Raw genomic sequence first — 57671 nt, forward strand, 5'->3', positions numbered from 1 at the left:
TTCTCTTTGTTGTGGTAAACAAGAGTGTAAGGCGTTGCTTATTTTTTTCAACTATTTCCCAATTCTATACAGCCCCTAATGTTTCTTTAGACATAATAACTGTCCTCAATTTATAGTTGAATGTGCTTTAGATAAGTAATGTTTGGCATAAATATCTTTAGTAATCATTACACAGAAACCACATCATAAAATTTAAAAATCAACAGGAGTTTTTAAGATAACAATCCCTAATTCATTAAAGGTTTGCTGTCGATTTATGAGCGTTTGGATATTTGCATATAAAGAGCCAGCCTTATGCTATCTGACTTCCTATTATTTCAAGGTGCCATTTTATTTTAAAGTACCATTTTATTTTAAAGTGTCATTTAAGCTGTCTACAATATTCACTGACGTCTCTTCTTCGACTTGTTCGAACAGCTTTACGATGTCTTCATTGCGCATACGTATACAGCCATGAGAGAGAGGCGTACCCATCGGTTCAGTATCTGGTGTACCGTGAATATAAATATAACGCTGGTAAGTATCACAACCACCGTTACTATTACTACCCTTATTAACACCTGCTTCCAAACCGCTCAACCATAAAATACGGCTTAATATCCAGTCTCGCTCAGGGTGTAACTTACCAAGATCAGCACTATATATCTCGCCCGTCGGTACTCTCCCGACAAACACAGCCTTAATAGGTTCACTGCCACCTATTTTTTCTGCAATGACATGCTGTCCAAGTGGTGTACAACCGCTATCTTGTTGAGCACCAATACCGTTTTTTGCAGTAGATATCTGATATTGAGCGAGTTCTTTATTTTGTTGATAGACGGTGAGGGTTTGCTGGGCAATGCTAATGATTAACCGCGTGGCAATATTTCTGTTATTTGTCATGGGGTATTCCTGAGGCCATTTATATATTTATCATACTCTTTGGCATGTCATGCTTTAGATTGTGAAATTTACCATTTGTACATAGATCATAAGATGATACACCTCAAACAAAATGATTGAAAATTTCTAGTATTAAGGGATTGTATCAAGGCTTTTGGCACCGTAATATAGAGGCACACTTTTTGATGCTAGCAGATTATGACGACTATTTCACCGACACGTGTGTCGATGTATGATTTTCTATATCAAGATACCATACCTATGGTGTCATTATTGGCAGATACCGCAAAGCTTTCTTTACCACAAGCGCGTTTAGCCATGGATGCCAGTTTACAGGCAATTATTAGCGCGCTACTTGCGTATCAGCAACACCAAGATGGTCAAACAGTAAGCAAAAAGCTGTTTGGACGTGGTGCTGTCAAAGAACTGCGACAGTATAATTCTATGAATTTTGCAACCATTAGTGCGGCGCTATATCATCGCCACGATGCTGCAGATGCCATATTTTATGATAATGCTCGAGTCATTAAAGCGAGCGATTATATCGCCAAACAAGTGGGTACAACGACACAACAAATCCAAATTTTACTGACATCTTTATGCGTGATTGTACTCCGTGAGTTGGCTATTTTGGCAGAATATAGTCAACTTGATAATGATGAAATCAACAAGTGGTTTGCATTACAGCCACAGTTTTTATCATCAGCTCGGTTTACCGTCAGTAAACCCGAAAATTTGTCAACCGAACTGGCAAATAATGAAAGCCAAGAGGCTATAGCAACTGCTGAAAACTCTATAAAAACAAAAGACTCTGCAGATACTGACCTTTCAAGTATAGAGCAGCTATCAAGCACTCCCCCGCCTTTCGACCATTACTGGTACGAGCTAACAGCTTTCAAACCTGAAAATCATGAACCCGTACAAGACATGCAGCTGGCAACAGGTAACTATTTAAAAGCCATTGGTCGCTCACCAGACAACCTGCAGCAAGGGCGCCATAATGACATGCTGGTATTTGCAGACATGCACGATATTGCCTTGCCACATCAACGTTGGTTATTACAACTCGCAAAAATCTCTGACATCTATCTTAGTCGAAACCGGTTACGGATTACATCCGAACCTATCAATCCGCCAAAACCACCTTTGGTTAGCCTCGGACTAATCGGCGGTAATAGCGACAACACTCCAACCACGATTAGTGAAAAACCGATTGAGTATGAGCCAACAACGCCACTTTGGAAAAACCCTGTTATTATCATTATCATTCTAGTTATCAGTGTATTGGGGGCACTTGCAACCTTTAAATACCAGATAAAAAAAGCTGATGGTACTAAGCTTGCAGTAGAAGAAGTATTAGAGCAAGAAGCTATTGAAGAACGCCAATCACAAGATGTAGCCATCGTAAGAGTAGACGATGATGATACTGATAGTGCAGAGGTAGAAAAAACCGAGTAGCTAAGACCAAATAGTCGCTATCTAGTAATGGCTATCTATAAGACGTTAATGAAAGATAAAATGGTTACTAGAAACTTCGTTAAGGCATCATTTTATGCCTTGTCTGAAGCCGTTTTACTAATCATTAAGAATCAGCAGTGCCTATTTGTGAATATCAAATTGTGCATATCAAACACACCTTAATAAGCTCTCATCAACAATAAAAAACAGAGGCACTATACATATAGGCCTCTGCTTTTTTGTTTACGATTTAATTTCTTATTTAACTACAAACAATCAAATAAGATTACACTATCCCATCTTTCAGGTTTGGTGTTATTTTGATAAATCGCGACCACGGCTGGCTTCGATAGCTAGACGTAGGCCATTTAGACGGATAAATCCTTCCGCATCTTTTTGATCATAAGCACCAGCATCATCCTCGAACGTTGCGATTTTTTCATCAAACAATGAGTCTGCAGACTTACGACCTACAACACTAACACTACCTTTATATAACTTCACACGCACGGTGCCGTTGACGTACTCTTGAGACTTGTCGATTAGCTCTTGCAACATGACACGTTCAGGACTGAACCAATAGCCATTGTAGATAGTTTTAGCGTAGCGTGGCATCAACTCGTCTTTTAGATGCGCCGCTTCACGATCAAGAGTCAACGACTCAATACCGCGGTGCGCTTTTAGCATAATCGTACCAGCTGGTGTCTCATAGCAACCGCGTGACTTCATACCAACGTAACGGTTTTCTACGATATCCAAACGACCAATACCGTGCTTACCACCAAGCTCATTTAGCTTAATCATCACTTCAAAAGGCTTGAGCGCTTCACCATCGATAGCAACGATATCACCTTTTTTGTATTCCAACTCTAAATACTGTGCTTCGTCAGGTGCTTGTTCTGGACTGACTGACCAACGCCACATATCTTCTTCTGCTTCAGCATACGGATCTTCTAAAATGCCGCCTTCATAAGAGATATGCAAAAGATTGGCATCCATTGAGTACGGAGATTTTTTCTTATTGCCCGCATAATCAATTGCAATGTCATGCTCTTCGGCATAATTCATCAAGCTTTCGCGGCTAGACAAGTCCCATTCGCGCCAAGGAGCAATGGTAACCACATCTGGTGATAAGGCAACAGCACCAAGCTCAAAACGCACTTGATCGTTTCCTTTACCAGTTGCGCCATGACTAATAGCATCAGCGTTGTGTTCTTTGGCGATTTCTACCAAACGCTTGGCAATCAACGGACGTGCGATAGACGTGCCAAGCAAGTACTCACCTTCGTAGATAGCATTGGCACGGAACATTGGAAACACATAATCACGGGCAAACTCTTCACGCAAATCTTCGATGTGAATATGCTTTATACCCATGGCTTTCGCTTTAGCACGTGCCGGCTCAACTTCTTCACCTTGACCGATATCAGCGGTAAAAGTAATGACTTCTGCATCATAGGTTTCTTGTAGCCATTTAGCGATGATAGAGGTATCAAGGCCTCCAGAATAGGCCAAAACGATTTTATTAATATTTTTTGGATCAAGTTGAGCCATGAATAACTCCTATTATGAGCATTTAGTTTTAGTAGCAACGTTAAGATAAAATCAAAAGATAAATTACCTGCTCAGTGTACATCATATTTGCTATGGGCAAAAGTACAACTGCCCTAAGGCGGCAAGGTTTCGACTTAAATATTGGATATATAAGGTTTTCCTTATTCTTACCAAAGAACCTCGTGATGACGATATGGTCACACTCTAATAGTATATAAGCAAATATTCTAATCATCTCACAGAGCGAATAATAAATTATGCATAGATAGATAGTTAGCCACATATTTAGTCAAGTGGGCAAATCTGTTATGATAGCAACATAGTACTACTCCCTTTTACTTCCTGTATATGACGACATAGAGCGCTATAACATTATGACTGATTCAATTAGAGAGTTGACCATCCTTCAACCAGATGACTGGCATATTCACTTACGCGACGGTAATGCCCTAAGTACAACAGTACCGCATGCAGCAAATAGCTTTAATCGCGTCATTTGCATGCCAAACCTAGTACCGCCCGTCAAGAATATCGATGACGCCTTAGCCTACCGCGCACGTATCATGGCTCATCTTGAAGCTAGCGATTTGAGCACTGAGCGCAAAACGGCGTTTGATCCACGTATGACTTTATACCTAACAGATAAAACTACCGCACACGATATCGAGATGGCAGCCAAATCGGGTATCGTACAAGCCGTTAAACTTTATCCTGCGGGTGCCACTACCAACTCTACTGATGGCGTGACAGATATAAATGCCTGCGTCGATGTGTTTGATGCGCTAGAAAAATACAACATGCCCTTACTCATACATGGTGAAGTCACTCAAAACCATGTGGATATTTTTGACCGTGAAAAACGGTTTTTAGACGAAGTACTTGCTCAAATAATCGCCAAATTTCCTGCATTAAAAATTGTCGTCGAACACATTACCACCAGTGATGCAGCCGACTTTGTATTGGCTCAAGGTAATAACATTGCTGCTACTATCACCCCGCAGCATTTGATGTTTAACCGTAATCACTTATTGGTTGGTGGTATCAAACCACATTTTTATTGCTTGCCTATCTTAAAGCGTGAAAGTCACCAAAAAGTACTATTAGATGTTGCAACCAGTGGTAGTCCAAAATTCTTTTTAGGCACTGACTCTGCGCCACATGCGACAGATAAGAAAGAAGCTGCTTGTGGTTGTGCTGGCTGCTATAGCGCTGCTCACGCTTTGTCACTGTATGCCACTGCTTTTGATAGTGTTGGTAAAATAGATAAGCTAGAGGGTTTTGCCAGTCGCTTTGGCGCCCAATTTTACGGTATGCCATTAAATGAGAGCACTATCACCCTTGTTAATACGCCTATGCAAGTCCCAACCGCTTATCCCTACTTTGACGGTGGCACTGTGACCCCACTCATGGCAGGTGAGATGCTGCCTTGGTCTATTAAAGCATAAAGAAAATACCGCAGAACTCTCTATTTTTAACTCTATGATGGACACCCTGTCTTTGTAATAGGCAGTGTGACATCCATCATCAGATGCTTGTTGTTTAACTAAATATAACCGTATTGTTGATTCAATTTAAAATAAGATCAAAGCGACTAACCTCAGTAGGTAGATATGACACCTCAAGCGAGGTTAGCGCTGTCATTCTTTTATATTAAATTGACTTTATGACTGATAAAAGTGATTTAACTTTATATGACCACTCAAAATGATGCTGCAACAGACGAACAAACCCCAATGCGTTTAAAAGAACGTTTTCGTAAATTTTTGCCTGTCGTCGTCGATGTTGAAACAGCAGGTTTTAATGCACAAACAGATGCTTTATTAGAAATTGCCTGTATTCCAGTGCTACTGAATGAGCAAGGTGTGTTTTATCCAGGCGAAGCATTCAATGCCCATGTTGAACCTTTTGAAGGCGCAAATTTAGAGCCAAGTGCTCTCTCTTTTACAGGTATCGATCCAAACAACCCACTGCGTAAAGCCATTGCTGAAGATGAAAAAACTGCGTTACGCCGTATTTTTAAGGGTTTAAAGGAAGTGCGTCGTAGCGAAGAATGCCGTCAGTGCGTACTGATCGGACACAATGCCCATTTTGACCTAGCCTTTTTAAATGCTGCCGTGCTACGTACCAATAGCAAAAACCACAATCCATTCCATAATTTCTCAGTATTTGACACCGTGACATTATCTGCACTGGCATTTGGTCAAACCGTATTAGCACGTGCTTGTAAAGCAGCAGGACTAGATTTTGATGGTAAAGACGCTCACTCTGCACTATATGATACGCAAAAGACTGCTGAGCTGTTTTGTCATATTCTGAACCACTATCCAATGCTAGCGAATGCGATGCATAACGAAGACAGTACGGATGAATTATCCGACAGTGACAGTCAGTAAGTCACATATCCTATATTGCCAACCGCTCATAATAGTGCTATTTGTAATACTTGATGACTTTAACATCTTGATTTTACAATCAATAGGGATATGATTGGTATCATGACTGAAAAGCCCCCTCGTTTAACGATTGAATATGACTTAAAACTATTCACAACCCATAAACGAGCCGTCAACCTATAAAAGCACTCTAAGATGGTGTCGTTGTATCCTATAGATGGTTTAAGTTGCCCACGCTACCTTGATAGCAAATGTTGTAAATGCTACAAGGCTCAATAGAAGGGACTTTATCATGGATCCACAATTAAAATTATGGGGAACTATCATCGGTTATATGCTACTCGCGTTGACCATTAGCGCTTGTACTTCTTTATGGATTCGCTACCATTTAAAGCGTAAAGACCTACATCCTCGCCGCGCAATCAAAAAAAGATATTTAATTTTAAAAAGACGAAAAAAAAGGCTTGACAGAAAACGCAGACGCCATTAGAATACGCACCACTTCGGCATAAATGGTGAAAGCAGCTGAGGTGTTGTACTAGTCCCCATCGTCTAGAGGCCTAGGACACCGCCCTTTCACGGCGGTAACGGGGGTTCGAATCCCCCTGGGGACGCCACTATTTGGCGTCACTTGTTAGCAAAGATATATTAAAGTATTTGATAAGACTAATAAGTAAACCACCAAAAACCCCACTCATAAAATATTATGAGTGGGGTTTTTTTATGCTTAAATTTTAACAACGCTATCCTTTTTAAGGTCAGAATGATTAATAACTAACCTTGTAGTGTCTATCATAACAATATCTATCAAACTTTATCTGATAATACCAACCATAACACTGTTAGAATGATCATTAACCCAAGTACAGTTTGAATCAAAAAGAACGCTTGATGTTGACCAATCACCTTGCTCAATGTCACACCTAGTGTGCTGTACTTGATAGGCGGTGTATCAGTATTGCCAATTTTCACTTGTTCTTCATAATACCCTTGTAGGATATCTAAAAACGCTGGCCATTCATTTGGGGCCCATTCATACGGCTGAAATGGCATAAACTTTTTCAGTTCTGGCTCTTTTATCATCCAACGCTCAAGCGTGATTGAACGTAGCGACCAATCTGTAAAACGGCGCTGGCTAATTTTTGAAAAGTCTAAAATCTGCAGCTCTTTATGTCTACCGTCTACTAATAGACGATTTTTTAGGTTGGTTAGATCCTGCTCTGAGCCTTCTATATACTGCAAGAAGTAGCCATTACCATAACAGAGAATGCCCGTGATGTTGTCAGCCCTATTACGTGCAATAGAACCCTCCGAGATGTCATTAAGCGTACTAGGGCTTGAAAGGCCAGTCGATGTAATTTTACTTATGTATACAAACTGGCAAAGACCTGTCGTTACTGGATTTGTCGAATCATTGATTGTTGACAACTCCCTTCTCCCTATTTTTAGATAAATGCAGCTAAGACAACCATACTAACTTTAGAAAAAAACATAGAGACAAGACTTTAAGAAGCATCAAACCAGTCTGGTATATTATTGATTTTATAAATGTTTATATTAATTGTATTAAGTTGGTTACATCATAGGCTAGTTTCGTCATCAAAGCAATATCTGTTTACATTACACCAATAACAAACATTAATCTATAAAAAATATCTATTCTAAAGGGGGGTTGAGCAACCACAAACGTATTTTTAGAGAAGACTTTTTGGATTTAATAATAGAAAAGTACTGTGAAAGAGTAAGTGATTTCTCATTTATATTAGGGGATGTCCTCAACTCAAGCGATAGTCATATAACTTGGCCAAAAGCATGATTCAGTTAGATCCTATTAGCAATACGTCAAGATGACTGTGTTTGAGTAGCCAGAATAGCAGCCAACAATGTGGCATCATCAGGATAAGTGAGTTTGATGTTTTGACGACTGCCTGTCACTAGTCGAATAGGTAGCGCTAAGTGCTCAAAAGCACTGGCTTCATCGGTAATATCTAGTTGATACTCAGCGACATGTGCAAGGACTTGCTGTAATTGACCTAAGCGAAATACTTGCGGCGTTTGTGCTTGCCACATATGACGACGATCTATCGTGCATTTAGCATAAGAGTGAGTGCTATTTATAAGCTTATTTTGAGCGTTAGACTGAAGATAAGCCTCTTTTAGGGTATCTGCTACAGGAGTCGCTAAGATAGCACCATAAGGCTCTATCATCGCCGCTTCAATAACGTTATCAATATCATGAATGGGTACAGCAGGACGTGCCGCATCATGAATCAGCACCAAGTCTGAATCAGCAGCACCTGCTTTACTAATTGCCTCTACGCCTGCCTGTACTGACTGCCAACGCTCAGCTCCACCAATAGCATAATGTATTGGTAGCCCAAAATCGAGTGTGCCAGCTGTAGTGTCATCTGCTGCTATTACCAATAAACACTTATCAATATAAATACTACAAGCAAGCCTTGCCACACTATGCTGTAACAATGTTTGCTCTTGCAACATAGTATATTGTTTGGCTATAGACGATCCAAAACGATTACCGCGACCAGCTGCAACGATCATGGCATGTACATGAGGTGTGGTGTTCATAAGATGATACTCAAAAAACAGCCATCATGGCTGAAACCCATGACAGAATGACTAAGGAGAAATAAGGTAAGTAAAGACTTTTAGATGAATAGTGACTTTATTATAGATAACGAGAGATAAAATCTTTTAGAAAAGTAAGAGTGCTCAGTAACGGCTATGAGTCGTTGGTGCGGTTGATACTTGTACAAACGTCTCATTTGGTTTAATCAAGCCTAAGTCTAAGCGAGCGTGTTCTTCTACTGCCTCAAGACCAGTTTTTAGATCATATACGTCAGTACGTAGTAAATTATTTGCAGCCACTTGATTGTCATTTAAATTTTGCTGCTCTTCGATTTGCGCCGTTAGTTTATTATGCTCGAAACGACCGTTTTCACCCAGCCAATACTGATATTGCAATCCTAAAAGTACGGCAACGGCTAAAGCAAGTAGGATAAATTGGCTAAAGTATTTCATAAATTGGTAACGCCAAACGATAGAGAGACAGTAAATTAAAGTTAAGGTATGCTGGTTGAGCGATATATCCTCATAGCAGTGATGATATATCGCTCATTTTCCCACCCAACTTATTAACCACGTAGGCCGATAAACTCTTCACGGCCACGATAGCTTGCACGCACTTGCTGCTCGATACGTAGCAGCTGATTGTATTTTGCAACGCGATCTGAACGGCATAGTGATCCCGTTTTGATCTGACCTGCTGCTGTACCAACGGCTAGGTCTGCAATGGTGCTGTCTTCAGTCTCACCTGATCGGTGTGAGATAATCGTTGCATAGCCGTTGTTCTTCGCAAGATAAATCGCATCTAGTGTTTCTGACAAAGTGCCAATTTGGTTAAACTTAATCAAAATTGCGTTAGCGATTTTCTTATCAATACCTTCTTGCAAAATAGCAGGGTTGGTCACAAACAAATCATCACCAACCAGTTGGACTTTATCACCAATCTGCTCAGTCAAATACTTCCAACCATCCCAGTCAGACTCATCAAGACCATCTTCGATAGAGATAATAGGGTATTGACGCGCTAGCCCAACCAGGTAGTCTGAAAAACCTTGGCTATCAAAGGCTTTATTGCCTTCACCTGCCAAAACATACTGACCGTTTTTATAAAATTCGCTGGCCGCACAATCTAACGCTAGATGAATATCTTCACCTGCTTTATAGCCAACTTGCTCAATCGCTTGCATGATGACGGTGATGGCTTCTTCATTGCTACGCAAGTTTGGTGCAAAGCCGCCTTCATCACCAACAGCGGTATTCAAGCCTTGTGACTTTAACACTGATTTTAAACTGTGAAAAATCTCTGTACCCGCACGTAGCGCTTCTGAGAAGCTCGTAAACCCAACTGGCTCAATCATAAACTCTTGGATATCGACGGTATTGTCCGCATGCTCGCCACCGTTTAAGATATTCATCATCGGTACAGGCATCGTCAGTGATGTCTGATTGCGCATATTGGCAATGTACTGATGTAATGGCAAATTTTGTGATTTAGCAGCAGCTTTAGCAGTAGCCAGCGATACAGCTAGCATCGCATTGGCACCAAGATTGTCTTTGTTCTCTGTGCCATCTAGCGCGATCATTGCATCGTCAATGCTTTGCTGTTCTGTCACGTCTTTGTCCAGTAGAGCGCTACGAATTTGGCTATTGACGTTGGCAACAGCTTTTTTGACGCCTTTACCCATGTAGCGATCTTTGTCGCCATCACGCAGTTCAAGCGCTTCACGTGAGCCAGTAGAAGCACCACTTGGTGCAGCAGCACGGCCAATAGTGCCATCAGCCAAAATAACATCGGCTTCAATCGTCGGGTTACCGCGCGAGTCTAAAATCTCACGTGCACGAATGTCTTTAATTGCAGTAACGTTGGTGGTTTCTTCAGCGTACATAATGTCTGTTAATTCCTTTGGTCATGCCAAGTTTATGGGATAAATAACGGCAACTAGAATACAAAAAAGATAAAGCAAAATATCATATAGCACATGTACTTAAAACAGCTTTACATATTTGTAAAATCGGCCAAGTCTGAGTACGATTAAAGGTTTGTTTAGCATATCAAAAGCTGGCTATAGTGCGTGGCATCATAGCATAAATTTTACTAAACTTCCTTTACCTTACACCAACTTACGCCCATAAAATTACAGATGAGTAACGATAGTAGACGTAAATGGACTGGTCAATTGGCAATGATATTAATAATGAGATATTACTTATGTTTTCGTCGAAGCCGCGATATCAGTGTGAGCGTTAGAGACGGTATTCTCCAGCTCCACCTCTGTCTTAAATTTTGTCAATCGCAGTGCATTTATCAATACTGAGATAGAACTGAGCGCCATAGCAGCAGCGGCAATCATAGGATTTAAAAAACCAAAAGCGGCAAGCGGGATACCAATACAATTATAAATAAAGGCAAAAAATAAATTTTGTTTAATATTGTGCAATGTCGCTTGAGCAATTTTTTGAGCAGCATCAATATGCATGAGCGACTCGCCCATCAATCGTGCAGAGGCACTGTGCTGCGCCACATCAGTACCCTCAAACATTGCAAAGCTGGCATCGGCTGTTGCCATTGCTGGCGCATCGTTAACACCATCTCCTGCCATCGCCACTTTATGACCAGCAGTTTGTAACAAGGCAATTTGACTCGCTTTATCACGTGGACTCATCTTACCGTACGCTTGCTTGATACCCAGCTGCCCTGCCACATGATCGACGACGGACTGCTTATCACCACTCATCAAAATCACGTTGATACCAGCAGACTGTAATGCTGCGACTGCTTGTGGCGTATCAACTTTTAGATCATCCGCCAAAGCAAAAGCACCTAGTGCTTCATCGTTGATGCTAACTGCAACGGTGCTGGCAACTTGCCATGCTTTGGGCATCAGCTTGGGCAGCGTCAAATTAGCAAACGCTGCCGTACCAACCTTGATAAGTCCAAGTCCATCAATATGCGCTTGTATACCAGCACCTTTGATAACACTAATATCGGTCACACTCATCAATGGCAAATGACGATTATTTGCCGTATCAACTAACGCTGTCGCTAGCGGGTGACTGGCATGCGCTTCCACACTAGCTGCAAGTTGCAAAACATCATCAACAACAAGCGATTTATCTACCATCACATGATCAACGATAGTCGGCTTACCAATAGTTAGCGTACCTGTTTTATCCATAACAACAGTATCAATGTTACCGGCGGCTTCTAGGCTTTGGGCATCTTTGAACCACACACCATGACGGGCGGCGACACCCATACCAGCCATGATAGCGGCTGGCGTGGCCAAACCAAGCGCACAGGGACAAGCAATAACTAATACTGACACCGCATGCATCAATGCCGTATCCACCATACCTGTCAGCCACCATGTGACACCAAAGGTAACTAAGGCAATCGTTACGACAACAGGGACAAAAATCGCAGTGACTCTATCGGCAAGACGCGCTAAATCAGCTTTTGATCCTTGTGCATCGCTGAGCGCTTGTACCATATCGCCTAACTTGGTATCACTGCCTCTAGCACTGACGCGATATAGTAAGCTACCGTTTTCGACCAAGGCCCCTGCTAATAGTTTACTGCCCTCTTGTTTTTTAAGTGGGACTGACTCACCTGTTAAATGGCTTTCCACACACCAGCCACTACCATCAATAACAATACCATCTGTCGCTACTCGGCTACCTTGCTTTGCACGCAAAATATCACCAACTTGAACGTCTCTTAATGCGACGTTATGAAAATCACCATTTGGCTGCTGCTGCTCGACTTCGTCAGGGGTCAATGACAATAGTAAATCAATACTGTTTAGGCTCTGCTTTTTGGTACGCTCTTCCAGATACTTACCTGTCCGTACAAACGCAATGACCATTACCCCAGCTTCAAAATATACCGCAGGTGCATCCACATGACCACTTTGCAATAGACTGTTCAAACTGCCATCACCATGTGTCAGCCATAAATACGTTGAATAAGCCCAGATTGTTACTGTACCGATGACTACCAGTACGTCCATATTGGCAAGACCGCCTTTAATTGAGGCCCACGCACTCTTATAAAATGGCAATGCCAATCCAAACTGTACAATCGTCGCAATGATAAACTGCAACCAAATTGGTGGCATCCACGCCATACCAGAACCTGTCAGCATGCCTACCATACCGACCAAAAACGGCACCAAGCAAATCCATAACCCAATCAATCGCCAAGGATACTCTGTGGCCGTATCTTTAGTAGTTTGCTCAAACAAGCTATCACCTGCCTGAATATTGGCCACAAAACCTGTCTTGTTTACCCATTCCATGACTTGCTCAGGTGTGGCTTGTGTAGAGTCAAAATCGACATTGGCAGTCTCACCTGCAAAATTCACACTTACCTCGTAAACTGCAGGTTTTTTGTTCAAAACTTTTTCGATACGTGAAGCGCAGGCCTGACATGTCATACCATCAATCGCTAGTTGTAGATGTGATCGATTTGGTGTGAGTGGTGTACTGGAATGACTGTCAGCTTTAGTATCATAGACAGCACCATTGTCAGGCGAGGTAAAATTATTCATAAATAAAACTCGGTATGGCATTTATTCGTTATAGCATTTATAAAATCTTATGAGCCATAAAAATATCAGTGGGTGGAAAAATAAAATCTAAATACGCAATACTCAGGTTTTCTGTCGTTGAATTCAAACGGTTTTGATACCAGGCAACCTAGTGCAATCTATATAAACCTAAGAGACAAGCCAATAGCAGCAACCTTTGAGCATTAAAAAACCAGCCATGATAGCTGGTTTTTTCAAAGAAAAAACCATACTTATGAGCGAACGACAGTCGCGTCAAAACCAGCATCGTCGATAGCTGACACAATGGCTTCGGCGTCGGTTTTGCTATCATCAAAAGTAACGGTTGCTTGATTGTCTATGAGCTCAATACTAATGTCATTTAGGCCATCGATATCAGCAGTTGCATTGTAGACACTGGCTACGCAACCACCGCAAGTCATGCCATCAATTTTAATAATATGGGTTTGGTCTGCCATGTTAGGCTCCTTATTTTTATGTATGAATAGATAAGTGTATTAATAAATAAGTTTTTACGACTCATCATCGTAATGTGGATTTTGTGGTGCATCAATAGGAAATGGTTGGGTCACATAATCGACCATACTAATTGCTGCTGTTAGCGCATGAATACTCGTCTGAGTATCATCATAACGTACCATAGCGATATGATGAGCGGTATCCAAATCGATAGCGGTGACACCTGTGATATTTTTTAGCGCAGTCATCACGCTATCTAATCCTTCAGCGTCATCGATGTTTGCAATACTGACTTGTGCTGTTTGCATGGACATTATAGTACCCTCCTGTTCTGATGCTATTAGCAAGTACTGCTAATGAGTGTCTAGGGTTTCAAAACCTTTGACCAAGTCATCAATCTGCTTAAGCTGACGCAAAAATGGCTCCAGCTGACTCATACGCAATGCACAAGGGCCATCACATTTTGCCGTTTCAGGACTTGGGTGCGCTTCTAAAAACAACCCTGCCAACCCTGTTGCCATACCTGCACGTGCAAGTGTGGTGATTTGCTCTCGACGACCACCAGCACTATCACTACGCGCACCAGGCTGTTGTAAACTGTGCGTTACATCAAAAAATACAGGGATATCCATCTGCTTCATGGTGTCAAAACCAAGCATATCGACAACTAGATTGTTATAACCAAAAGCACTGCCACGCTCGCACAGTATCAATTGGTCATTACCACCTTCGAGACATTTGTTGACGATATGGCGCATCTCATGTGGTGCTAAAAACTGGGCTTTTTTGATATTGATAATGGCGTCTGTCTTTGCCATTGCATGAACCAAATCCGTCTGACGTGATAAAAAAGCAGGTAGTTGAATAATATCTGCCACTTCAGCGACAGGTGCTGCTTGATGTGGCTCATGAACGTCAGTAATAATAGGTACTTGATACTTTTCTTTTATTTGACCTAGCCAGTCAATGCCTTTCGCCAATCCTGGGCCTCTATACGAGTGTAGACTTGAACGATTGGCCTTATCGAAGCTGGCCTTAAAGACATAATCAATCCCCAAACGTTGACATATCTCAATATACTGCTCTGCAATCTCAAACGCCAATTCTCTAGACTCTAAAACGTTCATACCACCGAACAACACAAATGGTTGATCATTACCAATATTAATGGTGTTATTACTGGGTGTCGTAAGCTGAATATGTGATTGTGCTGCTGATAAATTATCCATTAAGCAATCTTCCTATTTATTGTTATCTGAATTTCTATCGCCTATTGTAACCGATAGCCCAATTAATAAAAGTATTCAAGCGTAATCACCTGCAATCAAGCAAGATATCAGAAATATAAGTCATACTTCTGCCTCTAAAAATGCAGATTAAAAAAAGACCGATTCGAAAATCAGTCTTTTTTTAGGCAAATATAAAAGCGTTGAGTGCTACTTGATTTGAGCTATTTCGCTTCGCTATAGTTCTTCGCTGCTTTTACAAAGCTATTAAACAGTGGATGACCACCGCGTGGCGAGCTGGTGAACTCAGGATGAAATTGTACAGCCACAAACCATGGATGGTCAGCAAGCTCAACTGATTCAACCAAATGCTGCTTGGCAGAATAGCCCGATATGCTCATACCTGCTTGTTCTAGTGGCTCGATATAGCGATTGTTCATCTCATAACGGTGGCGATGACGCTCAGTGATGTTTTTAGTACCATAAATTTGGCTCAACTTGCTACCAGCGACCAATTCGGCTTGCTGTGCGCCTAAACGCATGGTACCACCAAGATCTGAGTCATCATTACGAATCTGTAGCTCACCGCGCTCATCTAACCACTCGGTGATAAGACCGATGATTGGCTCTGCTGTCTTACGATCAAACTCAGAGGAATTAGCATTAATGTTGAGCACATTGCGCGCATACTCAATCACTGCCAACTGCATACCCAGACAGATACCCAAATAAGGAACGTTGTTTTCGCGTGCATAAGTGATGGCTTTCATTTTACCAATGGTACCGCGCTCACCAAAACCACCTGGCACTAGGATAGCATCAGCATCATTGAGCTGCGCCAATAAGCTGTCATCATCTTCTAAACGTTCAGCATCGACATAATCAATCTTGACGTCTGCTTTGTGCATGATACCAGCATGGAGCAATGCTTCGTTAATAGACTTATAAGCATCAGGTAGCTCGACATATTTACCGACCATCGCGACAGTAACCGTCGTCTCAGGATTCAACTGCGCTTCAACCACTTTATCCCAATCGCTCAAATCTGCTTCTGGTACGTCAAGACCAAAACGCTCACAAATCAAATCATCAAGATCTTGCTCATGCAACGTACGCGGTATTTGATAGATGCTTTGAGCATCTTCACACATAATAACCGCACGCTCTTCTACATTGGTAAATAGTGCAATCTTATGGCGATTGTCTTGTGAAATGTGATGTTCAGAACGGCAAATCAGTACATCAGGCTGTAGACCGATAGAGCGCAACTCTTTCACTGAATGCTGAGTTGGCTTGGTTTTGGTTTCACCGGCACTTGCGATATAAGGCACTAATGTCAAATGCATCAGCATGGCTCTATTACGGCCAAGCTCTACTTGCATTTGGCGTACCGCTTCCATGAATGGCAGTGATTCGATGTCACCAACGGTACCACCAATCTCGATGATAGCGATGTCATAACCTTCACCACTGGCCAAGATTTTACTCTTGATTTCGTCAGTGATATGCGGGATAACCTGTACCGTACCGCCGAGATACTCACCGCGGCGCTCTTTATTCAAGACGTTTTGATAGATACGACCACTGGTGAAGTTATTGCTCTTACTCATCTTTGAATGACGTAAAAAGCGCTCATAATAGCCCAAATCTAAATCTGTCTCGGCACCATCTTCGGTAACGAACACTTCACCATGCTGGAATGGGCTCATCGTACCTGGATCGACATTGATGTACGGATCCATTTTGGTCATCGTGACAGTCACGCCACGTGCTTCGAGTATCGCGGCAAGAGAGGCTGCGGTGATACCTTTTCCTAGTGAGGACACTACCCCACCGGTCACAAATATAAACTTGGTCATAGTACTCTTTCGGTAATTGGTAAAGAAGGATTTTACTAAAAATACGCCATAAAATATAGGGCAAAAATGCAAACTGTCTGAAACTCTTATTTTTTTGTATGGGCAATCAACATTGTTCTGTCATTAAAACACCACACAACAAAAAAACTCACCCCGAAGGATGAGTTTTTTTAATCAGATTCTAATGGTTAGATTAGAATTTGTATTCGATACCAGCACCGATACCAAAGCCATCAAAGTCTACTTCTTCACGATCAGAGGTACCATCTACATAAGTTGTAAGAGTTTCATCTTCAGCGCCAGCATAAGCACCGTAGATATGACCAGTTGTTGCTGCGTTGAATGCATACTTGCCACCTACAACTGCACGGTAAGCTTCAGAATCCTCAAAACCAGCGTAGTTGTTTACAAAGTCACCTTGCGCATAGGCAGTCCAAGGAGTCGCAGTAGCCATCTCACCACTGATAGTGATTGCATTTTCGTTGTCATCAGTATCATAGTCAGTGTTTTGATATAGAGCACCTAGCGTCACAGCTGGGCTGATTGCATAGTTACCACTAACACGTGCTGCTTTAACATCACGTGCTGCTTTAACATCACGTGCTTGGATGTAAGAAGCACCAACGTTCATTGGACCTGTTTCATACTTAGCACCAAGACCGAAACCATCACGATCTAATGTATCAGTGCTGTTGTTTTCGTCCATTGCATACATTGCCATGAACTGTAAACCGTTGTTTTCAGGCGTGAAGTAAGCAAAAGAGTTGTTGATACGTGGCGCATCAAAGCTCGCTAGTACGTTATCACCACCTAATACACCACCTTGAGTGACGTTGGCATAGTTCACATAGTCATCAATAGCAGTCAAACGACCAGCTACTACTGTACCGTATTCTGCATTTTCTAAACCAAGATAGGTATCACGTGAATAAAACTGATCACCATCAGCATCAACATCAATACCATACTCTAATTGATAAAGGATGTCTGTGTTTGCAGTTAAAGCTTCAGAACCTTTAAGACCAATACGTGAAGAGTTAGAGTTTAGTTGGCTACGATCATCTGCATCTACTGAACTGTTTGATGTGCCAGTAACACTTCCATCAGCAGCATAATTTGTAATTTTAGTATCAGTGTCGCCAGTATTAAGATCTAAAGTTAAAAAGGCTTTACCATATACGGTAGGAGCGGCGTTGGCTGCAGAAACAGATAGGGCAGCAACTGCTGTAGCTAAAAGTAGTTTTTTCATGGGTATCTCCACTTTACAATTTTAGTAATAAGCTAGCTATTATTAGCTGGTGCTCATAATGGTATCGTCACAAATCCTCAAAGATATAATGTGTAACTGGCTACCGAGATTAGTCAGGAACAAGTGTGGCGAATTTCTATTACAGTAAGATGAAAAAAACCATGGCTTACACGATTGGGATTAAAAAAGTAACATTCATGTAAATATTGGTCTTTATCACTCCATTGCGTAACATCCGTTACCAAACTCATACTTCGAGTACAAGCATATCAACTTTGACATAATTTGCAACACATTTTTTTGGTTTTTGAATATAGAAATCCGCAAACACTATATTCCTTATAGAATGTAAGCCTTTACAAAAATTCCTCTGTTTTCTCAAAGAGATAAAGGCAAGATTGATTAGCATAAATACTAAAAACATAACATCGTGGTCATAAATATCATATAAAAGACAAAAATAAAGCGATACCTGTCGAAACAAGTATCGCTCATAATATGTTTGTAGTCCTGTAACAAAACCCTGTTACAGATCTCAGCTACATGAGCTTATTACCAGACCAAGCGCCATGATTCAACTATCGAGCCACATTATTATCAACACCGATATCAACACCGATAAAATAAACTAATGTTATCAAAGCATGTCATCACTTTAAACACAGTGACCAAAACGACAGCCAAACTCAAAAAATAGTCAGGATAATATCAAGCGATTTAATGCAGTTTAGCCAGAATTTGGGCCGCTTCAAGCCATTTACGGCTTAAATGAGCTCAGTGCTAGGTCACAGCCTAGCATCAGTGTATATCTAACTCTAAGTATTCGCTTTTAAGTCAAGGCGTGCTTGATGCAGTAATGGCTCAGTATAGCCACTAGGCTGCTCACGACCTTTAAACACCAAGTCACAAGCCGCTTTGAATGCATAAGAGTTTTCAAAATCACTGGCCATCGCTTGATAACTGCTGTCACCGGCATTCTGCTCATCAACAACTTTTGCCATGCGTTTCATGGTCTCTAACACTTGCTCTTCACTGACGACATTATGATGCAACCAGTTGGCTATATGCTGGCTTGAGATACGCAATGTGGCCCTATCCTCCATGAGACCGACATCATTGATATCAGGTACTTTAGAGCAACCTACACCTTGATTGACCCAACGTACAACATAACCTAAGATGCCTTGAGCGTTATTGTCTAGCTCTTGCTGCTTTTCTTCTTTTGTCCAGCTGGTATCTTTCGCCAATGGAATGGTCAAAATATCATCTAAGCTAGCACGCTCACGTGATTTCAGGCCATCTTGGACATCAGCGACATTTACTTGATGATAGTGCATACTGTGTAAGGTTGCGCCTGTTGGTGATGGCACCCATGCGGTACTGGCACCAGACTGAGGATGTGCCGCTTTAGTATCCATCATTTCCTTCATCTCATCAGGCTTCGCCCACATGCCTTTACCAATCTGAGCAACACCCTGTAAACCTGTCTCTAGACCGATATCTACATTCCACTGCTCATAAGCTGGTTGCCATGTTTGTGACTTCATCTCGCCTTTTGGTACAAATGCTCCAGCATTCATACTGGTGTGCATCTCGTCACCCGTACGGTCTAAGAAGCCTGTGTTAATAAAGATGACACGTTCTTTTGCTTGACGAATGGCTTCTTTTAAGTTGACCGTCATACGACGCTCTTCGTCCATGATACCGATTTTAATAGTATTGCGCTCTAGGCCTAATAGATCTTCTGTCGCGTTAAACAAGTCATTGGCCATTTTCACTTCTTCAGGGCCATGCATTTTTGGCTTAACAATATACATAGAGCCTTTACGTGAATTCGATAGCGCGTTTGTACCTTTGAGATCATTTAAAGATAATAGCGGTGTAATCAGACCATCCATCAGGCCTTCAAATATTTGCTCTTGACCATTCCCTAAATCCACTAGGATTGCTGGATTTTGCATCAAGTGACCGACATTACGGATAAGCAATAATGAACGACCCGGTAGGATAAGCTTGCCACCGTCTGGCGTGGTGTATTCACGGTCTGGATTTTGCTTACGAGTGCGTGTCTTGCCACCTTTTTCAAAAGTTTCTTGTAGGTCCGCATTCATCAAGCCAAGCCAGTTGCGATAGACTTCAACTTTTTCTTCGGCATCAACGGCAGCGATTGAATCTTCACAATCTTGAATCGCAGTAATCGCGGACTCAAGCAATACGTCTTTGATGTTTGCTGGATCATCTTTGCCTACTGGATTATTGGCGTCGATTTGAATTTCGGCATGCAAATTATTATTTTTTAATAAAATACCTGTAGGCGCTGCTGCATCACCCACAAAACCTGCAAATTTTTCAGCGGATTTTAACGAAGTACTACTATCACCCTGAACAATCTCAAGCTGACCATCAACGACTTTAAAGCCTGTAGCATCATTGTATGAACCTGATGCTAGCGCAAAATGCTCATCTAAGAATGCTTTAGCGTAAGCAACAACAGCAGCACCGCGAGTCGGATTATAGCCGCCTGTCGCTTCTTGACCATTTTCATCACTAATAACATCGGTACCATATAACGCATCATATAAACTACCCCAACGTGCGTTGGTCGCGTTCAGTGCATAACGAGCATTGCGTACGGGTACCACCAGCTGTGGCCCTGCAATATGCGCAATCTCGTCATCGACATTTTGGGTACTGACTTTGAAATCATCACCCTCTGGTAATAAATAGCCAATCTCTTGTAGGAAAGCCTTATATGTTGGGTAATCTATCTCGCCATCTTTGGCAGGGTGTTGTAGATGCCACTCATCAATCTGTGCTTGAATCTTGTCACGAGTTTCTAGTAGCGCCTTATTACGCGGGGTGAACTCTTTAATGACTTTTTCAAAACCTAACCAATAACTGTCTGAATCAACACCGACTTTCGGCAGCACTTCGTTTTCAATAAAATCATACAATTGCTGATCGATGGCAAGAATACCTTTTTGAATACGATTGGCGTTAGAAGATTGGCTCATGTTGTTATCCTTATCTGTTCGTGAGGGTGTAAAAACGAAGTTACTACCGCAATGGTTGGACATTGTCGGTCTTAGACATCTATTCCAAGTTTAGATGAAGTACGAAGCAAACTTATTTTTCTATCTTATAAGTTTGTCATGAATAGCGACTCAAGCATTTATGCTATGCTACTGAAGTGAATTTTCAATCTGAATAATTACAACTAAATGGGCTAAAAATAGCTAAACCTTTACCAAGCCACTTTCCTTGTTTGGCTGCCATTTGTCTTATTTTTATATCCATTTTAAAAATGAGAACACGCTTTGGCATGATATTTCAGCCATAGCATCAAAAGATGCTTACTAATAATATGCCAAAAACCGGTAACAGGCGCAAATGTATTTGTTTATTCTACAATGACTGCAACTGGGTAACTGCTACTTTATACCGTACTGCCAGTTGCTATAATACTCACCACCCATGACTAAGCGATGACGCATATATCAATATGCAAGATAAAAAATATGCTTCAATGAAATCTCATCGTACTATCAAATAAAGAAATAAACAAGAGAATAGCATTCACCAAGTAAATACTGGGGTTGTCTAATAATGATAACCTATACACCATCAGTGCTAAGGTGGCTCATGAATCATTTTTAATGATGAAGAGATGCTTTAGTTATGAAACATAAGCAATGAGACATAAGTAATAGAACATATATAAACAATGAGTAATCATTACTTGAGCAATTTTTACTTATTGGTGATCTATCTTATTTGTATATTCACTCAACACGTATAAAACACTTGACCATGACAGAGACTATGAACCAAGAAAATATGACACCCCATCACATCAACGACAATCTCATTACTGAAAACGCTACAGAACAAGACAGCGTCGATGTCACACAACTACGCACGCCTATAAAGGTAGACCTGTCCCCTATATATAGCTTTTTGGGTGCTCGAACGACTCAGGATTGGGTGGATGCTGCCATTGAAAACTTGCCATTAATCATTCAAGATCATGCCAACTGCGAAAAAAAAGCCGCTGGAACTGCCATGAATCTCATATTTCGCTATGAGTTCTCTTATGACTTACAGCGGAAGCTCGCACAGTTGATACGTGAAGAAATGCTGCATTATGAGCAGGTATTAGGCATCATGAACGATCGTGGTCAGGAGTGGGAGTATTTGAGTGCTGGGCGCTACGCTAAAGGTATGTTGAAGCACAAACGTACTTACGAGCCAGCAGCAATGGTTGATGTGCTTATTATCGGAGCGTTTATCGAGGCACGCTCTTGCGAACGTTTTGCAGCATTGGCTGAAGTTATTAACGATGAGCGCTTGGCAAAGTATTACCGCTATTTATTGAAGTCTGAAAGTCGGCATTTTGAAGACTATCTAGCACTAGCACAGTCATTGGCTGAAGAGAATATTGATGACAGAGTCGCATTCTTTAAAGAAGTAGAATCAGAATTGATATCTAGCCCTGATACTGACTTACGCTTTCACAGCGGCACACCTGCTTAGGTATTGATAGCTATATTTTGGATCAAGAAATTTAGACCAAGAAAAAAGATGCCGTTACCGCTCAAACCAACTTGAGCATTAATGGCACCTTTTCTGATTGAATCTAGCTGTTGGTACCTCTTATTATAATATTTTCGGTGAAAACCACAGCTAGCATGGCAGGTTATTATTCATCATCTATCATTAACGGGCTGTCATATTGTTTATTGTTTTTGGCAATTTGATGTGGGTCATGTTCGTCCGTTGCTCTTTCTGCAGCAGCAGGATTCGCTCTCTGTAAAGCATCATCAGCGACAATGCCATGGCTGTCATCTGCATCTTTCAATTCATGACTCTGATTAACTGCTTTATCATTTGATATGCTCATAACGGCTCCTCACTATCGTCACTATTATAATCGTCTTATCTAAATATAAGTTACTAGGGCGTGCTCCCAATTCGAACAACAACTTTATATCAGCTAAGCACTAGCTGTCTTTTTCATCAGACTTTAATACCCGTGATTGCGCATTGTCAGCGTTTGCATAACGGTTCAGATTGTTTATCTCTTCACTCTTACAGTGTTCTCCTGCAACCGTATACTCATTAATCCCATCATCAAACGCATTACCTTCTTGATCACGACGATCAGGCTGGCGTGCAGGGTTGTCATTATCGTTGACGTGTTTTGAGTGAACCACACCTTCTTTGAATGTATCCGTCCCTTTGTTTTCGGTAATCTTTTTGTCTATCTGATTGTCGGATAATGATGATTTTTTGTTTTCCATGATCATGTCCTTGTTGTTTTTATTCGCCTGTTTTATTAGCAACTGTTAATAGAGGTTTATATTGACTCATTACCCTGTTGACTCAAATCATTAGCATTTAACTCTGCCATATTTTTGCCACCCGCTGGTAAGTCTTCTTCTTTTCGAGGATCAGCATATATTTCATCCGTCTCTTGTGAGTCTTGTTGTGGACCATCAATATCTGTCTCATGCTTGCGCCCTTCGTAACTGTCTTGCTCATGTTTGGCCTGTGATGCGACCTGATGGTCGATTGTTACCTCTTCTGCGTTATTTGATGTTTTATCGGTTGTCATAGCGTATCCCTCAAGTTGGTATGTTAACAAGTTGATATATTAAACAGTCAATCAAAACCCTTTTGACACTGACTATTTATCAGTGCGCAGTTCCTCTTTAATAAAAGAAGTCTGCTCATCTTCGCTCAATGTTTTAGGCGTGGCGCTCTTTTGCTCATCTTCAAGGTTTTTTGCAATTTTTTGGCTATCTGCTTGCTCTGCGGCCTGCTTAATATCTGAGCGATCGTTATCAATATGACTCATGGTGATTTCCTTTTCTTATAATTAAATATCAGTTAGTGAAACATCAGTTTTCTGTCAGTTAGCTGACTGATAATATTATGACTGACCTTAAGTATAAAGAGGACATTACGTACCTAACCAGTGTGCTGCCGTATCAATATGTATATAAATGTGAGGTTACAAGACAGTTTGTAACTTATATAGTCAGTGAACGACTAAAACCACTACGGTATTACCTTCATTAGCCGTGCTGAATGTACAATCTGCAGTGGTCTACCTGTTACCTATTCTAGAATTTTTTTATAAATACCAATCTCAAACAGTATGAGTGACGATGTCTGTGTCTATGTGTGTCTCTGACTATACAAATAATTTGCCAAAAAAAACCAAGCGCTAGTATTTACTGGCGCTTGGCTTTTTCAATTCATTCACAACATTCAATAATGTTTAAACAGTCATTCAGAGAGTAGCTACACTGAATCTCCTACACCATTGATGTTTTTTAACAAGTACTCTTGGGCGATATGTGGTGTTTCACCAGTTGCCGGCTGCAGGTGTGTCCAAACACCATTGCCATCAAGCGTCCAAGCTTGCGTATTGTCTTTAAGATAATTCAGTAAGCCATCTTGGTAGACTTGCTTGAACAATTTTTTGTCTTCAATTGGAAATGCCACTTCTACGCGGTGAAATAAATTACGATCCATCCAATCAGCACTACCGCAATATAAACGCTCATCACCATTATTATAAAAATAATAGATGCGCGTATGTTCTAAAAACCGACCTATTACTGAACGCACCGTAATATTCTCAGATAAATCTTTTACCTGTGGACGTAGACAACAAATAGAACGTAAAATCAGCTCAATTTTGACCCCTGCTTGCGAGGCATCATATAGCTTGGCAATCAGTTTTCGTTCCGTCAAAGCATTGACCTTTACGATAATATGGGCACGCTTACCTTTTTTTGCATGAGCAATTTCATCGTCGATAAAGCTCATCAATTTATCATGTAAGGTGAATGGTGCATGCAATAGTTTTTTTAGATTGGCCGGTTTACCCATTCCTGTCAGCTCTTGGAATATTTTGTGCACGTCTTCTGAGATATCAGGATCGGCGGTGAATAAACCATAATCAGTATAGACTTTCGCGTTGGCTGCGTGATAGTTGCCCGTACCTAAGTGCACATAGCGACGGATGCGGTTTTCTTCACGACGGATAATCAACATGAGCTTGGCATGGGTTTTATAACCAACGATACCATACACTACAACCGCGCCCGCTTCTTGTAAGTAGTTAGCGACAGCAATATTAGAGGCTTCATCGAAACGTGCCCTCAGCTCGATAACTGCGGTTACTTCTTTACCATTACGGGCGGCCGCTGCGAGTGCTTTGACTATTTCTGAATTGGTGCCTGAGCGATATAGGGTTTGCTTAATCGCTAGCACTTTTGGATCACTAGCCGCTTGCCACAATAAGTTAATAATTGGCGAAAAAGCGTGAAAAGGATGATGCACGAGCACATCTTTTTTTCGTATCGCAGCAAACATACTGGTCGCTTTGTCTAGCTTATCCATCTCACGGCGAAACTCTTTGGGAATTACATGGTTAAACGGCTGATAACGCAGCGCTGGAATATTGAAATCAAATAACAACCTTGTAAGGTTGACAGGACCATTAACGCGATACAACTGATTGTCATGTAGCTCAAACTCATTGAGCAAATAGTCACTGATGTCTGTTGGACAGTTGGTAGTGACTTCTAGACGAACTTTATCACCAAAGCGGCGGTTTTCGAGCTCACCTTCTAACGCTTTGGCAATATCTTCGACATCATCAGCCACATCTAGATCAGCATTACGGGTCAATCTGAACTGATGACAGCCCGTCACATTCATACCAGGGAACAGCTCACCGATATGCTCATGAATAATAGCAGATAACATGACGTGATGCTCTTTGCCGCCAGTCAACTCATCTGGCAAACGAATCACACGTGGCAGACTGCGCGGTGCTGGCACAATCGCAAGGTTGATATCACGGCCGAAAGCATCTTTACCTTCTAAGCTGGCAATGAAGTTTAAGCTCTTATTGACCAAACGCGGAAACGGATGTGCTGGGTCAATACTAATCGGTGTGAGTACTGGTGATACTTGCTCGGTGAAATAACGCTTCATCCATGCTGATTGCTCAGCATTGAGCTCATCGCGTTTGAGATAACGGATGTCTTCCTTAGCAAGTGCTGGCAAGATATCTTCGTTAAGAATACGATATTGCTCATCGATTGCATCGTGCATGACCATGGCTATTTCATTCAGCACTTCACTAGGACGCATACCTTGCACACTGGTCGAAACATCACCGATGTTGAGCTTTTGCATCAAGCCTGCGACACGAATTTCAAAAAACTCATCGATATTGGATGAGAAGATAATCAAGAAAAACAAACGTTCTAGTAGCGGATGACGAGTACTGGCTGCCTGTGCTAAAACACGCAGATGAAACTGTAATAAAGATAAGTCACGGTTGATATAGCTACTGGGTGAATAGCTGCCATCCTCTGAACGCTGCCATGCTACTTGGGTTAAATGTTTATTATCAGCAGTTTGAGCTTTATCGTTCACACCAGCATTGTTTACAGCAACATTGTTCACAGTAACATTGTCTTTCGCGTCACTGCTTTTTTTATCGTTTACATCTACCACGTCATTACTCCTGTTGCGTTATCGATACACCATCATTTTTTTTATACTTCTATTAGGGCATTGTCCTCAATCTGAACATTGCACTTTAAATGGGCTAAAAATGAGGACACGCCCTAGGACAAAGCAGCGAATTACTCTGCTTGCGGTAAGACGGCATTGTTCATACGTTTTTTGATAATACTTTGTTTGTTGCGCAATCGCCTATCACCTTGGTTGTCTTGGTAATACTTTGGATTGGTCAACATAGAAATAAGCAAAGATGATTCATCACGATTGAGGTTAGCAGCAGGTTTATTAAAATAATGCTGCGCAGCCGCTTCGACACCATAAATACCATTACCAAACTCTGCCACATTGAGATAAGCAGTCAAAATACGCTGTTTATCCCATAGGGCTTCAATCATCACGGTAATAACCGCTTCTTCTCCCTTGCGAGCATACGAGCGATGCGAAGTCAAAAACAAGTTTTTTGCCAATTGCTGAGTAATCGTTGAACCACCCGCAGACGTTTTACCTGTTTCTTCATTTCTTTTCATTGCTGCTTCAATGCCTTTCATATCAAAACCATTATGCTGGCTAAATGTCGAGTCCTCGCTTACTATCGCTGCTTGTTTGGCAGATTTTGCAATGTCATCATACTCTACCCAAGTCTGAGTGACTGAACCCTCGGTTATGCGATGCGTCAGCATAAACATGCTGTTATTAATCGGCTGCGTTTTCCAGATCAATAGTAGTCCAGCGACCAACACATGGAACACCACGACTATGAGCATTAATGCCAATAATAGTCGTTTGATAAATTTGCCAAAACTTGCCATGCGCGATATCCAAGTGATTAAAAAGCTAATAAGATGAAATGATAAATCAATAACGAGAAGCAGCAGGTCATCTTACCTAATCTCACAATCGCTGTCATTATTTACCCTACTTCTTTATCATGTCATAATGGTTAAACCGTCTGTATGCTTTGGAATAAAATTATAAAATCAGGACTTTTTTGATAATTATTAAGACAAGAGAACAAATATGTACGATGATAGTCATATAAAAAATTTACGAGCACGTATCATAGGCACCAATCCAAACCTTGATACAGTTGAAAATAGAGATAAATGGTGGTTGCTTGGCACCGCTGGCTGTCATTTATGTGACATCGCAGAGCAGCAGCTAATTCAATTTCAAGCGGTACAGCCCATCGATTATCACTATATCGATATCGCTGATTTTGATGAAACATTAATGTTAGAGTTTGCCACCACCATTCCTATTATTTTGACACCCTCAAAACAACTAAACTACCCATTTTCAGTACTGGACTTACAGCAACTCATCGTTTGATAATATTTAAATGGTCATAAAACCCTATAGTGAGAAAACTATGAAAGATTTAAAAAAAATAACAGAAATTGAAGACCTGCGCCGCATCGCTGAGCGCAAAGTACCACGTATGTTTTACGATTACGTCGATTCAGGCTCATGGACGGAGACCACGTATCGCAATAACGAAACGGATTTTGATCGTATCAAACTGCGTCAGCGAGTGCTGGTAGATATGGACAACCGCAGTCTAGCAACACAGATGCTCGGTGAATCTGTCAAAATGCCAGTGGCGATTGCACCAACTGGTTTTACAGGAATGATGTGGGCGGATGGAGAAATCAAAGCCGCACAGGCCGCTGAAAAGTTCGGTGTGCCCTTCTCACTCTCAACCATGAGCATCTGCTCAATCGAGGACGTCGCTGAAAACACCAATGCGCCATTTTGGTTTCAACTATACGTCATGCGTGATAAAGATTTTATGACCAATCTGATTCGCCGTGCGAAAGCAGCAAACTGTTCTGCGCTTATTCTCACCGCTGATTTGCAAGTACTAGGTCAACGCCATAAAGACATCAAAAACGGTTTGTCTGCGCCGCCGAAACCCACACTCGCTAATATGCTGAATCTAGTGACCAAGCCAGAATGGTGCATGAATATGCTCGGCACCAAACGTCATACGTTTGGCAACATCGTTGGACATGCCAAAAACGTCGAGGATCTCTCATCATTGTCAGCATGGACTGCCGAACAGTTCGATCCGCGCTTGAGCTGGGATGATGTCGCCCGTATCAAGGACGAATGGGGCGGAAAACTCATCATAAAAGGCATTATGGAACCAGAAGATGCCATACTAGCCGCCCGTAGCGGTGCCGATGCGCTGGTTGTCTCAAACCATGGTGGTCGCCAATTAGATGGTGCACTGTCCTCTATCTCTGCGCTTTCTGATATTGTGCAAGCGGTCCATGCTGAAAACAGCGATATCGAGGTCTGGCTAGATAGCGGTATTCGCTCTGGTCAAGATGTATTAAAGGCTATCTCGCTGGGTGCAAAAGGCACCATGATCGGCCGAGCGTTTTTGTATGGTCTAGGCGCTTATGGCGAAGACGGTGTCCGCCGTGCGCTTGAGCTAATCTATAAAGAGTGTGATATTAGCATGGCGTTCTGTGGTCATACCGATATCAATACCGTCACTGACAATATCTTGGTAAAAGGTACCTATGAAAACCTCAAAACTACCTATCTTTAAAGCTAGCTATTTATGACCATTCAACAATTATTTAAAACGGCACCTGTCACTACTTTGTTATTGGTCAGCTTTATTGGCCTATTTGTTATACAAGTGCTGACGGGCGTCGATGCCAATAATCCATCGACAGAAAACCTATTAAACTGGGGCGCCAATGCCTTACCCTACACCATGAATGAAGACCCATGGCGGCTGGTAAGCAGTGCATTTTTGCACATTGGCCTAATGCATTTATTGTTTAATGCCTTTGCGATGTACTTCTTCGGTCAAGTTGCCGAGCCGATATTTGGCTCAGCTAAGTTTTTGGTATTGTTTTTACTGGCAGCCGTCGGTGGCGGCTTACTCAATAACTATATAACATGGCAGGCGTTATTAGAGGGAACGGGGCAGCCTGGACTATCGGCGGGCGCATCTGGTGGCATCATGGGCATCGGTGCAGCATTATTAATAGTGGCGCTGTTTAAGATATCGGTCAATGGCATGGTACTCAATCTAAAAAGCTTGATAATGATTATGGGCATCAACCTTGTGTATGGTTTTGCGGTGCCGGGGATTGATAATGCAGGACATATCGGCGGTGCTATTACCGGACTCGTCATTGCATTACCTTTTGCGATTGCCTACCGTCAACGTATGACAGTCACTCTACAAAATGCCGCTATTTATCAGAACCAAAACCTACACCGTCATCAAACGACCTATATCAATCAACCACCTAGCGTCGATAGTTACTCAGCTCCTCACGCTACTGATTTAGATAATAGTGACTTAAATAGCTCTGACTTAAATAGCTCTAACTTTAATAGCAATGACCTTGCTCGTTATCGTTCAGATATGACCGACTCCTATAACGATGATACTTATGCGCAACGTAGCGCTGGTATGGATTCAAGGTCAAATATCGACACGGCTCATGCCAACAGCACCACACCAAAAACACCTATTAAACCCTCGTTTATCTGGCAGTTATTGCCATGGCTAGCGATGTTATTGATCAGTATTGGCTTTGTCTGGTGGTGGCAAGATATTCATGCTCAGATCATACAGATATTAAAAACCATTGAGTAAATGCGCATAGTTATTTATCATGACTAAACAGCCGATGAGTTTTACCCACTTATTGCTACACAGTTGCTTTACCTTATTATTCCTAATTTACGAGATTCGATTATGTTTAGACTTGCAGCGCTACCTAGTATCTCTACGCGTACCATGCTTATCACGTCCACAGCTACCGCATTATTCAGTGTGACCAGCATGTCTAACGCTGCACTGTTTGAGGACAACTTACCCACTGACCCAGATGCAGTATTAAGCGTCGGCGTCAACGCCATGTCTGTTAAGTCAGCTTATGACCTGGAAGACGATACCGAGATAAATGTGTTACCAGGCGTATTTTATGACAATAATCTGTTTTATATACGCGGCGCACAAGCAGGTGCTTACGTCATTAACAATAGAGCTAACCAGCTGTCTGCTTATGTCAAGCTTGCGGGTACTGAGTTTGACCCTGACGATGCTACTGATGATTTGGCTGGGCTAGATGAACGCAAATTGTCAGCAGAAGCTGGTTTGAGCTATCAGCGTAATACCTCACTGGGTGCCATCCGTGCTCAGATAGGCGCCGATGTGCTAGATCGCAGCGGTGGTAATACAGCTCGCTTGACCTATCTTGCCAGAGTTACTAAGGGCAATTTAACCGTCTATCCTAGCATTGGTTTTGAATACCATGATGATGATTATAACGAATACTATTATGGTGTCAGTGATAAAGAGTCAGCTGAAACTGGTGTTGACGCTTATCAAGCTGATGCAAGCTTGAACCCTTACGTAAGCGTCAGTGCCAACTATGACTTCAATGAAAAATGGGCAGGGTTTTTTAATCAAAGCGTGAGCTATCTACCGACTGAGCAGTACGATAGTCCAATGGTAGACTCGCGTGTTGAAGCAGCGACGACGCTTGGTTTGCTTTATAAGTTCTAGCTAAAATTGAATGTTTGGTAGAAAAAGCCGAGCATTTTGCTTGGCTTTTTTTGGTTTAAGTCGAGCTGTTATAAATTCAAACGCTCTGCTGGCTTTTTTATCATACTTTATTTAAGTTTCGCTCTAAATAGAAACGCCAAACCGTACTTATGAATAATAATACGTATGAGCCAATCCAACACCCAACTCCCCAAATTTTCAGTTCGATTTCTGAATCATGAACGCCTTTATCGCCTGTTGCTATTATAGTTGTGAGAAAAAAAGTAGATAACCCAAGCATTAAAGTAAAAGCGGCAAGGTTAATCGGGTTTTTATGGCGTAACGTCAGGTATATAGCTAGCAAAAAAGTGAGATTACTATAAGCTTGGAATACTAAACCAATCCAACCCAATAGAATACCCATTACTAAAGTCTCATAGCCAAAATAAGTTTCACCATCGTAATGTAGCGCAGGTAAACATAGAGATAATAGCCACACGTACAGAGCTATTTTAGACAGTGTTGGCGGGTTGGAACAAGTATGATCAAGGCTCATGAGTTATCCTTACTTATTCTACTGGAGCAATGGTTGTTTGATCTAATAGCTCCTAATATACCTATCCAATACTCCTCACTTTGCGTAAAAGCTGTGTATTTAGCATCACTGCTTCATATAAATTCCATAAAATATAAACAAAAAAAAGACCTTGCCACATTCTCTTATAAGAAGTGACAAGGTCTTTTTTATTTCTAAATCCTCAATAGAATCTAAGCATTACTTTTCAAATACGCTAACATAGTGTCCGCATCCGATACTTCAAATGGGTCTATTGGACAGTTGTCGCCAAAGTCAGCTTCCTTAAACACTTTTTTAACTTCTTTATTGTCGACTACCATCGAATAACGCCATGAGCGCATACCAAAGCCAACATTACTCTTATCAACCAGCATGCCCATTTTACGAGTGAACTCACCATTACCATCAGGAAGTAAGAAAACGTTTTCACGGTTTTGCTTTAGACCCCATTGGTACATGACGAACGCATCATTGACAGAAATACAAACTATTTCATCTACGCCTAATGCCTTAAACTCATTATAAAGCTCTTCATAACGAGGGAGATGGCTGGTTGAACAAGTTGGCGTAAAGGCGCCTGGTAGAGAAAACACAACCACTTTTTTATTGGCAAATAACTCATCTGTGGTTAGATCATACCATGTGAATGGGTTGTCTCCGCCAATAGAGTCATCACGAACACGAGTTTTAAAGGTCATATCAGGAACATGGGTAATCATTATTTACTCCGATTTAGGTTATTGTCTTTTTTTCTAAAATTCTGCAGGTATATGATAATAGTTATACTGGTCCATAAGCAATCTTTGAGATTACATCCCCTGGATAAAATATAGCAATAGCTTGAAAAGTATAGACCAAAAAAAGACCTTGCCACATTCTCTTATAACTCATATAAGAAGTGACAAGGTCTTTTTATTTCTAAACTCTCAGTGAGACAAATATGACACTACCAGAAAGACGCATGCAAATGGTACTTATCGTACATTAAGCAAGTCTAACGCTGTAGCAGGTCACTACTTGATCTACTGCTTGGTCTACTGCTTATTTAGGGTTCACCATATCAGCAGGAATAACCCACTCATCAAACTGCGCTTCCGTTAATAGCTCTAGCTCAACCGCCACTTGCTTCAAGGTTTTGTTTTCTTTATAAGCCGTCTTAGCGATTTTCGCTGCATTTTCATAACCAACATGACGGTTCAATGAGGTCACTAGCATCAACGAGTTATGCAAGAAATCATCAATTTTGTCTTTTACTGGCTCGATACCAACGGCACAGTTATCGTTAAAGCTGTTGCAAGCATCGCCAAGTAATTTAATAGACTGCAATAAGTTAAATGCGATCACTGGCTTATACACGTTTAGCTCAAAGTTGCCTGATGCGCCAGCCATGCTGATAGTCGTGTCGTTACCCATGACCTGAGCGACAACCATGGTCATTGCTTCTGACTGAGTTGGGTTCACTTTGCCTGGCATGATAGAAGAGCCTGGCTCATTTTCAGGAATCGTCAATTCGCCCAGACCACAACGAGGGCCAGATGCCAACCAACGTACGTCATTAGCGATTTTATTTAAGCTCGCTGCTAGCGTTTTTAGGGCGCCTGACGCAAATACTTCGGCATCACGAGCGGCTAGTGCTTCAAACTTATTCGGTGAGGTGACAAATGGCAAATCAGTTAGGGTTGATAGTTGCTCAGCCGCTTTTACTGCATAATCAGGATGAGCGTTTAGACCAGTACCGACCGCAGTACCACCTAATGGCAATTCATACAGGCCTTGTAGCGCGTTATCGATACGAGTCAATGCATGGTCAAGTTGGCTCACATAGCCGCTGAACTCTTGGCCTAACGTTAATGGAGTAGCATCTTGTAAATGCGTACGACCGATTTTTACGATGCTATCGAACTCTTTTGCTTTAGCAGCGAGCGTATCACGTAGTGCTGTTACCGCTGGAATCAGCAAGCTATTGATCTGACGAGCAGCCGCCACACGAATCGCCGTTGGGAAGCTGTCGTTGGTAGACTGTGCATGGTTTACATGGTCATTTGGGTGAATTGGCGTGTAGCTGCCACGCTCAGAACCAGCGATTTCGTTGGCACGGTTGGCAAGCACTTCATTCATGTTCATGTTTGACTGTGTGCCAGAACCTGTCTGCCATACGACCAATGGGAATTGATCAGTTAGACCACCATTGATGATTTCGTCAGCGGCTTGTACGATTAGATCACGCTTGTCGCCTTCGATACGCTCTAGGCTTGCATTGGTAATGGCAGCGGCTTTTTTGACCAATGCCATCGCTTCGATCATTGGACGTGGTAATGTTTCACCACCGATTTTGAAGTTTTGACGGCTACGCTGTGTTTGCGCACCCCAATATGCATCAGCTGGGACTTCCACATTTCCCATAGTATCTTTTTCGGTACGAGTTGCCTGATTCTGTGTCGACATAACTACCCTCTTTTCTGGTTTGTTGTTGTATGGCTGAGCCGTAAAAAGTGTAACACCTGCTACACTTAAAAGAATATACGATATAAAGTGGCATTATAATAGCATGACTAAGACCAGTTGAATATTCACAAATAATCATTGCCAATATCTAACATCAGCAGTCAGCATCAATATCTCATTGGATAATATAACTATGCATCCTGAACCAAAAAGCTCAATGTCAGAGGAATCAGAAATTAGCAACCCACCCAGACGATACTTTACTCGCCAGCGTCGGCAGTTAACTGACAGTACACGCAGGAATATGGGACAAGCGGCAAGCCTGTATCTAACTAAGTTACAACAGCGATTGCCAAAAAACGCACGTATTGGCCTATATTATGATGGGTTTGGCGAATTACCCACTCAGCCAATTTTAGAGTGGTGTCAACGCTTAGGCTATTTTTCTTATCTACCCGTGGTCGGTTCACTTGGTCATGCTAACAATGGCTTTGAGGATAAACGGCTGCGTTTTGTCCCTATCTATCATTCAAAGCTACTTAACGTACCAACACGTATCCATCGGTTAGGTATGAAGCAAAACCATCATCGCCGGCTACTTTGGGCGCGAGAATTGGATGTCATTATCTGTCCGCTGGTGGCAGTCGATACACACGGCAACCGTATGGGTATGGGTGGCGGCTTTTATGATACGACATTAAGTAAAGTCTATCGGTCAGGGGCGAAAAAACCATTAAAAATAGGCTGGTGTTATGATTTTCAAGTGGTTGAGCAGTTAGCGCGTCAACCGTGGGATGTGCCATTAGATGGCTTAATCACGCCAAGCGGCATAAGGTGGTTTTAATGAAAGATGATAAACAATTTAAAAAAGAAGACTCTAGCGCTGCTGATTCCAGTGCAGATAGTGTGGATGAGTATCTGCAAACGTTAGGCAACGAGGACGCTAGAGAGCGACGTTACTACAGTCAAGAGCAGCCGTTTAGCTCTGAGGAGATGACACGGCTAATCAATGAAGAACGTCTAAATAAACTGCTGGCGCAAAGTGATGAGTTTTTGAGTAGTTTGAATAGTGAGTTGAGAGATTTTGATGAGTAGCATTTATAATAAAATAACAAGAGTATAATTATCAGGTATGACACATGAGCGCAAAAAACACACCTATAAAGACAGTCGTTAGCTACTTTCGCTCAAAACCGCTACGAATAGTTTTCGCTAGTGTATGGGCTTTTTTTGTCGGTCTTATTATTACTTCAGGTTTTGGGCCACACCCTTATGCGCTAGAGATGCTTGATGCGCCTGAGCCGCATGCATATGCTATGGGGCTCGTTGTCACATTGGTGGTTGCAATGCTTTTTCATTTAAGCTTTCTAGTGACTATCGATGTATATATGCGTAGCCAGTGGAAGTTTTTTACCATGCTGATTGTTACTACGTTCTTTTTACTTTTCTTCGGTATGATGGTTATACATGCACCAGCGCCACTTGGCTGGATGATTGCGTGGAGCTTTTTATCATTTCTACTGTTTTTGGTTATTTGCTTTTGCCAGGCTTGCTTATTTTTTTTACGTTGTGTATTCCGTCAACCATAGTTATGAGGATAAAAAGTTTTATACTAATTAAAAACACCATTCACCCTAAAATATCATCACAATCCAACCAAATATCAATAACAGAATGCTTTAACGGATAAATACTTATTTTTTATCAAACTATTGTTTATAAATGACCTATGAACTATAATTATTGAAAATAGTTATCATTACCGAATAGGTATCGTCCGTCATGAAGAGCAAAACGAAAAAAGGATTTATATCACCAGCTTCACTCAAGGTTATTTTTTACCTTTGGGCAATACTATTTCTGCTAACGCTTGCTGATTATGTCTATGACTATAATGGTTTTGAGCTTGCCGAACTTAGGAGCTTTGGCTTCACTCTAGCGGGATTCTATACTTTCGCACTCATGAGCTATATAGAAACCCAACGGACAAAACAGCGCAACGACAGACCATTCTCACGTATCCTTATCCTTCTTGTATCTTATATTTTCTCAGGGATACTCATGGCTTTATTCATTTTATCAGCCCTAGACTATATGCGTGGTAATTTAGCGTTAGATCATATATATGATCCCGTTTTTCAGCTATTTTTCTTCTACCTTTTACTTAAAACCATAACAGAGATGAAGAATGGTTTAGTCCATAAAGAAGCGCCTATGCTTTCGTAGTAACGCTTACCTTCGGTATCTCTTATTCAAACAAAACAAGACTTACTTCTAAGTCTTGTTTTGTTTTATCTGCTGTTATTTACAAACCATACTCTGTACGTCTACAACACCATCGCGGCTATCCAACCAAATATCAATAACGGAATATTGTAGTGAATAAAGGTCGGCACCACACTGTCTTTGATATGGTCATGCTGTCCATCGATATTCAAACCAGACGTCGGCCCAAGAGTCGAGTCTGACGCAGGAGAACCCGCATCACCTAGCGCGCCAGCCGTACCGATAATCGCCACAGTTGCCAATGGCGAAAATCCTAAAGAGATACATAGTGGTACATAAATCGCGGCCAAAATAGGAATGGTCGAAAATGACGAGCCAATACCCATGGTCACAATCAAGCCAACCAATAGCATGATAAATGCAGCCATCGCTTTATTACCAGCGAACAGTGACGCCGCACCATCAACCAATGGCTGAATCTGATCAGTGGCTTTCATTACCTCAGCGAAGCCCTGCGCAGTAATCATGATAAAGCCAATCATCGCCATTAGCTTGATACCGTCATTAAACACAGTATCAGCATCACGCCACTTGACCACGCCTGTTGCCATAAACACAGCAAAACCAAACATCGAACCTAGCAATAACGATTCTGTGTATAGCTGTACGACAAAAGCGGTCACAATAGCAGCCAATGCCACCATTGTTTTTGCTGTACTTTGGGTTTGCGCACTAGCGGCGGTTTTGCTCAATGCATCATTTTCTATAGCGGCATCATGTGCCTCTTTGTCTATCGCAACTTGTTGATACTCACGCGGCTTACGGTAGCTAATAAACACAGCCGTCAATAAGCCAACAAACATACCCAACGCTGGTATCGCCATGGCATGAGTGACCGAGATATTACTCACGTCAATGCCCGCCTCACCGACGTTTTTCAGCATGATTTCATTCAGGTAAATATCACCAAACCCATACGGAATAAACATATAAGTAGTAACCAGCCCAAACGTAATCAAACAAGCAATGAGACGTCTATCAATTTTCATACGATTAAACGCTAGTAGCAATGGCGGTACTAGTAGAGGAATAAAGGCGATATGAATAGGAATTAAGTTTTGGCTAAAGCAGCTCATGGTGATTAAGCCTGCAAACAGCATGTACTTAATCATGCCACTGGTGCCGCCCGCATCAATACGCTTGATGACCGATCCTGCCAACGACTGTGGCAAGCCTGAATGCGCAATCGCGACTGCAAACGCACCCAGTAACGCGTATGACAGCGCGATTTGTGCGCCATTACGAATACCTTCTTGAAAAGCCTCTAAAGTCTCAGTGATACCGAGACCGGCTATTAATCCACCAGCCAGTGCACCGATTAATAAACTGAGCACCACGTGTACCCTTGCAAGTGACAGGCCTAGCATGATCACTACCGCCAGTAATACTGCATTGATTGTCATGTGTGCCTCGTATTCTGTTTTCTTTGGTCTAATTTAAACCGATTAATATTTCATGATGTATGGATATCGCCTTCGTCTTGAAGAGGCTTTATTCTGAATGACCACTGTTTAAGACGCGCGATAGTTTACCTTATTTTACCTATAAAACCTATGTGTAGAACCTGCTAGATATAAGACAAATCTGTATATAAACACCTAATACGCCTTACTTTTCAACGGCTTTTTATAAAAATTTTCACGAAATAAACAGCCGTATCCATCGCAATATCTATACAGATATGGCTATTTAATCAAGATAAGCATCTGACTTGCTCAAAAAGCCTTGCAATTTTATCTGTGAGCACCATTTATCTAACAATGAACCACGAACTTGACTTTACAAGTCTGGGGAACGAGGAAAAATATATGAGTGAACATAATATTGATAAAGACAACATCGACATCGATGTATCATCTGCCCTTAATACTGATACTGACGCAAGCAATGAGTCAGAGAGCTCATCTACTGATGAGTTAGACACCACGTCTAACGTTGTCAAAGACAATGAAGACGAAAGCTACTTGCCACTGCTAGCATTACGCGACGTCGTCGTTTATCCACACATGCAGATTGCATTGTTTGTAGGACGTGCGCCATCGGTGAAAGCGGTAGAGCTAGCACAGGCAGAGTACGGCAATAAAGTGCTGGTAGTCGCGCAAAAAGACTCGCTAACTGAAGATATTGATCACGACAACTTATATCAATATGGTACTGTTTGCCGCATCGTCAGCACCATGCCGCATGACAGCGATGAGAACTGCATTAAAGTATTGATCGAAGGTCAGTATCGTGCGCGCGTTGATAACATCGAAAACCATGATGATTTATTGATGGCTCGTTTTGAGCGTACTGATCTCGATATGAGTATGGATGAAAGTCAGCAAAAGAACACTATTCAAGCACTAACCACGCTATTTGAAAGTTATGCCGATGCACGCCTACGTAATGCGCGTGAGCTAACGCGTGTGGCAAAACGTATCGATGACTTACTTGAATTGATCTACTTTATCTCAACCCGTGTGTCGATGGATCTTGACATCAAGCAGTCATTCCTAGAACAAGACGACATCAAAACACACATCAATACCTTGACTGAATATTTGGTCAAACAAAGCGCTGAACAAAATATCGAACAAGACATCCAAGAAGCGGTCCGTCAGCAAATGGAAGATAATCAGCGCGAATACTTCCTAAATGAAAAAATGAAAGCCATTAAGAATGAGCTGTCAGATATGAATGACGGCGTGTTCGATGGTGATGACGATGTGGCAGAGCTGGAACAACGTTTAGAAAAGGCTGACCTACCAGACGATGTGCGCAAAAAAGCAGAGCAAGAGTTTAAGAAACTCAAAATGATGCCACCTGCATCAAGTGAATCATCAGTGGTTCGCAACTATATTGAATGGATTTTGGACACGCCATGGAATGCGACGACCAAAGTCTCTATCAATTTAGATAAAGCCAAAACTGTATTAGACGAAGACCATTACGGTCTGCAAGATGTGAAAGATCGCATCTTAGAGTACTTAGCCGTTCAATCACGGGTGAAAAAACTGCGCGGCCCTATTCTATGTCTCGTCGGCCCTCCAGGTGTGGGTAAAACCTCATTGGGTGAGTCAATTGCCCGAGCGACTGGTCGTAAGTTCGTGCGTATGGCGCTGGGCGGTGTGCGTGACGAAGCTGAGATACGTGGTCATCGCCGTACTTATATTGGTGCGATGCCGGGTAAAATCGTCCAATCATTGGCCAAAGTGGAAGTCAAAAACCCGCTGTTCTTATTGGATGAGATCGATAAGATGGCGCAAGACTTCCGCGGCGATCCAGCATCAGCATTGCTTGAAGTATTGGATCCTTCACAGAACGATACGTTTAACGACCATTATTTAGATATGGACTTAGACTTATCGCAAGTGATGTTTATCTGTACTGCCAATAGCATGGATATACCAGCGGCACTGCTTGACCGTATGGAAGTCATTCGTCTGCCTGGTTATACCGAAGAAGAAAAAGTTAATATCGCGCAGAAGTATCTCGTCCCAAAAGCGATTAAAAATAACGGTCTCAAAGACGGCGAGATTGAGATTGTAGAAGCAGCATTACACAGCATCGTGCGTAGCTACACACGTGAGGCTGGCGTTCGTAATCTTGAACGCGAAGTCAACAAGATCTGCCGTAAAGTGGTTCGCGGTTCCGTCGAAACACATGGTGCGCGCACACCGAAAAAGGCAAATCGTGAACTGGTAGTGGTCGATGATAAAAACATCAATGACTATCTAGGAGTCCATCAGTACGATTATGGTCTGGCAGAAGAAGAGCCGGAGATTGGCCGTATCACTGGTCTTGCGTGGACACAGGTTGGTGGTGAATTATTGACCATCGAAGCAGTCGCCATGAAAGGCAAAGGCGAACTGAGCTTCACAGGCTCACTTGGCGATGTGATGAAAGAGTCAATTCGTGCGGCCATGAGCGTGGTTCGTGCACGTGGTGATAGCTTAGGCATCGATTACGAAACGTTTAAAACCACTGACGTCCACGTACACATGCCAGAAGGAGCCACGCCAAAAGACGGCCCCTCTGCTGGTGGCGCACTGACGACAGCGCTAGTATCTGCATTGACTGGTATTGCCATTCGCCCAGATATCGCGATGACAGGTGAAATTACCTTACGTGGTAAGATCCTACGTATCGGTGGTCTAAAAGAGAAGTTGCTTGCGGCACATCGCGGCGGTATCAAGCATGTATTGATTCCTGCAACCAACGAGCGTGACTTGGCTGATATCCCTGATAACGTGAAAGAAGGCCTAACTATTCAGCCAGTCGCCACGATTGAAGAGATATTAAAAGTTGCGTTGGTTAGTATGCCAAAACCACTTAAGCCTGCCAAAGTAACAGTGGATAAAACCAAAGGTAAAGCATTGCACAGTTAATAAATAGTTATATTATTAGCTTAATCTGACAAGCTCTAAAAAGCCGCTCATCGTATGATGGGCGGCTTTTTTATTTAAGCGATTATTTCTATTTCAAATCCTTTAAGGTCTATTGAATATTCAATCCGTAACCCCCTAGGGCGTGTCATCAATTAGCACATTGATATAATTTATGATACCCCTTAACTTATTAAAAAATATAAACAATAGTTCTAAATGATATAAGATAATTACAGCTACATCAAAAAACCGTTAAAACAATATTACCGGATGGATAATGAGAAAAATGATATCTGTACCTCTTTGCGCTTTTGTATTGATTATGGCTGGTTGTGAAAGCCCTCTCAGTTATATCAAATCAAGCAAACCATTTATGACGGCTAACCTTAAAACCACGTATAAAAATCAAGATGCTGGGCAAATTTATTTGCGCCGCGTCGATAGTGGCATTCAAGTATATGGCACATTGACCAACTTACCATCCGACTCATTATTGAACATTAATATCTATATGTCTGGTGCTTGTATCAACCGTGGTAAAGTAGCTGGCGGCTATCTAAACTCTACATCTGCACCACTATCACATTCAAGACTCTCTTTCAGCTCTCCGTCAGTGATCAAGGTTAATAGGCAAGGCATCGCCAAAGTTGACTATATAACAACGGATATCTCTCATAAAAAATATCGATCAAACAGTGTGTATCAGCAAGCTTTTGTTGTTTATCCCATTCCAGTTGACGATAAGGATTTGTCTTTAGAAAAGACTAACACTCGTATTGCATGCGGCATAATTAGTCAATACTAAAGGCTGAACGATATACGTTACTTACATTTATTAACTGATTGTTGCGCTTCTAGTGAATAACTATTTCAACGCTTAGCTATACTAAATCTGATGTTAAACAGCCCCTAACACCTAAAAATAAATTTACCATAACAATCAAATATAAATGGAGATAATAATGAGTAAGACATTACTAGCAAGTACCCTACTATGTGGTTCAGTACTAGCAATGACTGGCTGTCAAACCGTAGAAGGTCAGATGCAAACAGGTAATCCGTTAAACCAACCTACCCTAAAATCAACGATTTATACCGTTGGTAGTGATAAAAAAGAAGTCGGACAAGTATTCTTGCGCCCAGTCGATGAAGGTGTGCAAGTTTATGGCAAGCTGATGAACCTACAACCAGGGCAAACAGTGGCGCTACACATCCATGAGACAGGTAGCTGTGCTGACATGGGTAAAGCGGCTGGTGGTCACTTTAATCCAGACAATAAGCCTCACTCTAGCCCAAACGATATGAATGGTCACGCAGGTGACTTGCCTAACTTAACTGCCAATGATAACGGTGTCGCGACTATTAACTATGTCAATAAGAAAATCTCTGCAACAGAAGCGGGTAAGTACAGCGTAAACCGTTTAGCGTTTATCGTACATGGTGGTACAGATGATTATACCAGTCAGCCATCAGGTGATGCTGGTGACCGCGTCGCTTGCGGTATCATCGAAACGATGTAATAGCACACTAATGACATTTAAAGCTAAATGTTACTTGGGCCGAATGTTATTGAAGCTAAATGCGATTAAAACTAAGTATGATTGATAGCATAAAAAAACCTCTTAGATAATCTAAGAGGTTTTTTATGGCTTAACACTATTTATGACAAAGATAAAAGAGATTTTACTCTTCTACCCACTCGCCTTTGCGCCAGTAAACACCCCAACGCGTGGCTTTACCGTTTTTCTCAGAGCCGATATATTGCTCTTTTTTCTTACGTGACCAGCGCAATATCGTTGCATTGCCGTCAGGATCTTCGTCTGGTCCTTCAAACAGATACTGGAACTTGTCTTCCATCTTATCCTTGATATCTCTTAGCTCAGCCAGTTTCGGTGCCCGTGTTTCACGTACTTTCGGGAACTTAGACGCTGCCAAGAACATCCCAGCAGCCCCTTCACGCAAGATGAAATAATCATCATGCTTGGTTGACTTTAGCTCTGGCAAATGAATAGGATCCATACGCGGCGGTGCGGCTTCTCCTGTTTTTAATACTTTACGTGTATTGTCACATTTTTGACAGGCAAAATAAGGACCGAAACGTCCCGTCTTGAGCTCCATTTGCCCATCACATTTATTGCAGTCGATGGTTGGTGCATCTGAACCCGGTACCTCGAATTTACCCTCTTCTAAGACATAACCATCACAATCAGGATTGTTACCACAGATATGTAATTTGAGACCACCATCGACGATATAGCCATTCATCGCTGTACCACATTTCGGACAGCGTTTTTTCTCCATCAAATCTTTAACTTCTGCTGCTTCGTCATCACCTTCTGCATCATCAAGGTTGGCAAAAGCCTCAACTGGCATTAAGTTTTTGGTGCCTTTGCAGCGCTCTTTTGGTGGTAAGTTATAACCTGTACAACCTAAGAACACACCTGTTGAACCGGTACGCAATTGCATCGGACGACCGCACAGATCGCAATGAACGTCAGGTACATCCGTTGGATCATTGGGACGCATGCCGTCTTTTTCTTTGGCACGCTCAAGCGTGGTTTTGAACTCACCATAGAAGTTATCAAGCACATCTTTCCAGTCTTTATCACCTTCTGCAACATGATCGAGCTTGTCTTCTAACGCAGCGGTAAACGTGTAATCCATCAAATCTGGAAAGCTTGCCGTTAGCCTATCAGTAACGATATCACCCATTTTTTCGGCAAACAAACGTTTGTTTTCAAGCTTTACATAACCACGATCTTGAATGGTTGAGATGATAGACGCGTACGTCGATGGACGGCCGATGCCTTTTTTCTCAAGCTCTTTAACCAAACTCGCCTCGGTGAAGCGTGGTGGTGGCTTGGTAAAGTGCTGACTCGGGTCCAACTTATCAAGCGTTAATTTATCGCCTTTTTTAACATCAGGTAATAGCGTATCGTCGGTCTTGGCTGGTGGCAATACTTTGGTATAACCATCAAACACCATGGTACGACCACGGGCTTTTAGCTCAACATCATCAGCACTTACAAATAAATTTACTGACAGATATTTTGCTGGCAGCATCTGACAGGCCACAAACTGACGCCAAATCAGCTCATACAGGCGTATTGCGTCACGCTCAACCCCTTTGAGCTGAATTGACTTCATATTGACGTTAGAAGGTCGAACGGCCTCATGCGCTTCTTGTGCGCCTTGTTTATTACCATAGAAATTTGGCTTTTCTGGCACGTACTTTGTACCATAGTTGTCTTCGATATAACCTCGAGCGGCAGCCAGCGCATCACCCGACAAAAACGTCGAATCGGTACGCATATACGTGATGTGACCTGCTTCATATAACCGCTGTGCCAATATCATGGTTTTCTTAACCGAAAACCCCAATCGAGTACTGGCTGCTTGTTGCAATGTCGAGGTAATAAATGGCGCACTTGGACGCGACTGTGTGGGCTTCTCTTCGCGCTCTTTGACGATAAAATCATTGGCGTTTAACACTGCTAATACTTTATCAGTCTGCTCTTTATTGACGAGCTTAAGCGTTTTGCCACCTTGTTTGGTCGCTTCTAGACGTATACCGATCTTTTCAGCATCTTTTTTACTAGTCGCAACATGCGTGTCTGCATGAATCTGCCAATACTCTTCTGGTATAAAGGCACGAATCTCATGCTCTCTTTCTACGACCAAGCGCATAGCAACCGACTGTACGCGACCTGCTGATAGACCACGTGCAACTTTTTGCCACAGCAGAGGCGACACCATAAAACCGACCACTCGATCCAAAAATCGTCGTGCTTGCTGAGCATTCACCCGATCTATATCGAGCTTAGAAGGCTGTTTAAAGGCATTTTGAATGGCAGATTTGGTAATCTCATTGAATACCACACGCTCATATTTACTATTAGCACCACCAATCACTTCTTTTAGATGCCAAGCAATCGCTTCCCCTTCTCTATCCATATCCGTTGCGAGATAGATTTTGTCAGCGTCTTTGGCTAAGGCTTTGAGCTCTTTGATTACCTTGGTTTTATTTGGTAGCACTTCATAGACTGCCGCCCAGTCATGTTCTGGGTCGACGCCCATGCGTCTGACCAATGCTTGCTGAGTTTTTTCTTCTTTCGTTAAAGTCTCATCTTTTTTGGTCGTTGCTGGTTTTTTTGCGCTCTTACTAGCACCAACTGGCAAATCACGCACGTGACCGATACTTGAGCGTACAACAAAGTCATCACCAAGGTATTTATTAATCGTTTTTGCTTTGGCTGGTGATTCTACAATCACCAAAGACTTGCCCTTTGATTTGTCAGCAGTAGATGTGGGGCTTTTTTTGGTTGTGGTTTTTGCCATATTTGACGACACCATAATATAAGTAAATTAAAAAATATAAGTAAATTAAAAGGTATAAATAAATTAAAAGGTATAAATAAATTTAGCCGCATGGCAATTTATAATAATTGGTTATAGTCGCTCAGCGAATTATTGTATTAGCGCTTACTAAGTTTTTAACCATGACACTGAGGTATACCCTCAATAATAAATGCTCATAAAAATAGTTATAAAACAAATAATAACCATAAAATAAAGATATAGTTATAAAGACGTTACACTGCTAGCCATTAAACTGTCAACTAAAAATGACTATGAGTTTATCAAAAGCACTTGCTTATTGATTATTAATGGTGACCAAAAAATAATTTACTACCTTGTCTTATTTTTCTGCATTTCTGACGCCCACTTTTCCAAATTCTCTTTGAGCGCTAATAGATCTCTTTCAATCAACGTATGATGGTACGCAGGATTACTTAACGGACGTACATAAGCAATGTCTTCCCAATAAATAATAATGCTGTTTGCCTTAGTCCATAAACCTTTTACAAAGGGTTGAATACTCACTGGCAAATCTAGTGGCGTTTTATCCAAACTGAAATTGGTTTTTTTGACCACACTATCCGTATTACTATGATGAGCACGAATGGCACTGGGAATAGTAAGCTTAGTATCTTTTTTAATCGTATCAACAAAACTGCTATCCGGGCGCCATTGTCCATCAATCACTTGATAGCGTGTATGCGGCAACTGCATATCTTCTAGCACCAAGCAGTACTGACCCATCATGCCGCGGCCATATTCATTATCTTTGCCCTTGATCCAGTCAGGACAGGCCACTAATTTTGGGTTAAGTTGTAGCCGACGCGCAGTCATACGCAGCTTATCCAAACGCTGATCAATACCGTTAGGTTTGAGCGCCATCATACTCCCTAATACAAATAGTACAATGACAACACCAATGAATATGCCCATGATCGTCTAACCTTTTGGCTAAAGTAGTGATACTAAAAAACATGCCGCTATTGGAATAACATCATATATAGCTGCTTATAATGAGCACAAACCTAGAAAAATCAAGCAGTATAAAATAACAATCACTGTATAATGAAGCATCTACACTGTACCAAAACCGCTATATATATATAGATATCAAACACTTATACCAACCAAAAATAAATATGATAAACAAATACAAAAAATTGTCAGCCGCAAAAAATGCTATGATAAACCATAATTTTAAACACGCGCAGGTTTATTATGAATTATCTTATTAAGCGAAACTCATCGACTGCTTACTTTTCAAATAAACTGGCTCAGAAAATCACAAGCCAACCCGGTATCACCCTATCTCTGCTGGGTATCACATTACTGGCATTATCCGGCTGTGCTACCACGCAAAGCCTCACACCACAGCAATGCCAAACCAGTAATTGGGAAGAAATCGGCCGTGCAGATGGTAGCGTTGGTCGCTCAGGTGCTTATTTTGGTCATTATGCGAATAGCTGTGCAAGCATAGGCGCAGCAACACCCAATCGTGTGCTGTGGGAACAAGGACGTCAGCAAGGACTCGAAAACTACTGTACCGAACTCACTGCCTATAAGCTTGGCCGCGAAGGCTATGACTGGCAACCTGTCTGTCCGATCGAGGGTATTGAAAAGTTAGAAGAGGCTTATTCACAAGGGCGTTACTACTATATCCGCCAGCAGAACTTGGATTATCTACGATCACCTTATCCTTTCGGACATAGCCCTTTTGGTCACAGATACCATCCACTGAGACATCATTGGTAAAAAGAAAACCCCAATGAGTACTTAATTTGAGGTTTAAGTACTCAGTGAGGCTGGAGAAGATTTTATTATTTTTATTTTATTATTATACTAGCTACCTTGATGATGGTTGGCTATCTAACACACGTCATCCCTTCTATATACACGCTTTACTCATTCACAAAAGCTATCTTGGTCAGTCCTGCTTCACTAGCCGATGCCAATACTTGTGCAACGGTGTCGTATTTGCTTTCTTTGTCTGCACGTAGCTGAATAGAAGGGTTCTTACCTTCTGCACCTTGCTGCTGCAGGCGCTCATCCAACTGCTCTATTGTGAGAGGCTCACTGTCCCAAAATATGCCCGCGTCCTGATCAATACTAATCTGAATAGCTTCTGGTGGTGGATCATTCACTTGTGCACTTGTCTCTGGCAAATTAAGCGGTACAGTCGGATTAAGTACAGTTGCAGTCACTAAAAAGATAATCATCAAAACCAGCATGACATCGATAAGCGGAATGAGGTTCATCTCATTCATACCTTGGACGTCATCATCACCTAATTGAAATGCCATAATTACTCTCAATATATACTTGCTATGTGTGCTTAGTCGTACTGCCATAAAGCTGGCTGCTAGCTATCTGGTTGAGATAACAGCCACGATTTTACTATGTATTCTACGGCTGTGAGGTAGACGCATTGCGATATGATCTGTCAGTTTTACTCGCTTGCGCGCTACTTGGAGTTACTGATACGGCGACTGGCTCAGCGGCTGTCTTCTTACTCACATTATTAATAGTTGACGTATTTATGTGTGCAGCATCCGCCAGTAAGTCATGCGCTCTGTCATTTGCGTGATACATCACACGGCGATTGATACGTATAGCAAGGTTATAAAAGACCACCGCTGGAATAGCGACAGCGATACCCAAGCCTGTCATGATAAGTGCTTCGCCAACAGGTCCTGCCACTTGTCCTAGTCCTGCTTGTCCACTTGTACCAATACTATGCAGCGCATGAAAAATACCCCAAACCGTACCAAACAGACCGATAAATGGTGCAATCGCTGCCGTCGTACCAAGGATAGGTAGTCCACGCTCACTAGAAAAACGATAGCGACCAATATGCTTGAGTAACGCCTGCTCGATTATGACGCGACGCGTCGGCGCATCCACTTCTCTCAATCCAGTCTGTTTGGCTTGAATTTGATGAGCCAAATCATCGGCAACCGTAGAAGCCAGCTTGCGGCTCTGTAGTACACGAATGATACCCGTCACCCAAGAGATAAGGGATAAGGCGAATAGTAAAAAGAACAAGGTTTTGGTCACCATGTCACTATATTGCCAGTATTGCATAAAGTCCATGTCAGACTCCTTCGTCTTTTGTGTTATGACTTGATATCATTGCAGATAGCACAGTTGCTTTCATTATGACAATGTTATTTAAAATTATTAATATTGATATCACAATTTATAAAAAACTTGGTATTACTTTGGCACTTTATAAGAAACAGTAAATGTGACATTTCCTACTCTTGGAACACCATTTTCAGTAAAAGGTTTAAATCTACCAGATGTGACTTGTCGTTTAGCTGCATTATCAACTGCTCTATTCTCTGACGACCTTGCCACTCTCACATTACTAATAACACCTTGTTTATTGACGGTCATTTTCAGTACAACATTAAAAGTCGCACCTGGACGAGCGCTAGATGCAGCACGTTTAGGAAATTCGAAGTTTGGCTTAGATGCCCAGCTGGCACTATTAGCAGTAAATTGCACCGGTGTATTGTTAGCAGCCGCAGCCGCAGCTTCCGCTTCTTTTGCTTTTTGTGCCGCAGCTGCATCAGCAGCCGCTTTAGCATCAGCTATTTCTTGAGCCCTCTTTGCGTCTGCTGCAGCTTGTACCTGTGCTGCTTTTGCATCGGCATCGGCTTGTGCTCGCTGTTGTTCAGCTAATAATGCATCTCTTCTCGCTTGTTCGGCTTTCGCCGCCAAAAGCTTGCGCTGATCATCAGCCACTTGCGTCATATTACTTTTTTGAGGGGCAGTTTTTTGTGGCGCAGGTGGTGGTGTGAACTCAGCAGGCTTAGGCTTTTCAGCTTTTTTCGCTTTCGGCTTCTCTACTGGTTGCTTTTTCTTCACAACTTTAGGCTTGAGCGCAGCAACTGGCTTCGCTTTTGGCTTAGGCTTAACCTCTCTGACCGGTTTCGGTTTTTCTTCAATTTTCACCTCTTCAATCTCCACAGGTGGTGGTGGAGGCGGTGGCGTGACCAGCTCTATCTCAATAGGTGGTGTCACCTTTTCTGGTTCTACTTTCATCTCAGGCGCTTTGACCGCCGCTAATGCGACTGCCGTCAGCGCATGCAATCCCACAACTATAGCGATAGTCGCGAGAGTCAATTTAGGTGATGGCGCGTCTAAATTCGTTGAACTCATAACACCCTAATATTAATTAACGGAGATAGAATGGCGTAGATAATAATGTAAACGATAATTATTATCAATACTAAATTACAATAATTTTCCTTATTTGAACAATTATATCAAACCAACTTCAGTTTGTTAATAAAAACCATTATCATTTGTATTGATAATCAATCTCAATTGCCTTATCATTGCCATTCTTTGGTTACTTATAAAGTAGTATTACCTATTTTACACAAAAAAATGTAAACACACCCATACAGTAAATGTAAAACCAAGTGATCAGCAATAATAGCTGCCAAAGCAACACCGCCGAGCATTGTCAGGTATATATCTTATATTAGATAAGCTCATTTCATTTTTTATACGGGTACTCATCTTCCTTATACCCAAACCAATAACATACCGAGTTATTTATGGCTACTTCCTTATTCTCTAATCCTTCGTCTACGTTTTTTAAACGCCCATTACTGACTGCTATGATAACTGCACTGGTTACTAGTATCAGTGTGGCAGGCTGTAGCTCGCCTGAATCTAGCGATGCTGAGACAACGGATACCACCACTGAAAACCAAACTGCTGATAACACATCTGCTGACATCATTACTCTTGATACAGTAAGAGGAGATGTTGATTTAGCAGTAAATCCATCGCCTGTCGTGGTATATGACATGACGTTGATGCAAGATTTAGCAGCACTCGATGTGGCTATTGATGGCGCGCCAACTACTACAGAATCTCTAGACAATCTTCATTCTAAAAACCAGCCAGAGCCTACAGTTGTGGGTACAGTATTTGAGCCAGATCTTGAGGCACTGAACGCCATGCAACCACAAGCCATTTTAGTTGGCTCACGCATGGCCGAAAAATACGATGAGCTGTCTAACATCGCACCAACACTAGACATGTCTATCGATACCGCCAATATCTATGAATCAAGCAAGCAACGCTTGGCTGATTTAGGCGCATTATTTGGCAAAAGCGAACAGGCTGCTAAGCTACAACAAGACATCGATGGTTTGATTGAAGAAACCAAGGCTGTCACTAAAGACAGTGGTAAGGGTCTAGTGGTCATGGTCAACGGCAATAAAATGTCGACATATGGTGCTGAATCACGCTACGGCTTTATTCATAATGTCGTAGACATACCAATCGCTGATGATCAAATAAAAGATGGTCGTCATGGTCAACCAATCTCTTTTGAATACCTACAAAAAGTAAATCCAGACTGGTTGTTTGTGGTAGACCGTAGTGCCGCTATCGGTGCAGACAGTGTTGGTGCAAAAGCAGTATTAGACAATCCATTAGTAGCACAAACCACCGCATGGAAAAAAGACCAAGTGGTTTATCTCAGCCCAGATTCTTACCTTGCGTTTGGTGGCTATTATCAGTGGATACAAGATTTGACAACCATCAGAGATGCCTTTACTAACGCTAAGTAAACGCCACTTTTGTTTTAGACCGTTTTTCATGACCGTCTTTACAACTTATTTGTATGCCAGTAGCCGTTATGTCTTTATTTTCACATCGTGCACAGCCCAGCGTTAAATCCAGTACTTCTTTGCCAGCCGCATCAGCGAGTTGGAAAAGCGGTACTGGCAACAGTCTCAACTCTAAAAATCGCCGTGCCGCCATGCCACCATGGTTAATCAACACGGGCAGCCTCATTATTATGGGGCTTTTGGTGTTATTGAGTTTATCTATTGGCGTGGCAGATTTTTCATGGTCTGGTGTGTTACACAGCCTTATCAATCACAGTGCCAACTCTGATAGCTCGCTTTTTTTAGTTAGCCGACTGCCCCGTACTATTGCAATTATCTTGACTGGCGTCTCGATGGCAGTGGCAGGAATGATTATCCAAGTGGTGCTAAAAAACCGCTTTGTTGAGCCATCAATGGTCGGCGCCACTCAAAGCGCGGCGCTCGGACTGCTAGTGGTCAGTCTACTATTCCCAGCCAGTGCGCTTATTATTAAAATGGGCGTGGCCACGATCACAGCGGTCTTTGGCATGATGCTGTTTATGCTACTCATTCACCGGATCCCGCCGACTGACTTTTTGATGATTCCTCTGATCGGCATCGTCTTTGGTGGCATTATCGAGGCGGCAACGACCTTTATCGCTTATCAGACTGAATCGTTACAGATGCTGAGCGTTTGGCAGTTTGGAGATTTTTCTGGTGTACTAGCGGGTCGGTATGAGCTGCTTTGGCTGACAGGAGGTCTCTGCGTGTTGGCTTATATCATTGCTGATAAGCTGACCATCGTGGGCTTGGGTGACAATATCGCGCTGAACCTAGGCATTAGTAAACGACAAGTTACGTGGCTTGGCGTTGGTATGGTTGCAATGATGAGTGCTGTTGTTGTGGTCACCGTTGGCATGATTCCTTTTATCGGTTTGGTCGTTCCCAATATCGTCAGCCGACTGATGGGAGATAAGTTACGCCGTAGCTTGCCAGCAGTGGCGCTACTCGGTGCCTCGGCTGTCCTACTCTGCGATATCATTGGTCGCTCTATCCGCTATCCATTTGAAGTACCGGTCGCTACAGTATTTGGGGTGGTTGGTACGGTACTGTTTTTATGGCTGCTGTTACGCGCTCCCGCTGATCGATAAGCTTATGCTTATGCTTGATGCTTATGCTTGATACTACAGGACTCACGCATGTTTTCACCATCTACGCCCCACTCCAAAAAAACCAATCATGCGAAAAACAGCATCAGAAAAAAAGAGGTCTTAAATAACGGTGCTCATGCAACAACGTGGCAGGCTCGTATCGCCCAATCTTGGACATGGATTGTGAATCACCCAAAGTCAATCGCTACTGCCGTTTTAGCAATTTCAATGCTGCTGTTTTTGACACTGAACGTCAACGGACATTGGGACTTTGCCCTACCCTTACGTGGCAAAAAACTGCTGGCGTTAATGGTCGTTGGCTATGCGATTGGGGGCTCAACACTACTATTTCAAACCTTAACGCACAATCCAATTCTCACGCCTTCTTTATTAGGTTTTGACTCACTATATATCTTACTACAAAGTCTACTGGTGTTCTTTTTGGGGGCAATCAGCTTTACCAGTATTGATCCCCTTGCCAAATTTAGCCTTGAAATTGTCTTGATGTTTGGCGCGTCGTTATTACTATTTAAGTTGCTGTTTTCAAAAAGCAGTCAAGATTTGACGCGGTTGATATTGGTCGGTGTTATCTTTGGTGTGTTATTTCGCAGCTTATCAACATTGATTGCTAGACTAATCAATCCTGATGATTTTGTCGTCGTACAATCAGCTAGCTACGCGCAGTTTAATACAGTCAACCCTCAGTTACTCGGTATCAGTCTATTTATCTGTGCTATCACGGCGATATTTGTATGGCGCTGGCGCTACCAATTCGATGTACTGATGCTTGGTAAATCCCAAGCCATTAACCTTGGTATTCATTATCAGCGCCTAGCATTTGGACTATTGACCATTATCGCTATATTGGTCGCTACTGCTACTGCGCTGGTTGGCCCTGTGACCTTCTTTGGTTTATTAGTATGCGCCTTGACCAATCGCATCGCTCGTCACATGTATCACAGTGAACGGCTGATACTGGTCAGTTTGGTTGCTATGATTTGCTTGGTACTCGGTCAAACTATCTTTGAGCAAGTACTGGGTATGGCGGGGGTATTATCCGTTGTGATTGAATTGGTGGGCGGCTTGGTCTTCTTATTATTAATTTTTACGACACAACGTCGCCGTCGATGATAATACAAACTAACAGCTAACAATCAAAATTAGCACTCTCTGAAGACAAGAAGCACTATGATTAAATTAGACAACATCTCATACCATATTGGCAAACAGCAAATCCTGCATGACATTACGCTGTCTCTGCCAAGCGAACAAGTCATTGCTTTGATCGGTCCCAATGGTGCGGGTAAGTCCACCTTATTTTCCGTCATGGCACGCCTGCAACCGCTACAGTCAGGACAAGTGAGTTTCGCTGTAGATAATGAGGAACGTGATATTGTCAGCTGTCATGCGCGGACATTGTCTAAAACAGTCGCGATGCTCGGACAGGAAAACCACGTGCAAGGACGACTACGCGTACATGAGCTACTGATGTTCGGTCGCTATCCGTATCATCAAGGGCAACCAACCGCAGATGATCATCAGAAAGTACTAGAGATTATCGAGCGATTTGAGCTGGAACTGTTGGCCGACCGCTTCTTATCAACCCTGTCGGGCGGTCAACGCCAGCGCGTATTGATTGCGATGATTGTTTGCCAAGATACGCCGTATTTATTGCTTGATGAGCCATTGAATAATTTAGATATGTACCATGCTGGTCGACTGATGCGTGAGCTGCGTGAGCTTAGCCACAGTCAGCAAAAGACCGTGGTGATTGTATTACATGATATCAATCAAGCAGCACAATTCGCTGATACCGTGGTCACTATGAAAGAAGGCCAAGTGATAGCCGTTGGTCAGCCTGTCGATGTCATCACACAAGAGACGATGAAAGAGCTGTACAACGTCGACGTAACCGTGCTAAACCATCAAGGCCGTCCAGTAATTGTTGATGCGGTTTAAATACAGAACTTTGCAGACGAAAAAAGGAATTCTTGATGCATAAAATGCTATTAAATCATCGATGGATAAACTATAAAAATCTATTGATACTGTTTTTAATCGTGAGCTTTTGTCTGTGCCTGTCTTCTGCTGTAGATAAAGACATAGCAAATACCTTTTTTTGGTTAGGGATAACTTTATATGCGCTAAGATTAGTCGTTATTCCTATGGACTTTACTCAAGATATTGCTTCAGTAGATTATACAAAGAACTATGATAAAAATAATACATGGCATAAATGGGTTATGCTAGGTGAGAAGTTTGCTTCCTTTATTTTTACTGTCTGGATAGCATACACAATATTTGTGCAATTAAGTTGATAGAATGCCCTAGCCAATTTGGCAATATCACCTGCCTTTTTGCAGCGCCTTTAATCGACTTTGACGCCCTTTCCACCACAGATAAACACCCGTCACTGACAACACCGTCACAACCAAACCTAATACCGCTAGAAATATTTGATACAGCAAATGACCGATACCATGGCTAATATGCCCCATGTGTAAGCTCATCAACCAATTGTTTGTTTTACCACCAAATGATGCGTTTTGGTAGCCAAAGTTCACGCGCTCAACGTTACCGGTTTTTGCATCGACCGAGATAGATGAAGCACCGCCTTTCTTACCAATATCTTTATCTGTTTTAAAGCGCAATTGCCATTGACTATCATCTTCAATCCAGCGTACGCCCAATAGCTGCTGTACGCTCATGCCCTGGCTTTGAGTCGCGATGGCAGCCTGCTCACTTAAATAAGCAATGCTATTGGCCTTATTGACCACATCAACAGCACCCAGAGCACTGATGTCAGTGGCTTCAGTGCTAGCTTCGACACTAGGTGACTTTCTCATTTTTTCAGGTGGTTTTTTTGACTTTTCTTGTTTTTCGCCTCGTCCTTCTAATCCAACGACTGCCTGCATCACGGGTCGATAGACTTGCTGTAAATTAAAACCAACACTCGACCAAGCGATGACAAATAAAATACCCCAAAGCCATAACCCGAAAGCATGATGCAAATCATAATTGAGTTTAAACAGGTTACTCTTGGTACGAATTTTCCATGCGGGCAACCAACGCTTGAGAAATGACGCGCGTTTTTTAGCGGATTGTTTTTTCTGAGTCTTTTTCTTTTTAGCAGCTCTAGGAAAGGTCAAATAAAAGCCAATGAAGCAATTAATCGTCCAAACAAGCGAGACAATACCCAGTATCAACTTGCCAATATCGCTAAGCAATAAATCGCGGTGCAACCAAAACACTTTCCACATGGTGTTACGCCATGCCCACTCATTCCTATCACGAGTACCGATGATATCGCCCGTATAAGGATGAACATAAACTTCTTGAAACAGTGCTTTTGGTTGGTTTTGGGCAGCCTTACCTCGGACCCTATCTACCGAAAACACCGCGGTCCGATCAGCCTCTATTGTGGTTGGCATACTAGAAAAAGTATGCTGCGGGTAAGCACTGATGACCCTATCATGAAGTGTGGCAATAGGCAGTTGCGGTGTTTCTTGGACATCAACCTGAGCCAGTTCATGATTGAAGACATCATCCAACTCCTCATGAAATGCCAATAGCGTGCCAGTAATACCAGCGATAATTAAAAACGCGGCCATAGCAAGCCCAGTATAACGGTGAATCCAAAGACAGCTATAGCGAATATTAAATGACATAAATGAATCTGCTGTTATATTGTGATAGTTATTGATTAAAAATTTAAAGAATTAAAAAAGCTTCTTTAAAAGGCCTACTAAAAAACGATTGCTTAGATAAGACCATTTAAAAAAGTTACTGACAGCACAAAGGTCTGAGCCAGTAGCTCAGACCTTTTCTAATCGAACAAATTTTATGTCTACTTATTAAAAGTCAACGCTAACGTCGAACACATAAGTACGGCCAGGCTCATTGAACGTACGTGCACCAGCATTCGTAGCAGTACCCTCACGATAAACACCCGTATCAAATAAGTTTTTGACACCAGCACCAACGGTTATATCCTTAGTCAGATCATAGCGAGTGCTGACATTAGCAATGGCATACGGCTCGCGATCAAGCAACGGATCATCACTATCATCTCCCGTTGTAGCTGAAATCGTAGGGGCTTCAATCGTGCCATAGTAGCTCACATCAAAACCGGCATTCCACTGAGGCGTAATATCCCAATCGACACCCGTGTTCACAGTGAACTTAGGAATGAGTGATAATGGCTCGCCATTGTCTTTACGCTCTGAGCGGATGTTGCCAGTGACATTAGAAGACCATTTTACATCGTCAGTGACTGGTACTTGTACAAAACCTTCTAAACCTTCGACAATTGCTTCACCTTGATTGTCCCATTGAAAGATAGAACGGTTCGTCGCTGTATCTACCGCCACACGATCCGTACCAGCACCAATGCGGTTATCATAGGCATTATGGTAATAAGTCAAGCCTGCATTCAGCCCAGTGCCATCATCATAAGTAAAGGTCAGCTCTTTGTTCCAAGAGGTTTCATTTTCTAGGTCAGGATTACCTAAGACTTGACAACCTCTTTCATCAAGAGGTACCCAAGATGGGCAGCCATTTCCACGAGTGTAGTAAATATAGTTTGGGTCAAGCTGGTACAGCGATGGCGCTTTAAATGCACGACTGACACCTGCCTTCACTGACCAATCAGGGCTAAAGTGCCAAGTGGTATTGATACTCGGCGACCAGTTACTGCCAGCTTCGCTATGATAATCGAAGCGTAGACCTGGCGTGACATACCAATCAGGCGTGATCTCATAGTTATCTTCTAAATAAGCACCGATGAGGTAAGCATCTGAGGTCGGGTCGCGCTTGTCAGGGTCGGTCTCCACATCACCAAACTCAAAACCATCATCAAATGTCATATCAGATACCACAGGGTTGTCTAACCTCTCGCCGCGGAACTCAGCACCAGCCGTTAAAGTATGACGGTCAAAATAGATATCCCACTCTGATTTGGCATTGAGCGTATCGTAGGTTGCCTCTACCCATTCAAAATCCTCGCCGTCGTCAGGTATGACAATCTGACCTTCACCACCACCCGCACTACCTTCACCCAAACGCTCATTAATTGTCCGAGTGTACTCCACAAAGCTATTGCTACTAGCATTATCATACTCACCGCGATGGGTAATCGCCGCGCCGTAGCGTTGCATTTTGCTGGTTGTTTCACCGTCTAGTTCGTCTATCAATGTTTCATTCACTGACTGGAATAATGAGTCACCCGCCCATCGGTTTTCTTGACGGCTATAATTGACCTCAAAACCGACCGTATTCATCGCATCCATCGCGTATTCAAACACTTGGCGCGCATCGATATTTTCAACCCCTTCAGTACCTGCTGCTACTGAATCATCTAGTGCTTCAGCTGCATTAATATACGGATCATCTGCTTCACTATCGTGATAGCCTAGAGTGGTACGTGAGGACAGCTTGTCAGTCAAAGCGCCTGCCATATTGACATTGGTACGCCAGCTACTGCCTTCTAAGTCGCTCTCTGGTGCCTCGTAGTGCCCAGTCACAGAAAACTCTGTATCAGTCGGGCGCTTAGTGATGATGTTTACCACACCG

Annotated in this window: 52 protein-coding genes and 1 tRNA gene (1 of these 53 running past the window's edge); 22 read left to right on the plus strand and 31 right to left on the minus strand. The window is 42.2% G+C overall.

Translation table 11 applies throughout. The features are described 5' to 3' along the window. Positions 1-348 precede the first annotated feature (348 nt). On the minus strand, positions 349-882 hold the full coding sequence (locus EI164_RS01195) for a L,D-transpeptidase (protein ID WP_192518176.1): 534 nt from the start codon (positions 880-882) through the stop codon (positions 349-351). Positions 883-1080: 198 nt separating this feature from the next. Between EI164_RS01195 and EI164_RS01200 the strand changes: the two genes are divergently transcribed. After that, a complete protein-coding gene (locus tag EI164_RS01200) occupies positions 1081-2340 on the plus strand; it encodes a hypothetical protein (protein ID WP_192518177.1) in 1260 nt (419 codons plus the stop codon). A gap of 315 nt (positions 2341-2655) precedes the next feature. On the opposite strand, the gene EI164_RS01205 is transcribed toward EI164_RS01200, so the two are convergent. Beyond that, the gene (locus EI164_RS01205; RefSeq protein ID WP_192518178.1) at positions 2656-3894 is read right to left on the minus strand and encodes an argininosuccinate synthase; all 1239 of its coding nucleotides are present in this window, start codon (positions 3892-3894) and stop codon (positions 2656-2658) included. Between the two features lie 374 nt (positions 3895-4268). On the opposite strand from EI164_RS01205, the gene pyrC reads away from it, so the two are divergent. The 4 genes from pyrC to EI164_RS01225 all read left to right on the plus strand — a co-directional run bounded on the left by pyrC (position 4269) and on the right by EI164_RS01225 (position 6904). Then, positions 4269-5339, plus strand: coding sequence for a dihydroorotase (gene pyrC / locus EI164_RS01210; RefSeq protein WP_192518179.1), 1071 nt, complete (start codon positions 4269-4271; stop codon positions 5337-5339). 246 nt (positions 5340-5585) lie between these two features. After that, the gene (rnt, locus tag EI164_RS01215; RefSeq protein ID WP_192518180.1) at positions 5586-6287 is read left to right on the plus strand and encodes a ribonuclease T; all 702 of its coding nucleotides are present in this window, start codon (positions 5586-5588) and stop codon (positions 6285-6287) included. Between the two features lie 292 nt (positions 6288-6579). Beyond that, positions 6580-6777, plus strand: coding sequence for a hypothetical protein (locus EI164_RS01220; protein WP_192518181.1), 198 nt, complete (start codon positions 6580-6582; stop codon positions 6775-6777). Positions 6778-6828: 51 nt separating this feature from the next. Continuing rightward, positions 6829-6904 (plus strand) — tRNA-Glu (locus EI164_RS01225). Between the two features lie 190 nt (positions 6905-7094). Here the strand turns inward: EI164_RS01225 and EI164_RS01230 are convergent. The 12 genes from EI164_RS01230 to EI164_RS17275 all read right to left on the minus strand — a co-directional run bounded on the left by EI164_RS01230 (position 7095) and on the right by EI164_RS17275 (position 21555). Then, a complete protein-coding gene (locus tag EI164_RS01230; RefSeq protein ID WP_192518182.1) occupies positions 7095-7715 on the minus strand; it encodes a BLUF domain-containing protein in 621 nt (206 codons plus the stop codon). A 414-nt stretch (positions 7716-8129) separates the two neighbouring features. Next, positions 8130-8873: a 2-C-methyl-D-erythritol 4-phosphate cytidylyltransferase gene (gene ispD / locus EI164_RS01235; protein WP_192518183.1), complete on the minus strand. Its 744-nt coding sequence runs from the start codon at positions 8871-8873 to the stop codon at positions 8130-8132. A gap of 144 nt (positions 8874-9017) precedes the next feature. After that, the gene (locus EI164_RS01240) at positions 9018-9326 is read right to left on the minus strand and encodes an FtsB family cell division protein (protein ID WP_192518184.1); all 309 of its coding nucleotides are present in this window, start codon (positions 9324-9326) and stop codon (positions 9018-9020) included. A 113-nt stretch (positions 9327-9439) separates the two neighbouring features. Continuing rightward, complete coding sequence (gene eno / locus EI164_RS01245) at positions 9440-10756, minus strand: phosphopyruvate hydratase (protein ID WP_192518185.1); 1317 nt, start codon at positions 10754-10756, stop codon at positions 9440-9442. A 321-nt stretch (positions 10757-11077) separates the two neighbouring features. Beyond that, entirely contained in the window at positions 11078-13420 is a 2343-nt protein-coding gene (locus tag EI164_RS01250) for a heavy metal translocating P-type ATPase (protein WP_192518186.1), read from the minus strand. 251 nt (positions 13421-13671) lie between these two features. Beyond that, positions 13672-13896, minus strand: coding sequence for a heavy-metal-associated domain-containing protein (locus tag EI164_RS01255; RefSeq protein ID WP_192518187.1), 225 nt, complete (start codon positions 13894-13896; stop codon positions 13672-13674). A 54-nt stretch (positions 13897-13950) separates the two neighbouring features. Continuing rightward, a complete protein-coding gene (locus EI164_RS01260) occupies positions 13951-14211 on the minus strand; it encodes a heavy-metal-associated domain-containing protein (protein WP_192518188.1) in 261 nt (86 codons plus the stop codon). A 39-nt stretch (positions 14212-14250) separates the two neighbouring features. After that, complete coding sequence (kdsA, locus tag EI164_RS01265) at positions 14251-15126, minus strand: 3-deoxy-8-phosphooctulonate synthase (RefSeq protein ID WP_192518189.1); 876 nt, start codon at positions 15124-15126, stop codon at positions 14251-14253. A gap of 221 nt (positions 15127-15347) precedes the next feature. Further along, positions 15348-16982 carry a CTP synthase gene (locus EI164_RS01270; RefSeq protein ID WP_192518190.1) on the minus strand — a complete coding sequence of 545 codons (1635 nt, stop codon included), beginning with the start codon at positions 16980-16982 and terminating at the stop codon, positions 15348-15350. 193 nt (positions 16983-17175) lie between these two features. Continuing rightward, on the minus strand, positions 17176-18231 hold the full coding sequence (locus EI164_RS01275) for a porin (RefSeq protein ID WP_192518191.1): 1056 nt from the start codon (positions 18229-18231) through the stop codon (positions 17176-17178). Positions 18232-19046: 815 nt separating this feature from the next. After that, on the minus strand, positions 19047-21245 hold the full coding sequence (locus EI164_RS01280; RefSeq protein WP_192518192.1) for a malate synthase G: 2199 nt from the start codon (positions 21243-21245) through the stop codon (positions 19047-19049). A gap of 184 nt (positions 21246-21429) precedes the next feature. After that, positions 21430-21555, minus strand: a complete 126-nt coding sequence (locus EI164_RS17275) for a hypothetical protein (protein WP_263972650.1) — start codon at positions 21553-21555, stop codon at positions 21430-21432. A 498-nt stretch (positions 21556-22053) separates the two neighbouring features. Between EI164_RS17275 and EI164_RS01285 the strand changes: the two genes are divergently transcribed. Further along, on the plus strand, positions 22054-22764 hold the full coding sequence (locus EI164_RS01285; RefSeq protein WP_192518193.1) for a tRNA-(ms[2]io[6]A)-hydroxylase: 711 nt from the start codon (positions 22054-22056) through the stop codon (positions 22762-22764). A gap of 166 nt (positions 22765-22930) precedes the next feature. Here the strand turns inward: EI164_RS01285 and EI164_RS01290 are convergent, their stop codons facing one another. From EI164_RS01290 to mtgA, 6 genes are all read right to left on the minus strand, one after another. Then, entirely contained in the window at positions 22931-23131 is a 201-nt protein-coding gene (locus EI164_RS01290; protein WP_192518194.1) for a hypothetical protein, read from the minus strand. 100 nt (positions 23132-23231) lie between these two features. Continuing rightward, positions 23232-23531, minus strand: coding sequence for a hypothetical protein (locus EI164_RS01295; RefSeq protein ID WP_225739058.1), 300 nt, complete (start codon positions 23529-23531; stop codon positions 23232-23234). Between the two features lie 56 nt (positions 23532-23587). Continuing rightward, a complete protein-coding gene (locus tag EI164_RS01300) occupies positions 23588-23845 on the minus strand; it encodes a hypothetical protein (protein WP_192518196.1) in 258 nt (85 codons plus the stop codon). A 72-nt stretch (positions 23846-23917) separates the two neighbouring features. Further along, positions 23918-24088 (minus strand): hypothetical protein, encoded by a 171-nt coding sequence (locus EI164_RS01305; protein WP_192518197.1) that lies wholly within the window; start codon positions 24086-24088, stop codon positions 23918-23920. 449 nt (positions 24089-24537) lie between these two features. Next, a complete protein-coding gene (gene ppk1, locus EI164_RS01310) occupies positions 24538-26691 on the minus strand; it encodes a polyphosphate kinase 1 (protein ID WP_192518224.1) in 2154 nt (717 codons plus the stop codon). Positions 26692-26903: 212 nt separating this feature from the next. Beyond that, complete coding sequence (gene mtgA / locus EI164_RS01315) at positions 26904-27590, minus strand: monofunctional biosynthetic peptidoglycan transglycosylase (protein WP_192518198.1); 687 nt, start codon at positions 27588-27590, stop codon at positions 26904-26906. Between the two features lie 208 nt (positions 27591-27798). On the opposite strand from mtgA, the gene EI164_RS01320 reads away from it, so the two are divergent. The 4 genes from EI164_RS01320 to EI164_RS01335 all read left to right on the plus strand — a co-directional run bounded on the left by EI164_RS01320 (position 27799) and on the right by EI164_RS01335 (position 31321). After that, complete coding sequence (locus EI164_RS01320) at positions 27799-28110, plus strand: glutaredoxin family protein (protein ID WP_192518199.1); 312 nt, start codon at positions 27799-27801, stop codon at positions 28108-28110. Between the two features lie 40 nt (positions 28111-28150). Continuing rightward, positions 28151-29338, plus strand: a complete 1188-nt coding sequence (locus EI164_RS01325) for an alpha-hydroxy acid oxidase (RefSeq protein ID WP_192518200.1) — start codon at positions 28151-28153, stop codon at positions 29336-29338. Positions 29339-29350: 12 nt separating this feature from the next. After that, positions 29351-30406, plus strand: coding sequence for a rhomboid family intramembrane serine protease (locus tag EI164_RS01330; protein ID WP_192518201.1), 1056 nt, complete (start codon positions 29351-29353; stop codon positions 30404-30406). A gap of 102 nt (positions 30407-30508) precedes the next feature. Beyond that, a complete protein-coding gene (locus EI164_RS01335; protein WP_192518202.1) occupies positions 30509-31321 on the plus strand; it encodes a MipA/OmpV family protein in 813 nt (270 codons plus the stop codon). Positions 31322-31421: 100 nt separating this feature from the next. Here EI164_RS01335 and EI164_RS01340 read toward each other — a convergent pair whose 3' ends face one another. The 3 genes from EI164_RS01340 to fumC all read right to left on the minus strand — a co-directional run bounded on the left by EI164_RS01340 (position 31422) and on the right by fumC (position 34322). Continuing rightward, complete coding sequence (locus EI164_RS01340) at positions 31422-31856, minus strand: hypothetical protein (RefSeq protein WP_192518203.1); 435 nt, start codon at positions 31854-31856, stop codon at positions 31422-31424. Between the two features lie 212 nt (positions 31857-32068). Continuing rightward, entirely contained in the window at positions 32069-32596 is a 528-nt protein-coding gene (locus EI164_RS01345) for a peroxiredoxin (RefSeq protein ID WP_192518204.1), read from the minus strand. A 322-nt stretch (positions 32597-32918) separates the two neighbouring features. Further along, the gene (gene fumC / locus EI164_RS01350) at positions 32919-34322 is read right to left on the minus strand and encodes a class II fumarate hydratase (RefSeq protein ID WP_192518205.1); all 1404 of its coding nucleotides are present in this window, start codon (positions 34320-34322) and stop codon (positions 32919-32921) included. 193 nt (positions 34323-34515) lie between these two features. Between fumC and EI164_RS01355 the strand changes: the two genes are divergently transcribed. From EI164_RS01355 to EI164_RS01370, 4 genes are all read left to right on the plus strand, one after another. Further along, positions 34516-35166: a 5-formyltetrahydrofolate cyclo-ligase gene (locus tag EI164_RS01355; protein WP_225739059.1), complete on the plus strand. Its 651-nt coding sequence runs from the start codon at positions 34516-34518 to the stop codon at positions 35164-35166. Then, positions 35166-35417, plus strand: a complete 252-nt coding sequence (locus EI164_RS01360; RefSeq protein WP_192518206.1) for a hypothetical protein — start codon at positions 35166-35168, stop codon at positions 35415-35417. The genes EI164_RS01355 and EI164_RS01360 overlap by 1 nt, the downstream gene beginning before the upstream one ends. A gap of 44 nt (positions 35418-35461) precedes the next feature. Continuing rightward, positions 35462-35911 (plus strand): hypothetical protein, encoded by a 450-nt coding sequence (locus tag EI164_RS01365; protein WP_192518207.1) that lies wholly within the window; start codon positions 35462-35464, stop codon positions 35909-35911. 193 nt (positions 35912-36104) lie between these two features. Further along, entirely contained in the window at positions 36105-36548 is a 444-nt protein-coding gene (locus EI164_RS01370) for a hypothetical protein (RefSeq protein WP_192518208.1), read from the plus strand. 101 nt (positions 36549-36649) lie between these two features. On the opposite strand, the gene EI164_RS01375 is transcribed toward EI164_RS01370, so the two are convergent. After that, positions 36650-38011 (minus strand): Na+/H+ antiporter family protein, encoded by a 1362-nt coding sequence (locus tag EI164_RS01375; RefSeq protein WP_192518209.1) that lies wholly within the window; start codon positions 38009-38011, stop codon positions 36650-36652. A 405-nt stretch (positions 38012-38416) separates the two neighbouring features. On the opposite strand from EI164_RS01375, the gene lon reads away from it, so the two are divergent. The 3 genes from lon (at position 38417) to EI164_RS01390 (ending at position 42498) form a co-directional block, all read left to right on the plus strand. Next, positions 38417-40978 carry an endopeptidase La gene (gene lon / locus EI164_RS01380; RefSeq protein WP_225739060.1) on the plus strand — a complete coding sequence of 854 codons (2562 nt, stop codon included), beginning with the start codon at positions 38417-38419 and terminating at the stop codon, positions 40976-40978. Positions 40979-41255: 277 nt separating this feature from the next. After that, positions 41256-41783, plus strand: coding sequence for a superoxide dismutase family protein (locus EI164_RS01385; RefSeq protein ID WP_192518210.1), 528 nt, complete (start codon positions 41256-41258; stop codon positions 41781-41783). A gap of 157 nt (positions 41784-41940) precedes the next feature. Then, positions 41941-42498 carry a superoxide dismutase family protein gene (locus EI164_RS01390; RefSeq protein WP_192518211.1) on the plus strand — a complete coding sequence of 186 codons (558 nt, stop codon included), beginning with the start codon at positions 41941-41943 and terminating at the stop codon, positions 42496-42498. Positions 42499-42661: 163 nt separating this feature from the next. Here the strand turns inward: EI164_RS01390 and topA are convergent, their stop codons facing one another. Together topA and EI164_RS01400 are read right to left on the minus strand one after the other, a co-directional pair. Further along, the gene (gene topA, locus EI164_RS01395; RefSeq protein WP_192518212.1) at positions 42662-45316 is read right to left on the minus strand and encodes a type I DNA topoisomerase; all 2655 of its coding nucleotides are present in this window, start codon (positions 45314-45316) and stop codon (positions 42662-42664) included. A gap of 351 nt (positions 45317-45667) precedes the next feature. Next, complete coding sequence (locus tag EI164_RS01400; RefSeq protein WP_192518213.1) at positions 45668-46270, minus strand: hypothetical protein; 603 nt, start codon at positions 46268-46270, stop codon at positions 45668-45670. Between the two features lie 285 nt (positions 46271-46555). On the opposite strand from EI164_RS01400, the gene EI164_RS01405 reads away from it, so the two are divergent. Further along, positions 46556-47089, plus strand: a complete 534-nt coding sequence (locus EI164_RS01405) for a DUF2799 domain-containing protein (protein WP_192518214.1) — start codon at positions 46556-46558, stop codon at positions 47087-47089. A gap of 146 nt (positions 47090-47235) precedes the next feature. Here EI164_RS01405 and EI164_RS01410 read toward each other — a convergent pair whose 3' ends face one another. The 3 genes from EI164_RS01410 to EI164_RS01420 all read right to left on the minus strand — a co-directional run bounded on the left by EI164_RS01410 (position 47236) and on the right by EI164_RS01420 (position 49501). After that, positions 47236-47637 (minus strand): ExbD/TolR family protein, encoded by a 402-nt coding sequence (locus tag EI164_RS01410; RefSeq protein ID WP_192518215.1) that lies wholly within the window; start codon positions 47635-47637, stop codon positions 47236-47238. 103 nt (positions 47638-47740) lie between these two features. Beyond that, positions 47741-48427 (minus strand): MotA/TolQ/ExbB proton channel family protein, encoded by a 687-nt coding sequence (locus tag EI164_RS01415; protein WP_192518216.1) that lies wholly within the window; start codon positions 48425-48427, stop codon positions 47741-47743. A gap of 123 nt (positions 48428-48550) precedes the next feature. Further along, positions 48551-49501: an energy transducer TonB gene (locus EI164_RS01420; protein WP_192518217.1), complete on the minus strand. Its 951-nt coding sequence runs from the start codon at positions 49499-49501 to the stop codon at positions 48551-48553. A gap of 404 nt (positions 49502-49905) precedes the next feature. Between EI164_RS01420 and EI164_RS01425 the strand changes: the two genes are divergently transcribed. The 4 genes from EI164_RS01425 to EI164_RS01440 all read left to right on the plus strand — a co-directional run bounded on the left by EI164_RS01425 (position 49906) and on the right by EI164_RS01440 (position 54059). Continuing rightward, positions 49906-50931: a siderophore ABC transporter substrate-binding protein gene (locus EI164_RS01425; protein ID WP_192518218.1), complete on the plus strand. Its 1026-nt coding sequence runs from the start codon at positions 49906-49908 to the stop codon at positions 50929-50931. 191 nt (positions 50932-51122) lie between these two features. Further along, positions 51123-52100, plus strand: coding sequence for an ABC transporter permease (locus EI164_RS01430; RefSeq protein ID WP_192518227.1), 978 nt, complete (start codon positions 51123-51125; stop codon positions 52098-52100). Between the two features lie 48 nt (positions 52101-52148). Then, entirely contained in the window at positions 52149-53231 is a 1083-nt protein-coding gene (locus tag EI164_RS01435) for an iron chelate uptake ABC transporter family permease subunit (RefSeq protein ID WP_413038419.1), read from the plus strand. Between the two features lie 57 nt (positions 53232-53288). Beyond that, a complete protein-coding gene (locus EI164_RS01440; RefSeq protein WP_192518219.1) occupies positions 53289-54059 on the plus strand; it encodes an ABC transporter ATP-binding protein in 771 nt (256 codons plus the stop codon). A 386-nt stretch (positions 54060-54445) separates the two neighbouring features. Here EI164_RS01440 and EI164_RS01445 read toward each other — a convergent pair whose 3' ends face one another. Together EI164_RS01445 and EI164_RS01450 are read right to left on the minus strand one after the other, a co-directional pair. After that, positions 54446-55768: a PepSY-associated TM helix domain-containing protein gene (locus EI164_RS01445; protein ID WP_192518220.1), complete on the minus strand. Its 1323-nt coding sequence runs from the start codon at positions 55766-55768 to the stop codon at positions 54446-54448. A 186-nt stretch (positions 55769-55954) separates the two neighbouring features. Beyond that, positions 55955-57671 carry the 3' portion of a FepA family TonB-dependent siderophore receptor gene (locus EI164_RS01450; RefSeq protein WP_192518221.1) on the minus strand. It continues 581 nt past the right edge of the window, so 1717 of the gene's 2298 nt are visible here — the last part of the coding sequence; its start codon lies off the right edge, out of view; the stop codon is at positions 55955-55957.

Source organism: Psychrobacter sp. FME13, assembly GCF_014861395.1.
Lineage (GTDB): Bacteria > Pseudomonadota > Gammaproteobacteria > Pseudomonadales > Moraxellaceae > Psychrobacter.

Excerpts from the sequence above, each read along its gene's own strand:
- topA (WP_192518212.1), bottom strand. The coding sequence starts at position 45,316 with ATGGCAAAAACCACAACCAAAAAAAGCCCCACATCTACTGCTGACAAA.
- EI164_RS01345 (WP_192518204.1), bottom strand. The coding sequence starts at position 32,596 with ATGATTACCCATGTTCCTGATATGACCTTTAAAACTCGTGTTCGTGAT.
- EI164_RS01260 (WP_192518188.1), bottom strand. The coding sequence starts at position 14,211 with ATGTCCATGCAAACAGCACAAGTCAGTATTGCAAACATCGATGACGCT.
- EI164_RS01405 (WP_192518214.1), top strand. The coding sequence starts at position 46,556 with ATGAATTATCTTATTAAGCGAAACTCATCGACTGCTTACTTTTCAAAT.
- EI164_RS01440 (WP_192518219.1), top strand. The coding sequence starts at position 53,289 with ATGATTAAATTAGACAACATCTCATACCATATTGGCAAACAGCAAATC.
- EI164_RS01435 (WP_413038419.1), top strand. The coding sequence starts at position 52,149 with ATGTTTTCACCATCTACGCCCCACTCCAAAAAAACCAATCATGCGAAA.
- EI164_RS01425 (WP_192518218.1), top strand. The coding sequence starts at position 49,906 with ATGGCTACTTCCTTATTCTCTAATCCTTCGTCTACGTTTTTTAAACGC.
- EI164_RS01300 (WP_192518196.1), bottom strand. The coding sequence starts at position 23,845 with ATGACAACCGATAAAACATCAAATAACGCAGAAGAGGTAACAATCGAC.
- EI164_RS01445 (WP_192518220.1), bottom strand. The coding sequence starts at position 55,768 with ATGTCATTTAATATTCGCTATAGCTGTCTTTGGATTCACCGTTATACT.
- EI164_RS01340 (WP_192518203.1), bottom strand. The coding sequence starts at position 31,856 with ATGAGCCTTGATCATACTTGTTCCAACCCGCCAACACTGTCTAAAATA.
- EI164_RS17275 (WP_263972650.1), bottom strand. The coding sequence starts at position 21,555 with ATGCCAAAGCGTGTTCTCATTTTTAAAATGGATATAAAAATAAGACAA.
- EI164_RS01375 (WP_192518209.1), bottom strand. The coding sequence starts at position 38,011 with ATGACAATCAATGCAGTATTACTGGCGGTAGTGATCATGCTAGGCCTG.
- EI164_RS01320 (WP_192518199.1), top strand. The coding sequence starts at position 27,799 with ATGTACGATGATAGTCATATAAAAAATTTACGAGCACGTATCATAGGC.
- EI164_RS01325 (WP_192518200.1), top strand. The coding sequence starts at position 28,151 with ATGAAAGATTTAAAAAAAATAACAGAAATTGAAGACCTGCGCCGCATC.
- EI164_RS01420 (WP_192518217.1), bottom strand. The coding sequence starts at position 49,501 with ATGAGTTCAACGAATTTAGACGCGCCATCACCTAAATTGACTCTCGCG.
- EI164_RS01280 (WP_192518192.1), bottom strand. The coding sequence starts at position 21,245 with ATGAGCCAATCTTCTAACGCCAATCGTATTCAAAAAGGTATTCTTGCC.
- EI164_RS01390 (WP_192518211.1), top strand. The coding sequence starts at position 41,941 with ATGAGTAAGACATTACTAGCAAGTACCCTACTATGTGGTTCAGTACTA.
- EI164_RS01285 (WP_192518193.1), top strand. The coding sequence starts at position 22,054 with ATGAACCAAGAAAATATGACACCCCATCACATCAACGACAATCTCATT.
- EI164_RS01220 (WP_192518181.1), top strand. The coding sequence starts at position 6,580 with ATGGATCCACAATTAAAATTATGGGGAACTATCATCGGTTATATGCTA.
- EI164_RS01195 (WP_192518176.1), bottom strand. The coding sequence starts at position 882 with ATGACAAATAACAGAAATATTGCCACGCGGTTAATCATTAGCATTGCC.
- kdsA (WP_192518189.1), bottom strand. The coding sequence starts at position 15,126 with ATGGATAATTTATCAGCAGCACAATCACATATTCAGCTTACGACACCC.
- EI164_RS01355 (WP_225739059.1), top strand. The coding sequence starts at position 34,516 with ATGCATCCTGAACCAAAAAGCTCAATGTCAGAGGAATCAGAAATTAGC.
- EI164_RS01415 (WP_192518216.1), bottom strand. The coding sequence starts at position 48,427 with ATGGACTTTATGCAATACTGGCAATATAGTGACATGGTGACCAAAACC.
- ispD (WP_192518183.1), bottom strand. The coding sequence starts at position 8,873 with ATGAACACCACACCTCATGTACATGCCATGATCGTTGCAGCTGGTCGC.
- EI164_RS01240 (WP_192518184.1), bottom strand. The coding sequence starts at position 9,326 with ATGAAATACTTTAGCCAATTTATCCTACTTGCTTTAGCCGTTGCCGTA.
- EI164_RS01430 (WP_192518227.1), top strand. The coding sequence starts at position 51,123 with ATGCCACCATGGTTAATCAACACGGGCAGCCTCATTATTATGGGGCTT.
- EI164_RS01295 (WP_225739058.1), bottom strand. The coding sequence starts at position 23,531 with ATGGAAAACAAAAAATCATCATTATCCGACAATCAGATAGACAAAAAG.
- rnt (WP_192518180.1), top strand. The coding sequence starts at position 5,586 with ATGACCACTCAAAATGATGCTGCAACAGACGAACAAACCCCAATGCGT.
- EI164_RS01330 (WP_192518201.1), top strand. The coding sequence starts at position 29,351 with ATGACCATTCAACAATTATTTAAAACGGCACCTGTCACTACTTTGTTA.
- pyrC (WP_192518179.1), top strand. The coding sequence starts at position 4,269 with ATGACTGATTCAATTAGAGAGTTGACCATCCTTCAACCAGATGACTGG.
- EI164_RS01365 (WP_192518207.1), top strand. The coding sequence starts at position 35,462 with ATGAGCGCAAAAAACACACCTATAAAGACAGTCGTTAGCTACTTTCGC.
- EI164_RS01410 (WP_192518215.1), bottom strand. The coding sequence starts at position 47,637 with ATGGCATTTCAATTAGGTGATGATGACGTCCAAGGTATGAATGAGATG.
- EI164_RS01250 (WP_192518186.1), bottom strand. The coding sequence starts at position 13,420 with ATGAATAATTTTACCTCGCCTGACAATGGTGCTGTCTATGATACTAAA.
- EI164_RS01200 (WP_192518177.1), top strand. The coding sequence starts at position 1,081 with ATGACGACTATTTCACCGACACGTGTGTCGATGTATGATTTTCTATAT.
- mtgA (WP_192518198.1), bottom strand. The coding sequence starts at position 27,590 with ATGGCAAGTTTTGGCAAATTTATCAAACGACTATTATTGGCATTAATG.
- EI164_RS01360 (WP_192518206.1), top strand. The coding sequence starts at position 35,166 with ATGAAAGATGATAAACAATTTAAAAAAGAAGACTCTAGCGCTGCTGAT.
- EI164_RS01400 (WP_192518213.1), bottom strand. The coding sequence starts at position 46,270 with ATGGGCATATTCATTGGTGTTGTCATTGTACTATTTGTATTAGGGAGT.
- EI164_RS01205 (WP_192518178.1), bottom strand. The coding sequence starts at position 3,894 with ATGGCTCAACTTGATCCAAAAAATATTAATAAAATCGTTTTGGCCTAT.
- EI164_RS01275 (WP_192518191.1), bottom strand. The coding sequence starts at position 18,231 with ATGAAAAAACTACTTTTAGCTACAGCAGTTGCTGCCCTATCTGTTTCT.
- EI164_RS01270 (WP_192518190.1), bottom strand. The coding sequence starts at position 16,982 with ATGACCAAGTTTATATTTGTGACCGGTGGGGTAGTGTCCTCACTAGGA.
- EI164_RS01385 (WP_192518210.1), top strand. The coding sequence starts at position 41,256 with ATGAGAAAAATGATATCTGTACCTCTTTGCGCTTTTGTATTGATTATG.
- lon (WP_225739060.1), top strand. The coding sequence starts at position 38,417 with ATGAGTGAACATAATATTGATAAAGACAACATCGACATCGATGTATCA.
- EI164_RS01305 (WP_192518197.1), bottom strand. The coding sequence starts at position 24,088 with ATGAGTCATATTGATAACGATCGCTCAGATATTAAGCAGGCCGCAGAG.
- EI164_RS01255 (WP_192518187.1), bottom strand. The coding sequence starts at position 13,896 with ATGGCAGACCAAACCCATATTATTAAAATTGATGGCATGACTTGCGGT.
- EI164_RS01370 (WP_192518208.1), top strand. The coding sequence starts at position 36,105 with ATGAAGAGCAAAACGAAAAAAGGATTTATATCACCAGCTTCACTCAAG.
- fumC (WP_192518205.1), bottom strand. The coding sequence starts at position 34,322 with ATGTCGACACAGAATCAGGCAACTCGTACCGAAAAAGATACTATGGGA.
- EI164_RS01290 (WP_192518194.1), bottom strand. The coding sequence starts at position 23,131 with ATGAGCATATCAAATGATAAAGCAGTTAATCAGAGTCATGAATTGAAA.
- EI164_RS01335 (WP_192518202.1), top strand. The coding sequence starts at position 30,509 with ATGTTTAGACTTGCAGCGCTACCTAGTATCTCTACGCGTACCATGCTT.
- eno (WP_192518185.1), bottom strand. The coding sequence starts at position 10,756 with ATGTACGCTGAAGAAACCACCAACGTTACTGCAATTAAAGACATTCGT.